Raw genomic sequence first — 55,936 nt, 5'->3', positions numbered from 1 at the left:
GACCATCAACAACATCTCGGTCTCGGTGAGCTCCTGCCGGCGCACCGCCGGGAGCTGCGCGGTCGCGACGATCGCGATGTCGCTGTCCTGCCGCACTGCCGTCTCCCTTGTCTCGCCCGCGTTTCGACGCGCCGTCATCAGAACACCCGGTTCATGTACTGCTCGGCGGGCTCGTCCGGCTCACCGGTGGGCCGCCAGCCCTTGACGAAGCCGGAGACCGTGCCCCAGCCCTTGCTGGTGATCTCCGCCGCGTCCCGCTCGGCCTCGGGCATCCATTCCGCCCGGACCCGCATGCCGACCCTGATCTCGGACACCGGGATGTCCAGGATCTGCTGCTGCGCGATCACCATCTCGTCGCCTTCGAGCACGACGGAGGCCCGCGCGAACGGCTCGGTTTCCTTCTGTCCGGGATAGGGCGTGGGCGTGATGATCGTGTAGTTGGACACCACGCCGCGGTCGGGCAACACCTCGTCCAGCTCGGGTCCGAGCAGGATGGCGTCCACCGAGCAGTAACCCCGGCCCAGGAAGACCCGGTTGCACTTCGGACAACGCTGCCCGGTCAGTCGGCCGGCCCGCAGGTTGCTCGCGTAGCGGACCAGCGTGGGCGAGAGCACGTCGGTGTAGGTGATCTTGGAGAAGTACTCCATCGTCGTCACGTCCTGCGCCTCGCCGGGCTCCCCCTCGGGGCTCTCGGCGTGCTCACCGGGGACGAAGCAGACGATGTCGTCGATCCGGCCGACCGGCTCGTCGCGCCAGCGCGGGGCGACCCGCATGCCGGTGCTCACCGCGTCCTCGCTGCCGGCGTCCAGCACGTGCACCAGGTCGGTGTCCGCACCGTCCAACCGCACCAGCACGAAGGCGAACGGGCGGTCCAGCGGGTGCGATTCGATGGGTTCGGCGACCCAGGTCCAGGACCGGACGGTGCCGGCCGGGCCCACCTCGACGAAGTCGTGCGCGAGCTCGTTCCCGGTCTCCGGGTCGTACTCCATGGGCGGCACGATCACCCGCTCACCGGACCGGATCCCGACGATCCGACGGGCGGTCAGCTCCGAGAAGAAGCGACCCATGACCGGTCCGAGTGTGCGCTTGTAAGGGAACTGGATAGTACTGACGGTCTGTGTCGACACGGTCATCCTCTCGGCCTGGGAACGAGGTCGGCCACCGGCCGAACGATAGGTAAGGTTCCTTGACGAGGTCAATGGATGGCGAAAACATGTTGTCGTTTGGGTCGTATGGCGATGCCTTCGGCATCCGCCGCGGTCCACCACCATCCGCCACCTCCGAGGGGAAGCCGCAGATGTCGTACGACCTGCCCGCCGCGCTGCACCGCCCGGTCTTCGTCCCCGATCTGCTCCTGCACGCCCTGACCAGGCACGCCGACAAACCCGCGATGTACATCGGCGACCGGGTATTGACGGCCGGTCAGGTGCGCGACGAGATCAGCCGATACCAGCAGGCGTACGCGTCGCTGGGTGTGGTCAAGGGCACCATGGTCTCGGTGTTGTCGGCGAACCGACCCGAGGTGTTGTTCGCGACCGGCTGCAACATGTTGACCGGCTGTCGCGCGACACCGCTGCACCCGATGGGCTCGCTGGAGGATCACGCGTACGTACTGGCCGACGCCGGCGTCGAGGCGCTGATCTACGACCCGGGGCCGTACGGCGAGCGGGCGGCGGCGCTCAAGGAGCGGCTGCCGCACCTGAAGTTGTTGGCCTTCGGGCCGGCGTCGGACGACCTGGGCGTGGACCTGCTCGCGCTGGCCGCGAAGTTCGAGCCGGGGGTGCTCACGCCGCCGGAGGTGAACGCCGAGGACGTCTCGGGCTACGCGTACACCGGCGGCACCACCGGGCGACCCAAGGGCGTGATGTCCACCTACCGCTCCGGGGTGACCCTGCCGACCGTGCAACTCGCCGAGTGGGACTGGCCGGACGAGGTGCGCTTCCTGGTCGCGACGCCGCTGTCGCACGCGGGCATGTCGGCGTTCATCCCGACGCTGTTGCGCGGTGGTTCGATCGTGGTGTTGCCGCACTTCGACCCCAAGCAGGTGCTCGCGGCGATCGAGAAGTATCGGATCACCGCGACGATGCTGGTGCCGACGATGTTGTACGTGCTGCTGGATCACCCGGACCTGGACAAGCACGACCTGTCCAGCCTGGAGACCGTGTTCTACGGCGCCTCCGCGATGTCGCCGGCGCGGCTGAAGGAGGGCATCGAGCGGCTGGGGCCGATCTTCTTCCAGTACTACGGTCAGGCCGAATGCCCGATGACGATCACCGTCATGCGCCGGGACGAGCACGACCCGAACGACCCGGCGCGACTCGCCTCGTGCGGTCGGCCGGTGCCGTTCCTGACGGTGAAGCTGCTCGACGAGGAGCTGAACGAGGTGGCCCAGGGCGAGCCGGGCGAGATCTGCGTGCGCGGCCCGTTGGTGATGGCCGGCTACCTGAACAAGCCGGAACAGACCGAAGAGGCGCTGCGTGGCGGGTGGTTGCACACCGGCGACATCGCCCGGGCGGACCCGGACGGGTTCCTGACGATCGTGGACCGCAAGAAGGACATGATCATCACCGGCGGCTTCAACGTCTTCCCGCGCGAGGTGGAGGACGTCATCTCGGCCCACCCGGCGGTGGCCGCGGTCGCGGTGGTCGGGGTGCCGGACGAGAAGTGGGGCGAGGCGGTCAAGGCGGTCGTGGTGCTGCGGCCGGGGCACGAGGTGGATCCGGCCGAGCTGATCGCGCTGGTGAAGGAGCGCAAGGGCGCGGTGCAGGCGCCGAAGTCGGTCGACTTCGCCGACTCGATTCCGCTGTCGCCGCTGGGCAAGCCGGACAAGAAGACGTTGCGGGCGCGGTATTGGGCGGAGGGTGAGCGGCAGGTGCACTGAGGCGGGGCGGGGGGTGGGGCCTTCCGGGCCGGTCGCGTGGGTCGCGTGGGTTTTGTAGGTCGCGCGGGTCGGTGCGGGTCGGTGCGGAAGGCCCCGTTCGGGGGCGGGTTCGGGTGGTGGGCCCGGTCACGGGCTACTTCGCGGTTACGCGCTCGGCGAGGAAGTCCTCCCAGGTCCGGGTGCCGACGGTGGCGCCTTGCAGGGTCAGGTTCTCGCCGGCGCGGTAGGCCCGGCCGGCCTTTCCCGGGAAGCGCACCGGCATCATCGGCCGCCGCCGGCCGCGCGCCTGGAGGTAGGTCCGGCTCAGTTCGCGCATCCCGTACACCTTCGGCCCGGCCAGGTCCGCCACCAGGCCGGCCGGGTCCCCGAGGGTCAACTCCACCATCCGCGCGGCCACTTCGCGCACGTCGACCGGCTGGAGCCGAACCCCGCCCGGTACCGGGACGACCGGCAGCCTGGTCATCTTGTCCACGGCGGTCAGCATCAGGTCGTGGAACTGGGCGGCGCGCAGGGTGGTCCAGGGCAGGCCCGACTCGGCCACGGCCTGCTCGGCGGCGAACTTGGCCTTGAAGTAGCCGAGCGGAACGCGGTCGGCGCCGATCACCGAGATGTAGACGAGGTGTCGTACGTCGGCCGCCCTGGCGGCCCGGACCAGGTTGCGGGCGGCCTCGTCGTCGCCCTTGGGGCCGCCGGCCAGGTGCAGCACGGTGTGGATGCCGGCGACGGCGGCTTCGACGCCCTTGTTCTCGACCAGGTCGGCGGTCACGTACTCGACGCCTTCCTCGGCCGCGCCGCCGCTGCGGCTGAGCACCCGGACGCTGTGACCCGCGTCGCGCAGCAGCGGGACGACCAGGCGGCCGAGGGTGCCGGTACCGCCGGTGACCAGGATCGACTTCGTCATGACTGCTCCCGTTGTTCGGACCGGGGTTTCGGTTTCCGGTCTCGGCCGGGGCCCTCGCCGGGCTCCTGCTTCCCTGACGGACGAGCCGAAAAAAGTGTGACGGGCGGTGGGAGACATGGCCGGGTGTCCACAGGGTGTGCACGACGGCGGGTCCGGCGGCGGTGGGATCCGGAGAGAGGCGTCAACTCCCACGGGAAGTTGTCCACAGGCTGTGCACAACACCTGGGATTCGAGCGTGCCCCGAGCGGGCGGGGGCCGATACGGTCGTGGCCTCCGCCCGCCGGTGGCGGTGAGTGGGTCGGGGGTCAGCCGGCGATGGGTGTGTCGATCAGGCTGATCCACCAGGTGTCGCGGCCCGATGTGTGGCCGATCATCGCGTCCGCGAGGGTGCGGCGGGCGGCTTGTGGGGTGCGGCGCCACTCCGGGAATCGCCACATCCAGCGACGGATCTCGCCGAGGTTGTGGCCTTCGTGGTGGAGGACCGCACCGAGGTGGCCGACCTCCACCCAGCGTGGGCCGAGGGCCACCTGGCCCCAGTCCAGGACGGAGAGTCGGCCGTCGGGTCGGATGATCATGTTGGCCGAGGTCAGGTCGGTGTGCAGGAGGCGATTGCCGCACAGCGGGCCGCTCCGGGCGGGCGGGAGGTGTTCCCGGAGCCGGCCGACGAGGGTGGGCAGGCCGGCGCTGCGGCCGGGTCGGATCCGCCCGATGCGGTCCATGGCCCCGACGACCTGGGCCAGGTCGGGCGAGTCGAGGCACATCCGCACCGGCCGCCCCGCAACGTGCTCGAACACGAGGAAGCGCCACCCGTCGACCGCCCCGTGCTGCAACAGGCGCGGCGACAGGACACCGGTGACGGCGCTCGCGGCGATCTCACTGGTCTGCGCCCGAGCGGACAACGGCGCGGTGGCTTCTTCGGCGGCTTTGACGAACACGAGTCCGGTCGGGGTCGTGACGGTCGCCGCGAAGGAACTGGTGTGCGGCCCGACGACGGGCTCGACCGACTTGACGCCCCCAACTGCCTTGCCGACGAACTCACGTACGCGTACCGGGAGTTCACACCACGCATAACGCCGACTCACGACGCCCTCCGCACGGACTCCGCCGCACCCCGAGCCGGGACACCCGCCATGGGCAACCGAACCGTGCCCACGTCCCGCCCGAGCGCATCGACCCGCATCAACTCCCGGACGCAGCCGCTCAATTCGCTCTCCAGATCAAGCACCTCAAGATGCCCGATCGGACACAGATACGGCGACCGGCCGCCCTCACGCGGCTGCACAACGGCAACCCGCTCGGACGCCGCCGGCAACGCAACCACGGTCCCCTCCGGCAACTCGGCATGCCCGTCCACATGCCGCACCCGAGAACCCACAACCAGCCACGGCCGGCCGTCGGATCGATATTCTTGAATCTCCATCACTGCCTCACGGTGGATCGATGGAGACAGCGGCCGGGCTCACGCCTGGAATCGAGACGCCCGGCTGCTGTCGCTTGAAGAGGGCGGCAAAGTCCCCAGCCGCCCGCGTACTTGCCTCGCCGGCTATGAATCGCGCTCACGAGGCGCAAGGTTTGTAGGTCCCGCCTTGAGCGGCGGCACGTAGACGGACGCTGGAACACCTTCCGAAACCACGGTCTCGACACCGACGAGCCAGGCGCAACACCACCTGCCTGACACGCCCCTCGCAGCCGAAGGGCGCATCGCGCAGGATTCGACACCCACCTGAAGTCCCAAACAGCCTCCGGCTCCTCGCCTTTGGGGAAGTGGGAACGTCTTTCACCGGTCATGTAGTCGACAGAGCTCAGTCACACGGTCGGCCCTCCGTCCGGAGCACGAGCAGATGCGAGGAACAGAGACGAAGTCACCTTCCGTGGCCGTGCGATCACATTGACACGCAACACTTGTTCCGGCAATGTCGCATCAGAAAGTGCGTATTGAGAAGGGCGTCGAAGATGGAGCGCGTCATGGACGCGGCCGCAACGTTGCGAGCACTGCGCCGAGAGCGGGGCATGACTGTGGACGCCGTCGCCGCGCAGGCGGGGTGGGCCAAGTCGTCACAGTCAAGGCTGGAAACCGGTCACATGGCCATCGCGTGGAGCCACGTGGTCGCGCTTACCGGTCCACTCCAGTTGACGCCTGTGATGCTCGCGCGGTTGGCGCGAATGATCGGTGCCGAAGACACAAGCGGGCCACACGCATGGTGGACGCAGTATGAGTCCGTACTGAGCACACAGTACGAAGAGTTGATCCACCTCGAATCGCAAGCCTTGGGCATGGTTGCTGCATCCACCCTCGTGCCCGGCATCATGCAAGCCGAGGAATACGCCCGCGAAACCATCATGAGGTCTGCCTTCGTGCCCGACCCCGACGACGCCGAAGCTCTGTTGGCCGTGCGTTTGCGGCGCCAGGAAACCGTGAGCACCGGGCAAGCCCATCTCGCTGTAACGCTCTCGGAAGCCGCCCTGTGGAACGCCTTCTGCGGTCGGCTAGCCTTGCGCCGACAGTTGCGATATCTGCTCGAACTCGGCCAGTTGACGAACGTGAGCCTACGAATCGTGCCATACGACGCGCGCTCGCTGCCGTTCCTGGGGGCGGTCACGATTCTGGACCTGCCCGCGCCCTCGACCTCCGTCACACATGTGGAGTACGAAGCAGGTGCCCAACTCATAAGAGGTGAACGCGTCGTCAAGCGATACCGGCGTGATCTCGCGCTCTACCGGGACACTGCGGCTTCGGAAGATGTCTCGGAACAGATGATCCTTCAGAGAGTGGAATCACTATGACTTCTATCGACCAACACTCATGGCGCAAGGCCACCGGCTCTCAGGCACAGGAGGCATGTGTCGAGGTGGCGCCTCTGCCTACCACGACCGCTGTGCGCGACACCAAAGAACGAGCCCGCGGCCACCTCGAAATCGGCCCCAACGCGTGGACCGCGCTCGTGCGTGGGCTCAAGAACTGACCGACGGAAGATCGCGAACCTCGGAGCCTCGGCCCGGAAACTCGGGCGGTGCGTCCAGAGCGCCCATGTGGGGCACAACCATGGTGCAACAAGCGGGCATGCTGCGGGCAGGGGGCAACGGCCCGGAGGCGTAAAAGGTATGCGTGGAGCTGGTGGCAGTCCCACAAAGTCGCCTGTGCGCAACATCCCGGGAGGACACGGATATGACCGGCATCGACGCCGCACCGTGGCGAACTGCCAGCTACAGCATCGACAACAACGGGTGCGTCGAAGCGGCCCCCTGGCGACCAAAACCGGAGTCCGCGACACCAAGAACCGAGCGTGCGGCCACCTCGAAATCGGCCCCGCCGCGTGGACCGCGCTCGTGCGTGGGCTCAGGAACTGATCGGCACGAGATCGCGCGGTGCCCGGAGCCTCGGGGACGGGTAACTGCGCGGTATCTGAACGGGCTTGCTCAGGTGTCGAGCATCGTAATGGCGCTGCTCCACGGCTATCTGCTGCAGCGCGTCGCCTTCGGGCCCATCGACGCCGGCCCCTTCGCGCAAGCCGCCCGCACGCTGCTGTCCCTGCCCTGAGCATCCCCGCACCGAGGGGACGAGGATGGCAGCGTGCATCGGTCGCGGTCGGCGAGAGAACACATTTCGCCACGCATTGGCCTCGTCGAGGAATCGGATCGATCGTTCGCGCGGTGACGACCGTCCGAGACGACCGGCACCCGCACGGCCGCTCGGCGCCGACTCCATTCGGCGCGTGGAGCAATCCGCAGCGTCCGCTTCTTCCGGGGTCGGCCCTCGAGACGCAAGCGTCTACGTGGAGGCCGCAACTGCGCTGGTCACATCTCCAGGACCGTCTGGCGATCCAGACGACCCGACGAGTGTGCTCGCACGAGGTCGCCGACACTTGCGTGGCAATCCAGGCCCGCCTGCTCCAAGGGCACGCCCCCCGGGAGGGGCACGGCGCTCAATCCGAGTTCCCACACGTCTCCGTCGTCGCCGACCGACACTGCGACGACTGCCAACTTGCCGCCGAGCGGGAGTTGCGACATCACCCAGGCGAGGGAATCGGAACAGACGGCGCATACGACCAGGACGGGCCCTCCGTCGTAGGTGTCGTCATCGGAGATGCGACCGGCAAGAGCCACGGCCTTGGCCATCAAACGACGAGCGACCTCATGACGCTCACGTTCATGCTCGTCGGCGGCGATGTGGAGTTCCAGCGTCAGGCCGAGGTCCTGCCGTGGGAAGGCGAGAGCATAATCGATGGCGGCCATTTCTTCGCGGCTCGGCAATTCGATCGGATCGCCAAGGTCGATGGTGCGTAGCCATGTGTTGACTTCCGACCACAACCAGACGCGAGAACAGCCGACCACGCCATCGGGCGACGGGAACGGCTGTTTCGAATGGCGGGTGCCGTGCGTCCACTGGGTGACATTCTGGCGCGTTCGCTTGGTGCGTTCGGCGATGTCGGCAATTCCGACCAGATCGCGATCCAGGCGGATCACCCGCATGCCGGGCGCGACGGTAGCCGGCGCTGCGACGGCGGGGCCGCTCTGATCGCACCCGGCCCCTCGGCGCTCAGGGTGACGAAATGCCGGCCTGCGGTTCGAACCAGCATGGCGTCCAGAGAGTCCCCGTGAGGCGTCAGGCGGTGGGCGGTGGGGGTGCGAGGGCGGTGGCGACCTCTGTGGCGATCTCGATGGCTCTGGTCGTGAGTGGGGATTGGGTGCGGCCGGCCTGCCAGTGCAGGTAGATCTCGCGTGGCGGCACGGCGGGTCGTAGTTCGTGAATGCGCAGTCGGTCGTCGGATGCGACGTCGGCACCGCGGATGGCGAGCCACGGGAGTACCGCCGACCCCATGCCGGCGCGCACCATCGACAGCAGGGTGTCGTTGACCGCGCTGCGGAAGACGATCTGCGGACGGGCGCCGCTCCGGGCGATCGCCTGCTCCATTCGGGGCTGATCGCAGGTCAGCGGCCAGGCCACCAGCGGCACACCGTCGAGCCGGGCCGGCGAAACCGGGCCGTCCGGGAAGGTGCCGACGCCTGCCACCAGCAGGTACGGGTCGTCGAGCAGCTTGAGGTGTTCGGCGTCGCCGTCGATGCGGCCGTCGTAGAACAGCAGGTCGAGGTCACCGATCCGCGGCTGGTCCGGCTCGTCTTCGGACAACCGGATGTCGCAGCCGGGGTGCTCGTCGCGCAGTCGGCGGACCAGCGGCGGCAGGATCGCGTTGGACACGCTCTGGAACGTGCCGATCTCGATGCGGCCTTCCCCGGCCTGGAATCGGTCCACGGCGTGGGCCAACGCCTCGGCCCTGGCCAGCAGTTCGCGACCGTGGCCGAGGACCACGGAACCGAGTGGGGTGAGTCGTACCGGCTTGGGACCGCCCGGCCGGTCGAACACCAGGCCGCCGACGGCCCGTTCCAGCGCGGCGATCTGTTGGCTCACCGTCGACTGGGTGTACCCGAGACGGGTGGCGGCCCGGCCGAACGAGCCCTCCTCGGCAACGGCGGCCAACGCCGCCAGGTGGCGCAACTCGACGTCGGTCATGTCCGCCAATCTAGCGAGGAGCATCGCGATTCCCGATCGATCCGATCGAAAATCATCGCTTTTCACGATTGAGCCATCGACCCTAACGTTCCGGACATGACCTCTTCTCAAGCACACGGCGAGCAACTCCTCCACATCAACGGTGTCGAACTGTGCGTCGAGACCTTCGGAGACCGCACGGCCCCCGCGGTCGTACTGGTCGCCGGGTCGTCCGCCTCAATGTTGTGGTGGGACGCCGATCTGTGCGAACGCATCGCCGCCCACGGCCGGTTCGTGGTCCGCTACGACCACCGGGACACCGGCCGGTCGACCACCTACCCGCCGGGCCGACCCGCCTACTCGTTCACCGACTTGACCCTGGACGTGGTCGCGCTCCTGGACACCCTGGGCATCGAACGCGCCCACGTGGTCTGCCAATCGATGTTCGGCGGGGCCGGACTCATCCTCGGCGTGGACCATCCCGATCGGCTCGCGTCGCTGACCTTCCTCTCCTGCTCGACCGGCGCCGACGACCTGCCGCCGCCGTCCGCCGACCTGGCCATGCCGGCCGAGCCGGACACCTCCGACGCCGCCGCGCTCGCCGAATACGTGATCGCCGGCGCGCGGGCGTGCGCCGGCGGCTCGCCGTACTTCGACGAGACCGCGATGCGAGCACTGGCCGAACACGATGTGGCACGCACCAAGAACTACGCGTCGACGCTGGTCAACCACTACGCCATCGACCAGGACGGCCCGACCCGAGGCGGCTTCGGCGACATCGCGGCGCCGACGCTCGTGGTGCACGGCGATCACGACCCGCTGCTGCCGCTGCCGCACGGCGAGGCGCTGTGCGCGGCGATCCCCGGGGCAAAGTTGCTGGTCCTGGCGGGAGCCGGGCACGACCTGCCGAGGCCGGTGTGGGACGAATTCGTCTCGGCCCTGATCCGGCACACGCAAGGCGGCCGATCGTGAGCCGGTTGCGGTCGGCACTGTGGTTGCCGCTGTTCGACGACCTGGCCGACCCGAGGGTGGTGGCGGGGCTCGCCGCCGACGCGGAGGAGGCCGGGTGGGACGGCTGCTTCGTGTGGGACCACCTGTCCTGGCAGGCGCCGGTAAGCCGGGTCGCCGACCCGTGGATCGTGCTGGCGGCGATCGCGACCGCGACCGAGCGGCTGCGGCTCGGCCCGATGGTGTCGCCGCTCTCCCGCCGACGGCCGGCCAAGGTCGCCCGGGAGACGGCGACGCTGGATCGGCTCGGCGACGGCCGCCTCACCCTCGGCGTCGGCCTCGGCGGCGACCGGTTCGGCGGCGAGTTGTCCAAGACCGGCGAGCACCTCGACGACCGGCGGCGCGGGCGCATGCTCGACGAGTCGTTGGCGATCCTGGCCGCCGCCTGGTCCGGCGAGCCGGTGCGCCATCACGGCGAGCACTACACCGTCGACGACCTCACCTTCCTGCCCAGGCCGATCCAGCGGCCCGGCGTGCCGGTATGGGCCGCCGGATTCCCGGGCCGCCCCAGGCCGATCCGTCGGGCCGCCCGGCTCGACGGCTTCTTCCCGATCAACCTGGAACACCCGGACCGGCTCGCCGAGACGGTCGCCACCCTCACCGAACTACGCCGGGGCGAGATGGCCTCGTACGACATCGCCGTCGCGCTGCCGCCCGGTGTCGATCCCGAGCCGTACGCGCAGGCCGGCGCAACATGGTGGCTGCCGGAACTCGACCCGGGCGTACCGCTCGACACCGTGCGCGGTGTGCTCCGCGACGGCCCCGCACGGTAAGGAATCGATCGCCTTGTTCGACTACGACGCGGAACTCGCCCGGTACCACGAACACCTTTGGGAGGCCCTCGACGTCCGCCCCGGCGATCGTGTCCTCGACATCGGCTGCGGCACCGGCCAAATCACCCGCCGCGCCGCCCGAGCCGCTTCCCCGGGTACCGCGCTCGGCATCGACATCTCGGACCCGATGTTGACGCAGGCCCGCCGACAGGCCGAAACGGAAGGACTCGCCAACCTCGACCTCGTCCGGGCCGACGCCCAGACCCACCCCTTCCCGCCGGGGCAATTCACCGTAGCCGTCAGCCGATTCGGCACGATGTTCTTCGCCGACACCACCGCCGCGTTCGCCAACATCGCACGCGCCCTGCGCCCGGGCGCACTCTTCGCACAACTCGTCTGGCAGCCCCGCGACCACCAGCAGTGGGACACCGAGATCCGAGCGGCACTCGCGCCCGGCCGATCGGCGACCACCTCGACCGACAAAACCGAAGCCGCCTTCACCCTGGCCGATCCGGACGTCGCAACCAGCGCCCTGACCACGGCCGGCTTCACCACCGTGCGGGTCACCGACGTACGCGAACCCGTCTACTACGGCCCGGACGCCGACCACGCGCAAGCGGCCGTACTCCACCTGCAACCGGCCCGCGACCTGCTCGGCGGCCTGACCCCCGCCGCCACCGAACACGCACTCGCCCGCCTGCACACGATGCTCGCCACCCACACCACCGCCGCCGGCGTATGGCTCGACTCCCGCGCCTGGCTGATCACCGCCCGCCGACGTTGACGCCGGGGTTCACCCCTGGGCGGTGAGGTGTTCGGCGCGGCGGCGGTGGAAGGTGCGGCGGTAGGCGTCCGGGGGAACGCCCACGGTGCGGTTGAAGTGGCGGCGGAGGGTGGCTCCGGTGCCCATGCCGGTGGCCTCGGCGATGGCGTCGACGCTGTCGTCGGTGGTTTCCAGGAGTTCCTGGGCCCGGTGGATGCGCTGGGTCAGCAACCACTGCAGCGGGGTGGTGCCCGTCATCGATCGGAAGTGCCGGCCGAGGTGGCGTGAGCTCATGTTCGCCCGGCGGGCCAGGTCCTCCACCGTCAGCGGCCGGTCCAGCCGTCCGGTCGCCCACGCGAGCAGTTCGCCGAGTGGATGGTCGGGCTGTTCGGGCATCGGGGTGGCGACGAACTGGGCCTGCCCGCCCGCCCGGTGCGGCGGTACGACCAGCCTGCGGGCAACCGCGTTGGCCACCACCGAGCCGTGGTCGCGGCGGACCAGGTGCAGGCACAGATCCATCGCGGCGGCCTTGCCCGCCGAGGTGAGCACGCTGCCGTTGTCGACGTAGAGCACGTCCGGGTCGACCTCGACCCCGGGATGGCGCGCGGCCAGCACCTCGGTGTGCGCCCAGTGCGTGGTGGCCCGCCGCCCCTCCAACAGACCGGCCGCGGCCAGCACGAACGCGCCCGTGCACAGCGAGGCCACCCGCGCGCCCGCCTCGTGCGCGGCCCGCACGGCGTCGACCAGGTCCGCAGGCGGCTCCCGGTCGACATCGGCCCACCCGGGGACGATCACGGTGTCGGCCACGAGGAGCCGGTCGAGGCCACAATCGGGTTCGAGCAGGAAGCGCCCGTCGGCCCGCACGCTGCCCGCCCCGCAGATCTCGAGCCGGTACCAGTCCTCCACCGGAACCGGCGGCGCGGTGCCGAACAGCTCGCAGGCCAGGGCCAGTTCGAAGTGCAGGATCCCGTCGGCGACGGCTATCGCAACTGTGCTCACGTCCGGAATTGTATACATCATGTCGTTCCGGACGCTCGTCTCGGCGTCGACCCGGCCGCCACGATGTGCGGGTGGATCCTTCGGACCGGGAGAGAAGTCGCATGCGCGCTGTCAGTCAGGACGTTCTGGGCGGTCCCGAGGTGCTGAAGGTGATCGAACCGGAGCGCCCGACGCCCGGCCCGAGCGAGGTGCTGGTCGAGGTGCGCGCGGCAGGCGTCAACCCGACCGACTGGATCCACCGCGCCACGGGTCTGATCCTGGGCAGGCCACCGTTCGTACTCGGCTGGGAGGTGTCCGGTGTCGTGGCGGCGGTCGGCCTGGGAGTGACGATCCACCGGCCGGGCGACGAGGTGTTCGGCATGCTGAAGTACCCGTACGGAAACGGCGCGCACGCCGAGTACGTGGTCTCCGCGGCCCGCCACCTGGTGCGCAAGCCCACGAACATCGACCACGTGCAGGCCGCGGCACTGCCTCTGGCCGCGACCACCGCGTGGCAGGCCCTGGTGGACACGGCGGATCTGCGGGCCGGACAGCGGGTGTTGATCCACGCCGCGGCGGGCGGGGTCGGTCATCTGGCCGTACAGATCGCCAAGGCGCGCGGCGCCTACGTGATCGGCACCGCCCGCGCGGCCAAGCACGACTTCGTCCGCGAGTTGGGCGCCGACGAGATGATCGACTACCCGACGACCGACTTCGCCGCGGTCGTACGGGACGTGGACGTCGTCCTGGACGGCGTCGGCGGCGAATACGGCCCACGCTCGTTGCCGACCCTGCGCCGGGGCGGCATCCTCGTCTCGATCGTGAACCAGGTCGGAGACTTGGAGGTCGGGCGATACGGGGTCCGCGCCGCGGAGATGCTGGTCGAGGCCGACCACGCTGCCATGCGGCAGATCGCGGCCCTGGTCGAGACGGGGCGACTGCGGGCCGCGATCGACTCGGTGTTCCCCTTGGCGGACGCGGCCAAGGCACACGAACGCGGGGAAACCGGCCGGGTCACCGGCAAGATCGTCCTGACGGTCTGAACCGCAAGGGCCGGCCGGTGGCGCACATCACGACACGCACAACCGACCGGCCCCGCGCCCGCAACCGCCCGCTACCCGCGTCGGTACGGCGAACCCCGGTGCGGGCAGGGCCGATGCGGGCGGGCGGCCACGAAGCTCCGGCGGCCCGTACACACCGACGACGTCGACGCCGGCGGCCGATCCGGGGCGGTGAGCATCGGGTCCTGGCGCAGGATGGCCGCCTGGAGGTCACGCAGCCGCGGGCCCGGATCCAGACCCAACTCCTCCGCGCACAACCGCCGACCGGCCTCCAGCGCCGCCAACGCCTCCGCCTGCCGCCCCGATCGGTAGAGCGCCAGGGCGAGTTGCGCCCGGGGCCGCTCCCGCAGCGGATGCTCCCGGACCAGGGTCATCAGCTCCCCGATCACCGACGCGTGCGCACCGAGCGCGAGTCGGCACTCGGCCGCCTCCTCCGACAACGCGGTGTGCTCCTCGGCCAGTCGCGCCCGCTCGGCCTGCGCCACCTCGTGATCGCCCAACTCCGCGAACGCGTCCCCGATCCACAACGCCAATGCCGCACGCAACAATTCGTCCGCCCGGCCGTACGCGCCGGCGGCGCTCGCGGCCCGGCCCGCCTCGGCCAGCGCATGCCACCGCCCGGTGTCCAGCCGGCCGGCCGGCACCTCCAGGGCGTACGAGTCATCGCGCGTAGTCAAGACCCGATAGGGCGCCCGCCGCCCCGGCTCCAACACTCGGCGCAGGCCGGACAGATAGGCATGCAACGTCGATCGTGCGCCGGGCGGCGGGCGGCCGTTCCACAGCTCCTCGGCCAAGCGGTCCACCGGCACCGCGACCCCCGGCCGCAACAACAGCAGGGTCAACAGCTCGCGCTGCCGCCTCGGTCCGATGTTCAGCACACTTCCGTCGGGACCCAAAACCCGGGTCGGTCCCAACACTTGGAAGGACAAGCCCCCCGACTCATCGTTGCGCGGTGGCTCCCCAACCTGCCCGCGCGACGGAATCCCCCTCGTCATATGGAAAGTGACGACACATCACCAGATGGGGTTCCGCTCCGCCGCGCAGTCGAGGGACCCTCAGGCTCTCCCGTCCCGCCGCCCGGCTTCCCGGGAAGGCGCGGGCCCGGCTCCCGGGAAGGCCCGGAGGCGGGCTCCCGTAAGGCCCGGGCCCGGAAAATAATCCCTTGTCCCGCCCGATGGACCGACATACATTGAGCCCCGCGAATCGCGGCGTGTAGCTCAGCAGAAGAGCACCGGGCTTGATACCCGGAGGGCGCGGGGGCAGGACCCGCCATGCCGGCCATGGATCAAACGAACAAGCCCGACGCCGTGCGCGTCGGCGAAGCGTATCCGCAGCTCCGATCCGCCCGTGCACTGCACACGGCCCTGACCCACGAGGATCCCGACACCCGGGCCGGCGCGGCCGAGCGCCTACGGCGTTGGCAGGACGTGGTTCGCGGCATGCGCGACGGCGTGCTGGACATCGGCTCGCGCAGGCCCGTGCGCGAGTTCCCCGAATGGGTCACCCCGGAAGTGGTCCGGGGCGGCTTCGCCACCGGACACCCGGCCGCCGGCGGCGAGTTGCGGCCGCACGAGATCGACCTCGCGGGGCGGATCGGGCTGCCCGCCGAGCGCGGCGCGCTGTTCGCGCACCACCTCTCCGTGGCGGGCCTGGCCGAATTGACCGCGCTGTTGGAAAGCGGCACCTACGACGCGGAGTTGCCGGAGGAGACGGCGCTGCTCGTGGTCGCCTGGCTGCTCCGGACCGGCGACACCGACGGCGCGCTCGAACTGGTCGAGGCCATCGCGCCGTTCGCCGATCGACTGCGGTTCGCGCCCAGGCCCACGGCCGCGCCCGTGCCCGATCCGTCCGACACCTTCCGCACCAGCGTCGGCGAGGCGCACGCGCGGATCGCCGCCCGCCCGCCGAACCCGGCCGTGGCCGCCATGCGCGAGGCCCTGACCGTCTGGAACCCCTACGCCGACGCGCTCCTGGCGCACTGGCTGGAGACCGTCGAGGCCGGTCGCGTCTTGGCTCGCACTCCGGACACCCGCTGGGCCGAGCGCGGCCACGCCCTCCTGGCCCGCCATCGCGTACTGGCCGCCGAGCATCCGCTGTGCACCAAGCACCGCCGGCCCAAGGAGAACGCGGCGATCCTGCGCACCGCACTCGCCGACCACCTCGCCGGCCGCGCACTCGACGCCCGGCGCCTGGGCCTGCTCGCCCGGGCGATCGAGGCGATGGTGACCCGACGTGGCGCTCCCGCCGGCGCCGCCCACGAGGCGCTGCGGGCCCGGCAGACGGCCGAGGCGGCCCTACCCACCCAACACGCCCTGGCGGCGGTGGTGCTGCGCCGGCTGGCCGAGCGTCCCCAGGACATCGGCACCGAGGACGTCGACGCGCTGACCGCCCCGGTGGACCCGATCGAGGCGTCGACCACGGGTCTGCCCGCCGGAACGGCGATTCCGCCGGCGATCCGGCGCATCCTGGAGGGCACGCTGAGCGCCCCGATCGACACGCTGATCGAACGCGGTCTGGTGCCGTCCGCCGAGGTCCTGGCCGAGTTGGTACCGCAGTTGGTCGCCGCGAGCAGCACGCGGGCGTACCCGGACGACGCCCTGCGCACGCTGATGGCGGCGCATCACCGGGCGTTCGGTCGGCGTCGTTCGTTGTTGCTGCTGGACCTGGCCCACCAGGTGCGCGCCGAGGAATTGCCCTGGGTCGCGGCGGTGGCCCGGTACCGGGACGGCGCCGCCGCCGAGGGCCGGGGCGCCGCCCGGCGCACCCTCGTGCACCTGGGGGAGTTGGCCGTGCACGGCTTTCCCGGGACGATCCTGCCCAATCCGCTGGTGGGCGAGCTGTCCACGCTGAGCCGGGCGGCCGAGACCGGGCTGCCGTGGGTCGAGGAACTGGCCGCGGACATCTTCACCGGCCGCTTCGCACCGAAGTTCCTCGCCGCGGCGAAGATCGCCGCGGAGCTCTTGGCGGGGAGCCTGTACGAGGTCTACTACGACATCGACTACGCGGCGATCGCTGAGCTGGGCGACGTGGCCGCGACCCGGATCGCACCCGCGCGGACCGCCGCGGAGCGCTTCGCCCTGCTGTGTCGCGAGCGGGCCGACGTGCCTGCCGGCGGACGACGATCGCCGGCCGCCAACGGCATGGTGATCGAGCAGGCGCAGATCCTGACCACGCACAACCTGGCCACGCTGGCCGGACCCGTCGGGATCACGCCGCGGGCCGGGTGGGCCGAGGCGGCGCACCGCGCGTTCGTCACGGTGTGCCGACTGACCGAGCACGCCGAGTGGCAGATGCGGCCGTTGGCCACCATCAAGGACGCCGCGTACGCGTGGCGCCAGGTGGTGTTCCACCTCTCGATGCTCGACGAGGACGCGGAAATCCGGGCGCTGGCCCGGCTCGACGAGGAGATCGCGCTCTGGGGCGGCCCGGTGGCCGGCCGACTGGCTCCCGTGGTGTTCGGCCTGCGCGCCATCGCCGAGGGCGACCGCTTCGACCGGTACGAGGCGGTCGGCGGCGGGCGAGGCCGCCGCCTCACCGGCTGGACGACCGGCGGGCACTTCCTGCGCGGCTGAGGCGGTCGCGGTGCGGGCCGCACACGTGTCCGCGCCACACAGGTCTGGGGCACACGGGTCCGCCTGCCGGCAACCCCCGTTCGCCGCGCCCGCCGTGTCGGTGCCCACCCGTACGATCTTTGGTCCGGTCGTGTCCGTCCCCGCCCACGCGCGATCGTTCCGGGCCCGTCGAGGCCCGCCGTCGACCAGCTACGGAGCCGCATGATCAACGACATCGTCATCACCGGCGCGCGCGAGAACAACCTCAAGGACGTCTCGCTGCGCATCCCGAAGGACCGGATCGTCGTCTTCACCGGTCCGTCCGGGTCCGGCAAATCGTCGATCGTCTTCGACACCGTCGCGGTCGAATCGAAGCGGCAACTCAACGAGACCTTCTCCGCGTTCGAGCGCAAGTTCCTCCCGCGCCACGAACGCCCGCACGCCGACGCGATCGAGAACGTGTCGCCGGCCATCGTGGTGGACCAGAAGCCGATCGGGTCCAACTCCCGCTCGACGGTCGGCACGATGACCGACATCAATCCGCTCCTGCGGGTGCTGTTCTCCCGCATCGCCCAACCCTCGGCGGGCACCCCCGGGGCGTACTCGTTCAACGACCCGAGCGGCATGTGCACCACCTGTGACGGCATCGGCCGGACCGTCCGGGCCGACCACTCCCGCCTGTTGGACCGCTCCCGATCGCTCAACGACGGCGCGTTCGTGCTCGGTCTGCTCGCGGTCGGGATCTACCAGGCGTCCGGACTCTTCGACAACGACAAGCCGATCGCCGACTACACCGATGCCGAGTTCGCCCTGCTCACCCGAGGCGACCCGGACCGGGTGATCAAGTTCAAGTGGGTCACCCCGGACGGCACGGCCAACGTCACCTTCGAGGGCCTGTACACCCGCTTCGACCGGCTCTACGTCAACCGCGACGTGTCCACGCTCGGCGCCAAGACCCGGGAGGCGGTCGAGGCGTTCCTGACCGAGGGCCCCTGCCCGGACTGCGCCGGCGCCCGGCTCAACCCGGCCGTGCTCGCCGCACGGATCGACGGGCGCAACATCGCGGACCACTGCGCGCTCGAAGTCGGCGATCTGATCGAGGTGTTGGCCGGGATCGACGACCCGATCGGCGGCCCGGTGGCCAAGGCCGCCTCGGCCGCACTGCGGCGGATCGTAGGCATCGGTCTGTCCTACCTCAGCCTGGACCGGGAGACCTCCACGCTCTCCGGCGGCGAGGGACAGCGGCTCAAGATGGTCCGCCACCTCGGCTCCAGCCTCACCGGCATGACCTACATCTTCGACGAGCCCAGCGTCGGCCTGCATCCGCGCGACGTGCACCGACTCAACGAACTCCTGGTCGCGCTTCGGGACAAGGGCAACAGCGTGCTCGTGGTCGAGCACGACCCGGACGTGATCGCGGTCGCCGACCACGTGATCGACATGGGCCCGCAGGCCGGGTCGCACGGCGGCGAACTCGTCTTCGCGGGCACCGTCAAGGAATTGATCGACTCGGACACGCTCACCGGCCGCTTCCTGAATCGGGGCACGGTGGTCAAGACCGACTACCGCACCCCCACCGGGCACATCCCGGTGCGCGGCGCGAGCCTGCACAACCTCAAGCACGTCGACGTGGACATCCCGACCGGGGTGCTGACCGTGTTCACCGGCGTCGCGGGTTCCGGCAAGAGCACCCTGGTGTCCGAGGTGTTCACCGGCGCGCACCCGGACACGATCGTCATCGACCAGGCTGCCATCGTGGCCAACTCCCGTTCCACGCCCGCCAGTCACCTCGGCATCATGGACCCGATCCGGGCCCTGTTCGCCAAGGCGAGCGGCGAGCGGCCGGGCCTGTTCAGCTTCAACTCGGCCGGCGCCTGCCCGGCCTGCCAGGGACGCGGCTCGATCACCGTGGAGATGGCCTTCATGGATCCGGTGACCACGATCTGCGAGCGCTGCGAGGGGCGGCGCTTCGACGACAAGGTGCTGGGACATCCGCTGCGCGGCAAGTCGATCATCGACGTATTGGCCCTCACCGTCGAGGACGCGCACGAGTTCTTCACCGAGAAGCGCATCCGGCCGCACCTGGCCGCGCTCGCCGAGGTCGGTCTGGGCTACGTCACACTGGGCCAGCCGCTCGGCACGCTCTCCGGCGGCGAACGGCAACGGCTGAAGCTGGCGGGCGAGTTGCACAAGACCGGCAGCGTCTACGTGCTCGACGAACCGACCACGGGACTGCACATGTCCGACGTGGACACCGTGATCGCGCTGATGGACCGGCTGGTCGACGGCGGCAACACGCTCCTGGTGATCGAGCACAACCTGGACGTGGTCGGTCGCGCCGACTGGGTGATCGACCTGGGTCCGGACGGCGGCAAGCACGGCGGCACGGTGGTCTTCGAGGGCACGCCCGAGCAACTCCTGGCCGCGGAACACTCGTTGACCGGCGAATACCTGCGTCGCAACCTCGACCGGGACGCGAACCGGCGGTAGAGCCGAGACGGGGTGGGGCGTGCGGCCGACCGCCGCCCCACCCCCCAGGCTCAACGCCGGTCGCTGAAGCGGATGTCCAGGCTGCGCAGATAGGTCTGCAGGCCCGCGTCCTGAATCGGGATCAGGTGCGCGGGACTACCGGACTCGTTGTGGTGGGCATGCCACTTTCCCGGCGGCGTCACGAACGCGCCCCCTGGTTGCCAATCCACTCGCTGCGGATCGACGATCTCGCCGTGCTCGTCGAGCCGATCGCCCAGCAGCGTGAAGCAGCCCGGCTCGCAGTCCAGGATCAGGTCCAGGGCGACCGACTGGTGCCGGTGCGGGCGTTGGATCTGGTCCACCGGAAGCAGGCCGAACATCGCCCACAGGGTGTGCGTGACGGTCAGCGTCTGGTCCTGGTCGACGGTGTTCAGCAACACACTGACCCGGTTCTTGGCGTTGGCACCGGGGGCTTCGGCGATCCGGGTGAGTTCCTCCACCGCCCGATGCCGGGAGAACTTGGTCGGCCGGAATCGGGCCTGATTCGGGGTGACCCCGAGGTAGCGCAGCAACGGCTCGTCGTGCACCCAATAGAAAACCGAATCCTGCGCCGCGTGGTGGGTGATCTCGCCCAGGTCCGGCAGCACCAGGAAGTCGCCCTTCTCCCACTCCACCGCCTGGCCGCCGACCAGCGACATGCCCCGTCCGTACATGACGTAGTAGAGCTGCGAGGTCGCGTTCGGCCGCACCGCGAGCCGGTCGCCCGCGTTGATCCGGACGAAGTTGGCCAGCAGCGCCGGACTGGTCGCCGGGCCGCCCGCGATCCGCATCGGCTCGGCCAGATCGAGCGGGATCACCCGGGTGACTCCGCCGGCGTGCAGTTCGGCCGGGAAACGCTCCACCGGGACGGGCGTCGTGTATCCGGCGCCGATCGGGTTGGCCGCCTTCGTGTACTCCCAGTAGACCGCGTCCGCACTCCATGCGGCGGCGGTCGCCGCAAGCGGCCCCTCGAAGCCGAATCGGGCCACGTCCACCAGCGGCGGCGCCGCGACGGTGGGGTCGAAGAGCGCGGATTCCCGCTCTCCGGACCGGTGCTGATCGGCCGTCACCTCGGGCTGCGCGGTCATCCGAAATCCCTTCACGAGCGACTCCCCCGGTCCTGCCATGGTGCCACCGGACCGGTTGTCGCAGGGAGCGGGAAGTCTCACACCGGCAACGCGATACACCGCACGCCTGCCCCGGACGACCCCGCCGACCCGTCGGCCGACCGCACACACGCCCGCTCCGCGTCGACCACCGTCGACGGATGGGCCCGAGGCCGACCGCGTCCGCCCGGTCCCGCGCCGGCTGTCCACCGATCGACGGACAGCCGGCGTCCGTCGTTCGTACGACCCGCCGCCCGACCCGCACCCGCCATCGTCGAGGCATGACGACACAGCGCCGGCGCCCGACCCGCACCCACCCCGACTCGGTGATCACGGTGCGCGGGTTGCGCCGGAGCCACCGAGGCCGCCCGGCGGTGGACGGCCTCGACCCGGACGTGTACCGAGGCGAGATTTTCGCGCTGCTCGGCCCGAACGGGGCGGGCAAGACCACGACGACCGAGATCCCGAGGGCTACCGCTCCCGGGACGCGGGCGAGGTCGCGCTCCCGGGCCGGCATCCGGCGAGCGCGGGTTCGCGCCGGCGGACCCGGATCGGCATCGTGCTCCGGGAATCGGCGGACGTGGCGGAGCTGACCGTGCGCCCGGGCGGCGAGATACCGGAGCCGACCATCACCCGACCGCCCTGGAAGACGTCGGCCTCGACCTGAACGAACCACCGGCCGGTGTGCGACGGTTCGCGGCCCTGTTCCCGCTCGAACGGCTGATCCAGGGGATGCGTTCGGTCTTCCTGCCGGACACGTTCCAGGCGATCGAGCCGGCCGGAAGCCGGGAACCGGCCGGGTGGCGCTGGTGCTCGCCGGGTGGGGTGTGCTCGGCTTGGTCGTGTGGATCGGGACCTTCGACTGGAGCGGGAACGAGCGTTGAACGCGGCACATGCGGTTGATGCGGTGAATGCGGCGAACCCCACCGGTGCGGTGCCCGGGGCCGGTGCGGTGAGCACCCCGATACCCGCCCCGATCGACGAGGAGGAGATCCTCTTCGGAAACAAGTTGCTCACCGCGTACCGCTACGCCTACTTCATCCTCGCCGCGACCACCGCCGCCGAGTTCGGCGCGGACCAACCGCCGTGGTGCCTGGTGGTGCTCGTACTGCTGCCGGTGTCGTTCCGGCTGCTGCTCCCGCCCGGGGTGGATCCGTACACGTGGGATCGGCGTGGGCAGATCCACCTGGTACTCGCGTATGGCGGAGTGACCGCGCTGAGCACGGTCGATCCCGACCGGATCGCCCTGATGTACGTATTGATGCCGCTGACCTTCACGTTCATCGAGCGCATGCTCCCGGCGATGGCGGCGGGCGTCTACCTCTTCGGCGTGAACGGCGCGTTCCAGGCCCGGGAGGCGCACTGGGCGCACGATCGGGTGATCAGGATCCTGGCCGAGATGGTGGTCGCGCTCGGCTTCAGCTTTCTGATGGCCCGGATCATCAACTGGCTGGCCGCCAAGGTGCAGGAGCGCGGACGGCTGCTGCGCGAGTTGGAGGCGACCCGGGCCGAGCTGGCCGCGACGCACCACGAGGCGGGAGTGCGGGTCGAGCGCGAGCGCATGGCGCGCGAGATCCACGACACGCTCGCACAGGGCTTCACCAGCATCCTGATGCTGCTCCAGGCGGCCGGGATCACTGTGGACTCGGACGCCACCGCCACCCGCAAACGCCTGGAGCTGGCCGAGCGGGTGGCCCGGGACAACCTCGCCGAGGCCCGCGCCCTGGTCGCCGCCCAGGGGCCGGCGGGCGGCGCGGAGCGTGCCGAGCCGATCGGCGAGTTGCTCGGTCGCACGGTCGCCGGACTCGGCGAGGAGTTGGAGGTGTCCGCGACGTTCCAGGTCGCCGGCGTCGAACACGAGCTGTCCTCGACGATCCAGGTGGTGTTGGTACGAGTGCTTCAGGAGTCGCTCGCCAACATCCGCAAACACGCCGACGCCCGTTCGGTGACGGTGGAGTTGGCCTACCGTCCGTTCGCCACCCGGCTGACCGTGGTGGACGACGGACGAGGCTTCGAACCGGGGCGGGGGAAGGGGGGATACGGTCTTCCCGGAATGCGGGCGCGGCTGGCGCAGGTCGGCGGCGAGGTCGAGTTGCTCTCGGCGCCCGGCCGAGGCACGACCGTACGGGTGGAGGTACCGCAGTGATCCGGCTGCTCATCGCCGACGACCATCCCGTGGTGCGCGAGGGCCTGGCGGGCATGCTCGCGGCCGAGGCCGACTTCGAGGTGGTCGCTTCCGTCGAGGACGGGGAACGGGCGGTGGCCGGCGCCGCCGAGTTGCGGCCGGACGTGGTGCTGATGGACCTGCGGATGCCGGGCACCGACGGCGTCGCCGCGACCCGGCGGATCGTGCGCGAACTGCCCGGGGTGCAGGTACTGATCCTGACCACCTACGACACCGACGGCGACATCGTGCGCGCGGTCGAGGCGGGCGCCACCGGCTACCTGCTCAAGGACACCCCTCGGCTGGAACTGGCCGCCGCGATCCGCGCCGCCGCCCGGGGCGAGACCGTGCTCGCCCCGCCGGTGGCCGCGAAGTTGGTCACCCGGTTGCAGGCACCGGTCCGCGACGCGCTGAGCCCGCGCGAGACGCAGGTGCTCGGCCTGGTCGCACGTGGGATGACCAACGCCGAGATCGGCCGCGAGTTGTACATCGGCGAGGCCACCGTCAAGACGCACCTGCTGCGCACCTTCAACAAGCTCGGCGTGGCCGACCGCACCGCCGCCGTCACGGTGGCCATGGCGGACGGGCTGCTGCCCGGCGCCGGCAGATAGGCCGCGCTACCCGGCGATCAGGCGCGCGTACCGGCCCTTGTGGAACATCAGCGGCGCGGTGTCCCGCGGCAGGTCCAGGGCGGTGACCGCGCCGATCACGATCACGTGGTCGCCGCCGGGCAACTCGTGCGCGATGTCGCACTCGATCCAGGCCACCGCGCCGGCCAGGCGCGGAGCACCGTTGTCGGCGGGCGCCCAGTCGACGTCGATGAACTTGTCGCCGCCGCTGCGGCCCATCGCACGACACACGTCCTGCTGGTCCTCGGCGAGGATGTTGACCACGAACCGGCCGGCCGCGCGCACCCTCGGGTAGGTCGTCGAGGTGAGCGCCGGAGCGATCGAGATGTACGCCGGCTCCAGCGACAACGACGTGAACGACTGGCAGGCCATGCCCACGGGCGCGCCGTCGTGGATCGCGGTGACCACCGTGACGCCGGTGGCGAAGTGGCCCATGACCTGACGCATCCGCGCCTGATCGATCCCGGCCGACGGCGTCGTTGCGCTGGACATGGCTGCCCCCAGGGGTCCGAAGCTGGATTTCTTGCATATGACTAATAGTCGTATGCCTTTTTGTCCCAGCCATTGAACGGCGGAACTGACGAACCGTCAATAACCTGGAGCGGGCTTCCGCCCCGTGATCACCGCCACCTTGACGGCCCCTTTCGGCGCGTTCGGGAACTTACGTGTGCCTGCTGCACGTCCGGATCAGTAGCAGTAGCGTCGTCCGCGACGTCATACATCCTCTGGAAGGAACACCCATGGCCGTGAGCCTGAGCAAGGGCGGAAACGTCTCCCTGACCAAGGAGGCCCCTGGCCTGACCGCGGTCGTCGTCGGCCTCGGCTGGGACCTGCGCACGACCACGGGCGAGGACTTCGACCTCGACGCGAGCGCCATCGTGGTCAACGCGACCGGCAAGGTCTACTCGGACCAGCACTTCGTGTTCTTCAACAACATGAAGACCCCGGACGGCACCGTCGAGCACACCGGCGACAACCGCACCGGTGAGGGCGAGGGCGACGACGAGCAGATCAAGGTCAACCTCGCGCAGCTCCCCGCGGACGTCGACAAGGTCGTCTTCCCGGTCTCGGTCTACGACGCGGACAACCGCAAGCAGTCGTTCGGCCAGGTCCGCAACGCGTTCATCCGCGTACTGAACGCGGCCGACAACGTCGAACTCGCCCGCTACGACCTCTCCGAGGACGCGTCCACCGAGACCGCGATGCTCTTCGGCGAGCTCTACCGCGCCGGCACCGACTGGAAGTTCCGCGCCCTCGGCCAGGGCTACGCCTCCGGCCTCGCCGGCATCGCCAAGGACTTCGGCGTCAGCGTCTGACCCCACCCCAAGCAACCCCGAACGCCGGCCGGGCCACACCCCGGCCGGCGTTTCCACACCCCGACCCCGGGACCACCCCACCCACCTTCAAAACCACCCAGCCCCACTCCTCCTTGAGCCAAACCCAGCCCACCCAACGCACAAGCACAACCAGCCCGACCGGCGCTTGAAGCCACTCAGCCCGGCCGGCGTTTGAGGCCACCCAGCCCCGCCGGCGTTTGAGGCGAACCCAGCCCCGCCGGCGCATGAGGCCACCCAGCCCCGCCGGCGCATGAGGCGAACCCAGCCCAACCGGAATCCCCGCCACACGCAAGGAGTTTGGCCCGCCCACTCCCGGCAAGTCATGTGTGCACGAGCAAAAACCGCCAATACACGAAGTGCCTCCAAGGTTCCACCGAAACCGCACGATCCAAGCCCCGACCCACCTGGGAGTCCCCGTGAACCCGACAGCGACCGTGATCCTGGCCGTGGTGATCGTCGTCGCCCTCGCCGCCGCAGCCTTCGCAGGCCGTTCGATATTGCGACGCAGGCATCTCCAAACGCGATTCGGCCCCGAGTACGATCGGGCCGTCGAGCAGTACGGCGACCGACGCGAGGCCGAACGCAATCTGGTCGACCGCGAGCGTCGGCACAACGAACTCAAGCTCGAACCGCTGGACCCGGCCGCCCGAGAGCAGTACGCGACCGAGTGGACCGAGGTCCAGGAACGGTTCGTGGACGCTCCGGACGACGCGGTACAGGCGGCGGACGAGCTGATCAGCCGACTGATGCGCGAGCGCGGCTACCCCACCGGTGCACACGACAAGCGGATGGAACTGCTGTCCGTCGAACACGGCCACACGCTGAACCACTACCGCCAGGCGCACGAGATCGCCCGACGCAGCGAGGCCGGCCAGGCCGAGACCGAGGACCTTCGCCAGGCGATGATCCACCACCGCGCCCTGTTCGACGACCTGCTCGGTCAGCCCTACCGGCCGCGCCGCAGCGAAGGCACGAGGACCGCTCCCCACCCGACCGGCGCGACCGACCCGACCGACACCGCCGGCGCCCCCCGCACCACCGGCTCGACGCGGAACGAACGAACCGACGCGTGGCAGGCCGACCAGGACGCCAAGGGCCCCCGCCTGGACACCACGAAGCCGGAAACCCGCTGACCGAACGCCCGCCCGGGCGCCCCCGGACACCGAGTGGTCACGGACAACGGAAAGAGCGGTCCTGAACGGGGGAACGCTCGGAGGAACGGCGCCACCGCCAGTCGTACCGGACGAGAGGACCCATACCGATGCGCAAGCAGAATTCCCCGAGCGGACCGGGCACCGCCGGTCCCGGCCGGGACGACGCTCCCGTCGTCGAACGCGACGAACGCGACCGCGCCGCCCGCCAGGCCCGCGTCACCGACGGCGCCGGTCCGGGTTCCGGCGGGATCCCGCCGGCGCCCACCGAGCCGCCGTCCGTGGCCGGCCTCCCGCACCGCCGGCACGACGACGTGGAGCCATACGGGACGTCGGTCCTCCCGGTCCGGAACGCGGCCGACAGCGCACCGCCGGCGCCCTCGGCGGGAGCCGGTGCACGGAGTTCGTCGAACCGCACGCCGACCGCGCGCAAGACGTCGCGCCGGACCGGCCCCGCCGCGGAGCCGCTGTTCGACCGGGAGACCGGCGAAGAGTTGCACGCGCGCTTCCGGGACACCCTCGCGGCCTTCGTGGACAGCCCCGCCGACGCGGTCTCCGACGCCGACGAGGTGGCCGCGCGGCTCACCAAGCTGGTGACCGACGCGATCCAGGCCCGACGCGACGAGTTGGAGCAGGTCCGGCGCGCGGCGGGAGACGACACCGAGCAACTGCGGCTGGCGCTGCACAAGTACCGCTCGTTCGTGCAGGCGATGTTGAAACTCTGACCGACGCGCTAGCGGGGACTGTCACCCACGTGGGTGAGAGTCCCCATCCGCGCGCCCACCCGTGCCCCAATCCGCGTCACCGCCGATGTCCGCGCTGCCGCTCCAATGTTGGGCCACGTCCCGCGACAGCGCCCGCGCGGCGGTCGTCACGGTCGGGATCAGCCGCCGCAGGTCGGCCGTACGGCGTCCGGTCACCAGCGACAGCGCGGCGACCACGGTGTCGTGCCGGTCCCGGACGGGCGCCGCCACCGAGTGCGCGCCGACGGTCATCTCGCCCGACGTGGTGGCCACACCCGTGCGACGGACCTCGGTCAGGCACTCGCGCAGCCGGTCCGGATCGGTGATGGTCCGCGACGTGTGCGCGGCAAGCGGCTCGGACAGCGCCCGCTCGCGCAACTGCCCCGGCGCGTACGCGAGCAGCACCTTGCCGACACCGGTGGCGTGCAGCGGCAGTTCGGTACCCACCCGGGTGACGATCGGCATCGAGCGGGTGCCGCGCAGCCGCTCCAGGTAGAGCGCCTTGCCGTCGCGCAGCACCGCGAGCTGGACGTTCTCGTGCGTCGCCTCGTACAGGTCCTCCATATGCGGCAACGCGAGATCGCGCAGGTCGGTCGCGGCGTGCGCCTGGGTACCGATGTGCCACAGCTTGACCCCGACCCGATACGACCCGTCGTCCAGCCGCTCCAGAAACCCGCCGGCGACCAACTCGGCCATGAGCCGATGCCCGGTGGCCGGCGCAAGATCCGCCCGCCGACACACCTCCGTCAGCCGCAACCGCCCATCCCCCGCCGCAAACGCACCCAGGATGGCCATCACCTTCCCGGCAACCGTGCCCGGCGTCATCCCGACCTCCAACCGAACAACCTCCCCCACCCAATCCCCGCCCCCACCCCCACCAACCCCCTCCAGCCCGTCCCCCACCCGAGGAAGACCAAAGCTCCCCACCCGCCGAACGCCTGCCCCCTTCAGCCCGTCCGGCGATTGAGGACGAACAAGGTCCCCACCCACCAACCGCAGCCCCACCCACCGAACCGACCGTCACCCCCAGCCCGTCCGGCGTTCGAGGACAAAATCCGGCCGCAGGCCAGGATTCACCCTCCCGCGCGCCCCGCCGCCACATGCGCGGAGATCGCCGAAGTGACCACCTCGGCCTGCTGGATGTTCACCAAATGCGCCGCATCGCCGACCTCCACCAGCGTGGCCCCCGAAATCCCCGCAGCCAGTTCCCGCGCCTGCTCGATCGGCGTCGACGGATCCCGCTCGGCACCGATCACCAACGTGGGCACGTCGATCCGCCCGAGCTCCGACCGCAGGTCGTACCGCGCCAGCGCCTCGCAGCACCCCGCGTAACCCTCCGGCGGACACCCGTACAGCATGTCCAGGATGCGCCGCACCTCGGCCGGCTCGCGCGTGGCGTACTCGGGCGTGAACCAGCGCCGGATCACCGTGTCGGCCAACTCCCGCATGCCCCGCGAGCGCACCGTCGCGGCCCGCTCCAGCCACGGCTCCGGCTCGCCGAAGCGCGCCGACGAGGAGCACGAGACCAGGGCGGTCAGCCGCTCGGAATGATGCACGCCCATCCACAGACCGACCGCCCCGCCGAGCGAGATGCCCGCGTAGGCGAACCGCTTGATGCCGTACGAATCGGCCAACGTGAGCACGTCGCCGACCAGATCGCCGACCGAGGCCGTACCCGGTACCGGGTGGGATGTGCCGTGTCCGCGCAGGTCGTAGCGCAGCACCCGGTGGTGCCGGGACAGTTCCGGGATCTGTGCGTCCCACATGCCCAGTTCGCTGCCCAGCGAGGGGCCGAGGATCAACACCGGGGCGTCGGCCGGGCCGTCGAAGCGGTGGTTGAGCGTGGCGATCGTCATTGGTCCTTCTCTTGAAACACGGTGCGATGGTGCGCGAGCGCCCGGCCGAGCAGAGCCGGGGCCGAGCCGAAGCAGGCGGCCGGATGGAAAACCGCCTCGTCCAACGACCCCAGCAGATCACGAAGGTGCCGGCCGTTTCGCGCCGAGGTCCGACCTGCCCCGACCGGCCGGCTTCCGCGTCGCGCGCCGCCACCGAGCCGGCTCGTACCCACACGGTCTCCGGTCGCCCGCCACCAACGGGCGCCCGACTTCCGCCCAGCGGAAGCCCAAGGCCCGGGCGCCGGATCGGACCGGGATTCTTTGCCCGACCGCGACCACCGGGCCCGAGCACACCGTTAGCCTCTGATCGCCCTGCCGCAATCGCGGTGGCGGCCTCACGGGGAGGCGACGCACATGGCGGTCCGCAAGGCAACGATGCAACGGCAGGTCGCGGAGGCGGTGGCCGCCGCCAACCCGGGCGATCAGCCGCTCGCCACGATGTTCGTGGTCCGCGGCCCGAACCCGATGTTGTTCGCGTTGTTCGGCGGAATCGGCGCACTGATCGGGGCGTCGATGTCCGACTACTACTTCTTCACGGTCACCCAGCAGGGGGTGATGTTCCATCGGGCGAGCGCGCTCTCCAGCAGGCCCAAGGAGGTCGCCTACGCGCTGACCCACGCCCAGGCCGGCGCACTGCTCTCCGAGCTGAAGATCAACACGACCTGGAGCCGGATGCACTTCTGGTTCCCGGGCCGGGACCGCCCGGCCAAGCTCAACTTCCCCCGCCCGTGGCGCGCCGAGGGCGAATGGATCTTCCGCTTCCTGATCGACGCGTACACCGCCTCCGGCGGCCAACAGCAGCCCTACGCCGCCCAGGCGCCCAACCCGTACGCAGCACAACAGAACTCGTACCCCGGCCAGGCCCCGCCGACCCCGAGTCCGTACCCGGCCCAGGCCCAGGCCCCGCAGCCCACGAACCCGTACCCGGCCCAGCCCCCGCAGCCCCCCGTCGGCTACCCGCCGCAGGCCCCGAACCCGTACGCGCAGTATCCGCAGCAGGGCGGCCCGCACCCCGGCTGACCCGCCCGCGCCCGCTCCTCCCGGAGCCGCCCGGCCCGACGACCGGCTAGCCGCGCGACGGGAGGGGCAGCGGGACGGCGGGGAGGCCGTCGATGCTCGCCACGTTGTAGGGCTTGCTGCCGGTGTACTCGGCGAACTCCGCGTCCGTCTTGCGGGCCAGGAACTCCTCGTGCAGCGTGCGCTCCTCGCGGTAGTCCATGAACGGGACCGCGTAGCCGCACGTGTCGCTGATCAACGTCGCGCGCACCACCACGACCGCGCGCAGCCCGCTCGCGTCCGCGTCGCCGAACCGGGCCACCAGGTCGGCGAAGCGCGGATCGTCGCGGAAGACCGCTTCGCCGATCCCGTGCACCCGGACGATCTTCGGCGGGCCCTCGAACGCGCACCACATCAGCGTGATCCGGCCGTTCTCCCGCAGGTGCGCGATGGTTTCGGCGTGGCTGCCGCCGAAGTCCAGGTAGGCCACCGTCGTTTCGTCCAGCACGACGAGCGTGCCGGAGCGACCCTTGGGCGACACGTTGACATGCCCGTCCTCGGCGAGCGGCGCGCTCGCCACGAAGAAGACCGGCTGATCCTCGATGAACTTTCGCAGGCGGCCGTCCATGCGTTCATACGTCTTTCCCATGTCCGCATTATCCGCGCCGCCCCGTTCGGCCCCCCTTCGGCACCCCCGACGGCGCCGTCAGCATGCCCGCACCGCCGCCCGTACCCGCGACAGCGCGGCCGGCGCCACCGACACCGCGTCGCAACCGAGCCGGACCAGATGCGGCAACACCGCCGGATCCGCCGCCGCGTCCCCGCACAGCGACACCGCGCGCCCCCGGGCGTGCCCGGCCCGGATGGTCTGCGCGATGGCGTCCAACACCCGCGGATGCGCCGCCGACGCGGGGGTCAGCCGCGGGTCGTCCCGGCTCAACCCGAGCAACCGGGAGGTCAGGTCGTTGGTGCCCAGCGACAGGAAGTCGGCGTGCTCGGCGAGGTCGTCCACCTGGGCGAGCACCTGTGGCAGTTCCACCATCGCGCCCAACGGCGGCGGGGCCAGGCCCAGTTCACCGCACGCGGCGGCGAGCAGACCCCGAACATGCTTGATCCGCCGGGGATGGTCGACCATCGGCAACAACAGCGCGACCTCCACCCCCGTCTCCGCCGCCGCGCGCATGATCCCGCGCAACTGCGCGGTCAGCGCCTCCGATCCGGGCAGCGTCATGCGCCGGTCGCGCAGGAACGGCGGTCGTTTGTCACCGGTGAAATCCAGGGTGCGCACCACGACCGGCCCCGGCGGCACCGAGGCCAACACCGGCGCCAGCACGGCCACCTGCCGTTCCTCGTCCGGCCAACCCGACTCCTCGGCCAGGAAAGGAAGTTCGGTACGCAGCAGGCCGACTCCCTCGGAGCCTGCCTCGGCCGCGGCGAGCGCGTCCGAGACGGTCGCCACGTTCGCCCGCACCCGGATCCGCCGCCCGTCCCGGGTCATCGCCTGTCCCGCGCCGCCACCGGGCACCCGTCGAGGCGCCGGAATGGTACGCACCCGCGCACCGGCGTTGGCCTCGACCGTACCCGCCTCGCCGTCCACCAGGATCAGGTCCTCGGCCAGGTCGGCCAGCGCCGCCACCGGGATGCCCAGCACCAGCGGTATCCCCAACGACCGCGCCACGATGGCCAGATGCCCGGTCGGCCCGCCCCGCTCGGAGACCGCCGCCGCCGGCCGGGGGCCGCGCAACAGGTCCATCGCCGCGAGCTCGGCACCGACCAGCACCGCAGGTGCCCCGCCCGGGAGTTGCCCGCCGGTCGGATCCTCGCCGCGCAGCAGCGCCTCGGCCTGTCGGCCCACATCGCGTACGTCCACCGCACGCTCGGCGATCAGTTCGTCGTCGAAGCCGGCCAGCAGGTCGGCGAAATCGTGTACCGCCGCCGCCAGCGCGTCGATCGGCGCCAGACCGCTCGCCAGATGTAGTGCGACGCCGTCCCGCAGTTCGCGGTCCCGCGCGATCAGGGCGGCGAAGTCGACGATGTCCGCCTCCGCCGACCGCCCGCGGGTACGCAGCGCGCCGGCCAGATCGTCCATGTGCCGGGCCACGGTGTCCAGCGCCTCCGGGATGTCGGCCGGTGCCGCCGGAGCCGGTACACCGCCTGCTCCGACCCGGGCCACCACGAGCCGACCGACCGCGGAACCCGGTGCGACCCCCGTGCCGCGCAGTACCGTGCTCATGCGACCCGGGCACGGTCGCGGTCGGCCCAGTGCAGCTCTCCCACGCTGTGTCCCCTTCTTCCCACGTCGTCCAACCGCCGCACGTCGACCCGCGCCGGTGGGCGCGCGGGTGCCGTGAGCGGTAACGGTTGCCGGCACGACACCGGTTCGACCCGGCACAAGACAACCACCCGGTCCCGCGACACAGTCTGGTGGACACACGGACCGTGTCCAGCCGGGTTGTGCGCAAAGGGGGCGGATGGGGACGGTGGGACGCACAAAAGGGGAAGTGGGGGACCCGAACGCGGAGTCGACGTTCGCCGACACCGCAACAGGCATCTCGACAGGCACCCGCCGGCCACCGCAACAGCCACCGCGCCGGCCACGCACCGGCCGCGCATCGAGCACAGCGCAACCCCGCCCGGCGGTCGCACCGGCGCGGACTCAGCCCGTCTCGTCGGCCTCGCGATAGCGAACCGCGGACAGGTCGTCCACGAAGCGCCCCATCAGCGCGCCGAGCGTGGCGAGGTCGTCGTCCGTCCAGCCGGACAGCGCCTCCTCGAAGTGCCGATCGCGCACCCGGCGCAGCCGACGGACCACACCTCGGCCCTTGGGAGTCAGTCCCACCCGGGTGATCCGACCGTCCCGCGCGTCGGTGGTCCGGGTGACCAGTTCGTCGGCCTCCAGCTTGCGCAGCTCCCGGCTGACCAGCGACATGTCCATCCGGGCGAGCTTGGCCAGATCGCCGATGGCCAGCCCGCCGCCGCCCGCCTGCAACCGGGCCAGCAACACCACCGCGGGTTGCGAGACCTGGGCGCGCGAGGCGGAGGTGAGTTCGCCGTGCACGCGACGGCTCTGCTGGAGTCGGATCAGGCGTTCGAGCGCGGTCTGGACGTGCTGCCGCGCCTCGTGTCGATCCGAGGAGGGCGTGGGCGACTCGGCTGACGGGGGCACTGGACGAGTCCTCCGAAGGGGAAGCAGCGCCGTACGGTTTCGTATGGCGGAGGCGGGCGTTCCACAGTCTAGGTGTGCATCCCGACGCACAGAAGGTAATTGATGGAGTCCAGCATTGACACGTGTAGGGGCCGATGGTTGGCTGCGCGCGTCAAGATCGACGCGGTGCGCGAGCGCCGTCGTCGAACCCATCGATCATCCCGGGGGACCCCGTGTTCGCACTCGACGGCAGGTCGGCACTGGTCACCGGCGCGGGGCAGGGCGTCGGCGCGGGCATCGCCCGGCTGCTCGCCGCGCGGGGCGCGATCGTCGCGGTCAACGACCTCGACCCCGAGCGCGCCGAACAGACGTGCGCCGACATCCGCGCCGCCGGCGGTCGTGCGTACACCGCCGCGTTCGACGTGACCGACCCGCAGGCCGCGCTCCTGGCCGTACGCACGTTCGAACGCACGGTCGCCCCGATCGACATCCTGGTCAACAACGCGGGCAACGGCGGCGCCGAGGGATTTCGGCCGACCAAATTCCGCCAAAGTGCCCCCGAGGACTGGCAACGCTTCGCCGACGTCAACCTGTTCGGCGTGATGGCCTGCACCAAGGCGGTGCTGGACGGGATGTGCGCGCGCCGCTTCGGGCGGGTGATCACCATCGCCTCGACCGCGGGCGTCAGCGGCCAGTCGTTCGGGATCTCGCTGTACGGGGCCTCGAAGGGCGGCGCCATCGCGTTCATGCGCCACCTGGCGATGGAGAGCGCGCGCGAGGGCGTCACCGCGAACACCGTCGCGCTGGGCCTGATGGACCCCCGCCCCAGCGGTCGCGAACTCGCGCACACCGCCGACCAGGCCAAGCACATCCCGGTCGGCCGGCTCGGCACCCCCGAGGACGCGGGCGCGGCCTGCGTCTTCCTCGCCTCCGACGAGGCCGGGTGGATCACCGGCCAGACCATTCAGGTCAACGGCGGCGCGATCACCACGTAAGAGCCCTGGATCGGCGCCCGCATGTGTGCTGGACTGATACCGAACCCGCGAGTAACAACGCGCGATCGGAGTGACCGGCATGACGGCCGAGACGGCTGGACCGAGCACCACCGACCCCAATCCCCGGACCTGGCCCGCGCAGGTACCGCTCGCCGATCCGGACTTCTGGTCCGGGCCACTGGCCGCCCGCGACGCGGGCTTCGCACACCTGCGCGAGACCTGGCCGATGCCGTACTACCCGGAGCCGGAGAGCCCGCTGGAGCCCGGCCCCGGTTTCTGGGCGCTGACCCGGCACGCGGACGTCGCGGAGGCCACCCGCCGACCCGAGGACTTCTGCTCGGGCCGAGGCTCCACCCACATCCCCGACTTCCCGCCGGGCTTCGGTGAGTTCTTCGGCTCCATGATCGAAATGGACGACCCTCGGCATCAGCGGCTGCGCCGGATCGTCGCCCGTACCTTCACGCCCAGGATGATCAAGAAGTTCTCGGACGACGTGGACCGCACCGCCAAGACCATCGTCGACGAGGTGGCCGAACGCGGCTCGTGCGACTTCGTCACCGACGTCGCGGCCCGCCTCCCGCTCCGGGTGATCTGCGACATGATGGGCATACCGGAACAGGACCATCGTTTCGTCTTCGATCGCTCGAACGTGATCCTGGGCATCGCGGACCCGGAGTACGTGCCCCAGGAGGGCGGCGGCCACATCGAGGCGCTGCTCACCGCCGGCGCCGAACTCGCCGAACTGATGAAGAATCTGGGCGAGTTCCGGCGCGGGACCCCCACCGAGGACGTCACCTCCGCGCTGGTGAACGCGGAGATCGACGGCGAGAGCCTGACCGCGGACGAACTCGCCTCGTTCTTCATCCTGTTGCTGACCGCAGGGAACGAGACCACCCGCAACGCGATCTCGCACGGACTGTGGCTGCTGACCGAGAATCCGGACCAACACCGGCTCTGGCTATCTGACTTCGAACGCTACGCGCCGACCGCCGTGGAGGAGATCGTCCGGCTCGCGTCCCCCGTGGTGTGGATGCGCCGCACCGCCACCCGGGACACCGAGCTGAACGGCAAGCGGGTGCGCGACGGCGACAAACTGCTGCTGTTCTACTGGTCTGCGAATCGGGACGAATCCGTCTTCACCGACCCTGGGCGGTTCGACCTCACCCGCGATCCGAACCCGCATGTCGGCTTCGGCGCCCGGGGCCCGCACTTCTGCCTGGGCGCACATCTGGCGCGCCGCGAGATCACGCTGCTGTTCCGGGAGTTGCTGGCCCGCCTGCCGGACATCCGGGTGGTCAGCGAACCACGACGACTGCGCTCCAGTTTCATCAACGGCATCAAGCACATGGACTGCGAGTTCACGCCCGTTCCTCAGGCTTGACCTCCGGCTCCGACCCCGACTCCGACTCCGTTTCGGCGTCGGCGTCGGCGTCGGCGTCGGCGTCGGCGTCGGCGTCGGCGTCGGCGTCGGCGTCGGCGTCGGCGTCGGCCACAGCTTCGTCCTCCGGCGCATCCTCGTCCACCGCCTCGGCTTCGCCCGCCTCGGCCTGCTCCGCCTCCCCCGCCGACCCACCCGAAGCACCCGAAGCACCCGAAGCACCCGAAGCACCCGAAGCAGGAGCCGCCTCCGGGTCGATCAGCGCGTCGATCTGCTCGGCGGCCGGCACCTCACCCTCGGGCGTCACCGCGTCCACCACCCCGGGCAACGTCGCCGCGAGCGCCGCGGCGGTCTCCTCCTTCGTCATCCCCGCCTGGCCGGCCAACCGGACCATCTCGTCCTCACCGAGCGCGTCGGTGATCTCCTTGCCGCTCACCGGCTGGTTGCGACCGGTATCCACCCAGGACTTGGTCTGCTCCCCCAGGCCGCCCTCCTGGAGCTTGTTCAACAGCGCACCCAGCCCGCCGGAACCGCCCTGCTTGGTCAGCATGCCCAGCACCACCCGGACCAGCCCCTGATGCCCACTGCCGCCCCGCCCACCGAGAATCCCGCCCAGGAGGCCGCCGAGTCCACCGGGAAGGCCCATTCCGCCGCCGCTCATCCGTCTCTCCCTGCACAGGTCGCCATATCCGGCTCCCATAGTGGGGTAAATAGGACAGCACTTCGCGGTGGGCACGTCGGCAGTACGCCCATCGGGCGACGAAGCGGCCCGCTCGACCCCGCCCGGGCGCGGGGCAACCGGCGCCGTCAGCGCGTCGGATCGAAGAGCACCTTGAGGCAGCCGTCCGTGCGGTCGGCGAAGGTGCGATATCCGCTCGCCGCCTCGGTCAGTGGCAGTCGGTGGGTGAACACATCGACCGGGACGAGCCGCCCGTGCCGGATCAGCGGGATCAGGGTCGGCCAGGTGGACGCCACCGGCGCGGTACTGAAGCGCAGCGTGACGTTGCGGATGATCAGCAACGGCACCGCGAGCGGGAACGCGAAGTTCGCGTCCACGCCGACCACCGAGACGGTGTGCGACGTACGCACCGAGGCGATCGCGGCGGCCAGCGTCGCATCCTGCCCGACCGCCTCGATCACCGCGTCCGCTCCCCGGCCGCCGGTGGCCGCCAACACCTGCTGCACCAGGTCGCCCGCGCTCGCGTCGATCGGCTCGGCACCGAGCCGCTCGGCCATCGCCAGTCGCGCCGGCACCCGGTCCGCGGCCAGGATCCGGCCCGCGCCGAGCACCTGGGCCGCCTGCAGCGCGTACAGCCCGACCGGCCCGAGGCCGATCACCAGCACCGTCGCGCCGGGCGTGATGTCGGCCCGGGTCGCCGCCGTCCAGCCGGTCGGCAGCGCGTCGGTGAGCAGCACCGCGTGGTCCACCGCGACGTCCTCGGGCACCGGCAACAACCACGCGTCGGCGGCCGGGATCGCCACCGCCTCGGCATGCCCGCCGGGCAGCCCGAGGTCGCCGCCGAGCACCCGCATGCCGCCGCCGACACAGTCGATCGGATTGCCCACCCGGCAGCCCGCACACCGCCCACAACCCAGCACGGGCGACACCAGCACCCGGTCGCCCACCGCGATCCGGCCCACCTCGGCGCCGGTCTCGATCACCGTGCCGACCACCTCGTGCCCCGGCCGCAGCCCGGCGGCCGGGAACTCGCCCTCGTAGAAGTGCAGGTCCGAGCCGCACACCGCACTCGCCTCGACCCGCACGATCGCCCCGTCCGGACCGGTGAGCACCGGGTCCGCGACCGTCTCCACACTCACGTCACGGGTTCCATTGATGACGACGGCACGCATGTCCACTCTCCCGGCTGGTTCGCTCACCCGACGCCGGAACACCCCGGCGACACGCAGTAACACTGTTACAGAAGCGTTCGGAAGCCAACCCCGGATGGCCCCGATCGGCCCGGCGTGACCTTCGTCCCACGCGTCGCCGACCCTCGCCCGAGCGTCGGTAACGTGATCCCCATGTCGCTGTCGCAAGCCCTGCGCGGGCACGCCCGGGGTGCCCTCTCGAGCGCCGCGCACCGAGGCTGGCGCGCGCTGCAACGCGCCGCCTCGATCACCGCGGAGCAGCCCGGCCCGTACCGCTTCCGGGAGTTGGGCGCGCGCAGCAAGCTCGCCTTCCCGGTCGGCTCGGTCTTCGGCGAGCAGTGGATCACGGTCGGCGCCGGCTGCATCATCGGCGAGCACGTCACGCTGTCCGCCGGGCTGGCCCCGGGGCACGATCTGGGCACGGCGGCGGTGGTCACCATCGGCGACCGGTGCACGATCGGGCGCGGCAGCCACATCGTCGGTCATCGCTCGATCACCATCGCGGACGACGTGTGGACCGGGCCGTACATCTACATCACCGACCAGAACCACAGCTACGCCGACCCGGATCGGCCGATCGGCACCCAGTGGCCGATCAACGACACCGTGGAGATCGGCCCGGGTAGCTGGATCGGCGCGGGTGCGATCATCCTGCCCGGCGCGAAACTCGGCCGGAACGTGGTGGTCGCCGCCGGTTCGGTGGTGCGCGGCACGATCGCCGACCACAGCGTGGTGGCGGGCGTGCCCGCGAAGGTGGTCCGCCGACGCACCGAGTCCGGCTGGGACCCGCCGCTGCGGCACACCCCCACGCCGCTCCCGGACGGGATCACCCACGACGAACTGGTCGCCCTGCTGAGCGAGTACGACGCCTCCCACGGCCAGTAGCACCCGATCGAGCCCGCCGCCCGGGGGTTCCACGTGAAACGCCCGGCCGCCGCCACACCGGTCCGGTGACCCGGGCGGAACCGACCGAAGCCGGCCCCGACCGGGTCACCGCGAGATCACGCCTTCAGGCCGGACAGCCGCAGTTGCACGCCCACCGCGTCCAACACGCGCGTCTGCTGCCCCCACTGCCAACCCGGCACCGTCCAGTCCGCGTCCAACATCGAGATCGACACCGATCCCCGGGCGAGCGCGGTGGTGTCCGCGTTGCGCACCGGCTCGGTCACCCCCGAGGCCAGACCCAGGTCGAGCTTGTAGCAGGTGTCGCAGGACGGGTCCTTGACGTAGCTCACCTTCAGCGCGTCGGCCTCGCCGACGTTGGTTGTCTCCACCCGGCCGGTCGGCTTGGCCGGGTAGTTCACGTTGAGCGTGGTGTGCAGCGGCAGCACCGGCCCGGTCCGCTTCGCGGTGGCCGCGAGCCGGTCCACCAACCGGGTCGCGAACGCCGTCGCCTGTGCCATCTGCGGGAACGGGTTGCGCGGGTCGGCGGTGCTGTACTCGGCGCTGAACGCGACCGCCGGGACCCCCTTCTCCGCGGCCGTGATCGAGGCGCCGACCGTGCCGGAGTGGTTCGTGGTCGCGCCGATGTTCTGGCCCGGGTTGATCCCGGTGACCACCAGGTCGGGCTTCTTGTCCCGGTACACGTTCGCCAGGGCGAAGGAGACCGAGTCGGCGGGCGTGCCCTCGACCGACCAGATGCCCGGCTCGACCTCGGCGGCCTTGACGATCGCGCCGGGGGTCGCGTTGATCCCGGTGCCCTTGCCGGACTGGTCGGTGGCGGGCGCGACGATCACCGCGTCGTGGCCGGCCGCCTTGAGCGCCCGTTGCAGCGCGCGGATGAACGGCGCCTGCTGCCCGTCGTCGTTGCTCATCAAAATGCTGAGCTTGCGCGGCGCCTGGGTGCCGCGCGCGTCGTCGCTCGCCATCGCGACGGGTGCGCTCGCCGCGAGCAGCGCGACGGCGGTGGCGCCCGCCGCGACGGTGAACACGTGTTTCGTACCGAAGATGGCCATCTCGTCCTCCGTAGGCAAGAAGGTCCGCACGCCCGGGGGACATCGCACCCTGTGGCTCGACGACTCGGGTCTTGTGCGTGGAACGGGACCGGCCGTACGAAACCCGTCACCGACCCGACCGGGCGGTCGAGTGAAATTCGGGTCGCACAACGTGTACGGAGGGGTGAATCGGACGGAATGCACCCTGCGATTCGACACGTGTCAGCCGGCGGATAGCGAAAATAAGGTCAACGGTCGGACATTGCAATGGGCGGAGCCGGGTGGTTCGTCCGGATGCGCACGCCGCGGCCGCGCCGACACCCCCCTCGCCCGGGTCTGGCCAAAGCCCTTTCCCCGAACGTAATCTGACGGATCATCAGCCAAGCCGACCGGCTCGGCCGGGTCGAGTGGGCGGAGCTGTGATGATCCTGGACGGCAAAACCGTGATCGTCTCCGGCGTGGGCCCGGGCCTCGGCCGCCGGGTGGCCCTGGCCGCCGCGCGCGACGGCGCCAACGTGGTGCTCGGTTCGCGGACCGAGGCCAACCTGGTCAAGGTCGCCGAGGAGATCGATCCCACCGGCAAGCGGGTCGCCTGGGCGGTGACCGACATCACCGAGCACGAGACCTGCCGGGCCCTGGTCGACCTCGCGGTGGAACGCTTCGGCACGGTGGACGGTCTGGTCAACTGTGCGGCGCTGGACACCGTGTTCGGCGGGCTGGAGGCGACCGACTTCGCCGACCTGCGCCGGGTGGTCGAGGTCAACCTGGTCGGCAGCCTGGCGATGACCAAGGCCGCGCTGCCCGCGCTCAAGGCCGGCGGCGGCGCGGTGGTCTTCATCGCCACCCAGTCCCAGTTGGTCCCGCCGCCACAGGCGCCGCAGATGGCCTACGCCGCGTCCAAGGGTGGTCTCACCTCCGCCACCTACGCCCTGGCCCACGAGTTGGGTCCGCACCGGATCCGGGTCAATTCGGTGGCCCCGGGCTGGATGTGGGGCCCGCCGGTGGAGGGCTTCGTGAACTACCAGGCGCAGGCCGCCGGAGTGCCGGCCGCGGAGGTGCTCGCCGACCTCGTGGCGCCGATGGCCCTGCCCGAAATGGCCACCGACGCCGACGTGGCCGAGGCCGTCGTCTTCTTCCTCTCGGACCGCGCCAAGGCCATCACCGGCCAGATGCTTCTGGTCAATGCGGGCCATGTGGTCCGGTAGCCGCCCCACGCGCGCCACCTCTGGAATTCAACATCATTTCGGTCAAAACATGCTCAAGCACCACACGTGACACGCCATCTCTTCCCGGGTGTCATCCGAAAAGATCACCGCACGGATAACCAGCCCGCATCGGGGGCAGTAAACCCGCCATGTTGGGCCTGCCGAACACCATCCAAGCGCTTCTTTTCGACCTCGACGGGGTCTTGACCCAGACCGCCAAGGTGCACGGCGTCGCCTGGAAGGAGATGTTCGACCGATACCTGCGCGAACGCGACGGCGCCGACTTCACCCCGTTCGACCCCAGACGCGACTACGACACCTACGTGGACGGCAAGCCCCGCCTGGACGGCACCCGCTCCTTCCTGGAGTCGCGCGGCATCGAACTGCCGACGGGCGACGAGGGCGACCCGCCCGGGTCGTTCACCCTGCACGGGTTGAGCAACGCCAAGAACGACCTGGTGTTGCGGCTGATCCACGACCGGGGCGTGGAGGTCTACCCCGGTTCGGTGCGCTACGTGCACGCCGCACGCGCCGCGAAGCTGCCCAGCGCCGTGGTGTCCTCCAGCGCGAACTGCGAGGACGTGTTGCGCGCGGCGGGCATCCACGACCTGTTCGACGCGATCGTGGACGGCGTGGTGGCCAAACGCGACGGCCTCGCGGGCAAGCCCGCGCCGGACACCTTCCTGGCCGGCGCGAAGGCCCTGGGCGTGGCCCCCGCGCACGCGGCCGTGTTCGAGGACGCGTTGGCCGGCGTCGCGGCCGGCCGGGCCGGCGACTTCGGGCAGGTGATCGGCGTGGACCGGGTCGGTCAGGCCGAAGAGTTGCGCCGACACGGCGCGGACGTGGTCGTCGCGGATCTCGACGAACTCCTCGACCCCGCGCCCGGCGACCGGGCGGGCGGACGGACCTCGGCGGAAGGCACGGCATGAGCACCGGAAACCCCTACACGATCGAGCCGTGGGGGATCACCGAGCAGACCCTGGACCTGGACCACCTGCCCCAGTCCGAGTCGGTGTTCGCGCTCTCCAACGGCCACATCGGCCTGCGGGCCAACCTCGACGAGGGCGAACCGCACGGCCTGCCCGGCACCTACCTCAACGGCGTCTTCGAACTGCGCCCGCTGCCCTACGCCGAGGCCGGATACGGCTATCCCGAGTCGGGCCAGAGCGTCATCAACATCACCAACGGCAAGATCATCCGGCTCCTGGTCGACGACGAGCCGTTCGATCTGCGCTACGGCCAGACCCAGGACCACGAACGCTCGATCGACTTCCGCGAGGGGGTCCTGCACCGCCGCGCGTTGTGGACCTCACCGGCCGGCCGGACCGTCCGGGTCACCTCCAAGCGGCTGGTCTCGCTCACCCAACGCTCGATCGCCGCGATCGAGTACGTGATCGAACCGATAGACGGCCCGGCCCGGATCGTGCTCCAGTCGGAGCTGGTCACCAACGAGGAACTGCCGCTGCCGAACGCCGACCCGCGCGCCGCCGCCGTCCTGGAGGCGCCGCTGCGCGCCGAGGAGCACACGCACAACGGCACCAAGGCGATCCTGGTGCACCGCACCGAGCACAGCGGACTGCGCGTCGCGGTCGGCATGGACCACGAGGTCGACGGCCCCGAGGGCATGTACGTGGAGCCCGAGAGCGCCGCCGACCTGGCCCGCTTCAGCGTGACCACGCTGCTCGACCGCGGGCAGAAGTTGCGAATCGTGAAGTACATCGCCTACGGCTGGTCCTCCACCCGCTCGCTGCCCGCGCTGCGCGACCAGGTCGCCGCCGCGCTGACCGCCGCGCGGTACACCGGCTGGCACGGGCTGGTCGACGAGCAGCGCGGCTACCTCAAGCAGTTCTGGGACAACTCCGACATCGAGGTCGAGGGCGACGTCGAGCTGCAACAGGCCGTGCGGTTCGCGATGTTCCACGTGCTCCAGGCGGGTGCCCGGGCCGAGGAGCGGGCCATCCCGGCGAAGGGGCTGACCGGACCCGGATACGACGGGCACTGCTTCTGGGACACCGAGGTGTTCGTGCTGCCGGTGCTCACGTACGGGCTGCCGCACGCGGTCGCGCAGGCGCTGCGCTGGCGGCATTCGACGCTGCCGCTGGCCCGCGAGCGCGCCGCCCAACTGGGCCTGGCCGGCGCCCTGTTCCCATGGCGGACGATTCGCGGCGAGGAGTGCTCCGGCTACTGGCCGGCCGGCACCGCGGCGTTCCACATCGGCGCGGACATCGCGGTCGCCGTCGCGCGTTACGTGCGGGCCACCGGTGACCGGGACTTCGAGCGCGACTTCGGCCTGGAGATCCTGATCGAGACGGCCCGGATGTGGCGCTCGCTCGGCCACCACGACGCGGCCGGCCGGTTCCGGATCAACGGCGTGACCGGCCCGGACGAATACAGCGCGCTCGCCGACAACAACGTGTTCACCAACCTGATGGCACAGTCCAACCTGTTGGCCGCCGCCGACTCGGTGGCACGCCACCCGCACGAGGCCCGCGCGCTGGAGGTGAACAGCGAGGAGACCGCGAGCTGGCGCGACGCGGCGCACGCGATGTACGTCCCCTACGACGAGGACCTGGGGGTGCATCCGCAGGCCGACGGCTTCACCAAGCACCGGATGTGGGACTTCGAGAACACCCCGCCGGACCACTATCCGCTGATGCTGCACTACCCGTACTTCGACATCTACCGCAAGCAGGTGGTCAAGCAGGCCGACCTGGTACTGGCCATGCAGGTGCGCGGCGACGCGTTCACCGACGAGCAGAAGCGCCGCAACTTCGACTACTACGAGGCGTTGACCGTGCGCGACTCGTCCCTGTCGGCCTGCACCCAGGCGGTCCTGGCGGCCGAGGTCGGCCACCTCGAACTGGCCCTGGACTACACCGCCGAAGCCGCCCTGATGGACCTGCACGACCTGGCCAAGAACACCAAGGACGGCCTGCACATGGCCTCCCTCGCAGGCACCTGCATGGCGCTGGTCGCGGGCTTCGGCGGGCTGCGCGACCACGGCGAGTGCATGTCGTTCAAGCCGCGCCTGCCGATCGGCCTGACCGGGCTGGCCTTCTCGCTGTCGGTGCGCGGCGCCCGGCTGCGGGTGCAGACCACCCACGAGCAGACCACGTACACGCTGCGCGAGGGCGACGAGCTGCCGTTCCTGCACCACGGCGAGAAGCACGTGCTGATCCCGGGCAAGTCGATAACGCTGAACATCCCCCCGCTCACCCGGGACACCCCTCCCCGCCAGCCCGCGGGCCGCGCCCCGGTGCATCGCCAGGGCGCCCCCGACACCCACGCCACGGGCCCGAGCCCGAGCTGACCGACCCGCCGGCCGAGCCCGCGGACTCGGCCGGCGATCATCCCGGCCGCACCGATGCCGCCCCCGAACCCCTGGCCTTCACGTCAACGTCAAGGTCTACCGTTTCGGACATGCGCATCGGAGAACTGGCGGAGCGCGCGGGGACCAGCACCCGAACCCTGCGCTACTACGAGGAACGCGGTCTGCTGTCCGCTCGGCGCAACAGCAGCGGGTACCGCGACTACGACGAGGACGACGCCCGACTGGTCCGCGAGATCCGCGCGCTGCTGGGCATCGGCTTCGATCTGGAGGAGACCCGCCCGTTCGTGGAGTGCCTGCGCGCCGGGCACGACGCGGGCGACGAGTGCCCCGCGTCGGTCGCGGTCTACCGACGCAAGCTCGCCGAGCTCGACGCCTGCATCGACCGCATGCAGGGCATCCGGGCCCATCTGGTCGCCCAGCTCGACCAGACCGAAAGCGCGCACGCCGCCGGCGAGCGCGCCGACCGGCCCACCACCCCGGCCGCCTTCGCCGCCGCCACCCTGCCCGACCCGCCGGAGCCCCGCTGCGCGCTGACCACCGGCCCGCTCACCAAGGAGTCCCGATGACCACGAACGTCCACGACGCCACCGATGCCGACTTCGACACCGCGGTGCTGCGCGCCGACCGGCCGACCCTGGTCGAGTTCACCGCCGAATGGTGCGGGCCGTGCCGTCAGATGGCACCGGTGCTGGAGCAGATCGCGATCGAGGAGCCGGGCCTGGCGGTGGCCAAGCTCGACGTCGACCGCAACCCGGCCGTCGCCGCCCGCTACGGCGTGTTGTCCATGCCGACCTTCATGGTCTTTCAGGGCGGCGAGCCGGTACGACAGTTCGTCGGGGCGCGGCCCAAGCGCCGGATCCTGGCCGAACTCGCGGGCGTGCTCGGGGAGAACCCGGCCGTCGCGGGGTAACTTGCCGAAATGACCAGCGCCCACCGGATCACCATCACCACCGACTACGGACTCGCCGACGGCTTCGTGGCCGCGTGCCACGGCGTGATCGCCGGCCTGGCACCCGCCGTACCGGTCGTGGACGTGACCCACCTGGTGCCACCCGGGGACGTGCGCCGCGGCGCGTTGGTGCTGGCCCAGACCGTGCCGTGGTTCCCGCCGGGCAGCGTGCACATCGCGGTGGTCGATCCCGGCGTGGGCACCGCGCGGCGGGCGCTGGTGCTGCGCGCGGGCGGCCATCTCCTGGTCGGGCCGGACAACGGCCTGCTCCCGTGGGCCGCGCAGGCGCTGGGCGGCATCGAGGAGATCCGCGAGATCACCAACCCGGCGCTCACCCTGGCGAAGGTCTCCCGGACCTTCCACGGCCGGGACGTGTTCGCGCCGGTCGCCGCCCACCTCGCGCTCGGCACGCCGCTCGCCGAGGTCGGCCCGCCGGTGGGCGACCCGGTCGAGCAGACCGCCCCGGCGCCCGGCGAGGTGCTCACGGTCGACCACTTCGGCAACGTGCAACTCGCTTACACGCCGGCCGAGTTCGCCGGCGTCGACGTGTTGCGGGTCGAGGTGGGCGAGCGCACCTACCCGGTTCCCCTGCGCGGCACCTTCGGCGAGGCGCCCGCCGGGGAACTGGTCGGCTATCAGGACTCGGCGGGGCTGCTGGCCATCTCGGTCAACGGCGGCGACGCGGCCCGGCTGCTGGGCGTGCGGGCCGGGGACCGGGTCGGCGTCTCGGCCGCCACGTGAATTCGGCCGCTACTTGAGGTTCGGCTGCTGGTTCTCGAACCACACCTGGTCCAGGGCCGCCTTGCAGCTGTCCCCGGTTCCACAGGTCAGCGCGACGTCGTTCGAACCCTCGTTGAGCTGCACCATGTTCCAGGTGCCGGTGACGCTGGTCGCCGTGCCGTAGTTCTTGAGCCGCACCTTGTTCGAGGTGTCCTTGCCGTTCACCCGGATCGACAGGTTCTGCTGCTCGGTGCCCGCGTTGAGGAACTTCACGGCCAGGTAGTAGGTGCCCTTCTTGGGTACCTCCACCTTCCACGTGATGGTCGACCCCGGCGCCGACATGTCCAACATGCCCTTGCCCGAGGAGTTGGGGACACCGGGCACCGCGACCGCGCCCCCGCTCGGCGAGGCGTCCTCCGCCTCCAGCACGGCGAACTTGCCGCCCGGTGCCGTGGACGGCGCGCTGGAGGGCGGCGCGCTCTGCGACTGGGGCGGGGAGCTGGGACCGCCGCTCGCGGTGGTCGGCGACGCCTTCTCCTTCTTGTCGCCGTCGCCGCGCGTCAACAACACACCGGCGACCACCGCGATCACGAGCACGATCGCCACCGCCGCACCGATCACCGCGCCGCGACCGCCGCCGGCGCCGCCGCCCGTGCTCGGCGGCGGGGAGTGCGGCGGGGACTGCGCGCCACCGTGTTCGTGCTGGGCCGGGATCGCCGCCTGGGGCTGGGTGTGCGCGGGGGGCTGCGCGTAATTCATCTGCCCGACCTGCACGTATTGCGGCATCATGCGATTGGCGGAAGAACCGTACGCACCGGTTGTCCCTGTCCCCTCGGCCGCTTCCTCACCCGGCGCCGGCCGATAGAGGTACCCGTACGGGTCTTCAGGTTCACCGTTGGTACCCGCCGTCATCGGGTAGTCCTCCCTACGTGCGCCAGGCCAGGCTTTGCCAATATCAGGCATCACACTAACGGGCGACGGGTAGGGCAAGTGGCGTTGTCCGCGTGACGGGACTGTCACGAAAAGGCCCTACTGATGCGTATGGCGACCGCTCGTACACCCACTCACAGCCCGTTCGCGCCCCCGGCGCACGGCCCCGACCGGCCGGCCATGCGGTGACCGAATTCACCCGAGACGCCCAATAGATCCACCATCGTGGAGTGGCCCGCACAGGCGTCGGGTCCGACCGGCCGTCCGGCCCCGCTCAGCCCGCCCGACGCTGGGCCCGGTCGCGACGCCGCTTGTTCGCGTACATGTGTTCGTCCGCGATCCGCAGCAGGTCCTCGGGTTCGGCGGCCTCCTCCGCCCAGCCGATCCCGAAGCTCGCGCCCTCCAGCGGCACCGCCAAGCCCTCGGCCGGGATCGGCACGGACAACGCGCGGCGCAGCCGCACCGCCATCTCCTCCGCCTCCTCGCGCCCGATCCCGTCGGCGAGCACGACGAACTCGTCGCCGCCGAGCCGGGCCACCGTGTCGCCCTCGCGCACTGCGGCGGTGAGCCGCTCGGCGACCGCCTTGAGCACCACGTCGCCGATGTGGTGGCCGAAGTTGTCGTTGATGTGCTTGAACCCGTCCAGGTCGCAGAACAACAGCGCGACGCCGCGACGCTCGGCGGCGGGCGGCTCGTCCACGACCACGACCGCGCCCTCGGGGATGCTCAGGATCGCGCCGGCGGGCACCGCCCACTCGTCCGCGTACGGCTCGCGCACCTCGCCGACCGCCCCGACCGCCGCAGTCGCAGCGGCCGGGACCGGGACCGGCGCCGCGTCGGGCAGCGCGGCGCCCGGGCCGAACCGCGCGGCCAGCCTGGCCCGCAGCTCGCGCCCGTTCGGCAGGCCGGTGAGCGGATCGTGGCTGGCCTCGTGCACGAGCGCCTGTTCGCGCTGCTTGCGATCCTCGATGTCCTCCACGTGGGTCAACCCGAACCGCAGGTCGCCGAGCCCGTCCGCGACCTGCGAGGTGCGCAGCGAGACCCACCGATACGTACCGTCGCTGCGTGCCAGACGCAGCTCGGTACAGCCCGCCACCGGCACCGTCCCGCCCAGGTGCCCGGCGAGCAGCGGCCGATCCTCCGGGTGCGCCAACGCGCCCAGCCCGAGCCGCTTGAGCACCGGCGCCGGGTAGCCCAGCATCCGACACAACGCGTCGTTGGCCCGCAGCAGTTGGCCCTGTTCGTGCCCGCGCACACCGGTCATCACCATGCCGCTGGGCGCGTACTCGAAGGCCTGCCGGAAGCTCTCCTCGCTGGCCCGCAACGCCAACTGCTCGCGCTCCAGGCGGGCCACCGCGCGCTGCATGTCGCTGCGCAGCCGCGCGTTGTCCACCGCGATCGCCGCCTGCGCGGCGAACATGCCCAGCACCTCGCGTCGCCAGGGGGCGGGCCGCAGCCCGTCCACCGGCAGGTCCACCGACAACACGCCGACCAGATCGCCCTCGGGCGTGTGCAGCGGCGCGAGCAGCGCGTCGCGTGGATGCCACGCCTCGGGGTGGTCCCCGATCGGCAGGTCCGGTATCCAACTCGGGACGTCCCCCACGTCGGCCAGCCCCGAGCGGTGCCCGAGAAAGCGCAGCGGTCCCCACGGCTCGGCGGCGGCCAGGATGCGATCCCAGCCCTCGCGCGAACCGATCTGGCCGGCCATCGCCTTGCGCAGCTCGTCGTTGCCGGCCACCGCCGCGACCTCGAGGTCGCCGTCGGCGCGGACGAGATTGACCGCAGCGACCCCGAACCCCAGGCCCGAAACCACGCCGTCGACGACGGCTTGCAGGGTGTCCTTGAGATCGCGCGTGGCGTTCAGGTCGGCGACGACGCGGTTCAAAAGGCGCAAAGTCGCCAACCGGACGTGGGTCTCCGTCTCGGCTGTCATGGGTCTCCCCCAGGGGTCGACGCCGGTGTCTTCTGAACAGATATCGTCCGTTTACCAGAGAAACTGAATCACAGCGGGCTTCGAATTGGCGACGTTCCGTCATCGATCAGACTGTCACTGTGAGCCACCTCACGCTTCATACCGTATCGAGTCGGACCGCCGAGCCGCCCCGGAATCGCCCCCTCCGCCGGCATCCACCGCGCATCGTACGAGGCGGGAGCCCATTTTCGGGAACTAACCCCAGGGTTCGCCGAGTCGACCTGACGACCAATCAGATTCCCCGCAGGCCGTTCGCTATGCGTCAGCGAGCTGAGGCACAGTCGATCCGGAGCAAGATCACCGGCCGCTCTTCCCAGCGGGCATGCGAAGTCCCTACGGTACGTCCGTCAGGTTTCCGTACGATCTTGCGCGCGCGTCGCACGGGCCGATACGGCGAACACAACGGCGCGTCGAACGACGGGGGTGGGGCGATGACCGGTCTGGTCGTCGGGGAGGTCTTCGCGAACGCGGCCCGCGCCGTCCCGGACCGAACCGCGGTCGTGCTCGGCGAGCGCTCGCTGACGTTCGCCGAACTGGACGCGGCGGCGGAACTCGGCCTGCGCCGGCTGCTCGCCCTGGGTCTGGCGGCGGGCGACCGGGTCGGCTGCGGCCCGATCTCGGCCGGCGCGGGCATCGCGGCGGTGCCGCTGTTCGCCGCCCTCGCCCGGCTGGGGGCGGTGCTGGTGCCCGCCGACCCGGAAGATCCCGACGGGTACGCACCCGCCCTGGTCCTGGACTCGGCCGAACAGGCCGACGCGCTGATCGCCGACCTGGACGACGAGGACCCCGAGGACCTGCCGGAGCCGGCCGACGTCGAGCCGACCGAGACCGACCCGTGCCTGATCGCCCCGGCCGGCACCCGCGGCGCGTCGTTGTCGCACCGCGTGCTGGTGCTGCGCTCGCACCCGGGCGCGCTCGCCGAGTCGCGCGGGACGCACGTGCTCGCGGCCGACCTGGCCGACGGCCGGACCTGGACGCTCGCACTCGCCCAGTGGCACGCCCGGGACACCCTGGTCCTGGTGCCCGGCGGCGATCCGACCGCCGTGCGCGCGGCGGTGCGCGAACACGCCGCCACCCGGCTCACCGCCGCACCCGCGGTGTGGCGGGCGCTGGCCGAGACCGAGGCCGAGCAGCCCGCCGACGACGAGACGCTGGACACCCTGCGGTTCGCCGACACCGAGCCGACCGAGGCCGCGGTGCTCGCGGACATCGCCCGGATCGCGCCGAACGCATGTGTGCGGGTCGTGCACGACACGCCCGAGACCGGCCCGCTCACCGCGCTGTCCGGCCCCGAGGTGTTCGCCCACCCGGGCGCCTGCGGGATCCCCGGCCCGCTGCACTATGTCGCGCTGGACCCGGACGGCGAGATGTGCGTGCGCGGTCCGCTGTTGTTCGACGGCTACGCCGACGACCCGAAGGCCACGGCCGAGGTGCTCGCCGACGGCTGGTACCGCACCGGCGACCTGGCCGTGCTCGACGAGGCCGGCGGCGTGCTGACGGTGACCGGCCGGGCGGCCGAGCTGATCCGGGTCGGCGCCCACACGGTGGGTCCGGGCGAGGTGGAACGGGTCCTCAAGGCCCACCCGGACGTCCGGGACGTCGCGGTCATCGGCCTGCCGCACCCCACCGACGGCCGGCTGCTCGGCGCCGTGGTGGTCGCCGAGGACCCCGCCCGGGTCCCGGGCCCGGGAGCGCTGCGCACCGCGTGTGCGGAGGCCGGCCTGGCCGAGTACAAGCACCCGGTGCGCGTCTTCTACGCCGACGAACTGCCCTCCGGCGCCGGCCGCCGCGAGGACCTGGCCCGGGAGATCACGGCGGGCCGCTGACGGGTCGGGGGCGCCGCGCGGGAAGGGCGGATCCCGGCCCCGGCGTCCGGGCCGCATACCCTGGATCCGTGTCCCGGACCCCGCCGCCGCCCGTCGACGAAGCCGCCTTCAAGGCCGCGATGTCCCGATTCGCCGCCGGCGTGGTGCTGCTCACCGCCGTCGAGGGCGACCCCGAGGACGGCGGCCCCGTGGACGACGTGGGGATGACCGCGACCGCGTTCATGTCGGTGTCGCTGGACCCGCCGCTGGTGCTGATCAGCCTGCGTCGCGAGGCCCGGATGCGCGACGTACTGGACGAACAACCGCTGTGGGCGGTGTCGCTGCTCGCGCAGAGCCAACGACACGTCGCCGGCCGCTTCGCCATCCCGGGCCGGATCAGCGACCGGCTGATGTTCGCCGACATCCCGCACCGCCGCGGCCCGATCACCGGCGCCGCGCTGGTCGGCGGCGCCCTGGCCACCCTGGAGTGCCGCACCCACCGGGTGGTCGAGGCCGGCGACCACGTCCTGTTCGTCGGCGAGGTGCTCGCCGTGGAAATGCCCAGCCCGGAAGGCCCGCCCCTGCTGCACTTCCGGGGCCGCTACCAGGGTCTGGGCTGAGGCCGCAGCACGCTCACGGCCGCGGCCCCGGGCGCATCAGGCCGTCCGCGGTCACCGAGGCCACCAGGCGACCGTCCCGGGTGAACACCCGGATCCGCCCGTGCATGCGACCGTCGCCCGCGTACTCGCTCGCGCAGCGCAGCAGCAGCCACTCGTGCGCGGAGAAGTCCTCGTGGAAGGTGATGTTCTGGGCCAGCGCCACCGACATCGAGCGCCCGCCGCGCCGCTCGATCTCGGCGCGCGGATACGGCCGCAGCGCCACCGGGCCCAGGAAACCCTCGGTCGTCCAGGCCAGGACCGCCCGGGCCATGGTCGCGGTGTCCTCGACCCCCACGCACCGCGTCCACAGGTCCAGGCGCGGCGGCCCGGCCAGTTCCGGAGCCAACGCGTCCGCCCCGCCCACCGTGCGCACCTCCCACGGCAACATCGGCACCGACAACTCGGCGCAGTCCTCGGGCCCCGGCACCCGCGCCGGCAACGGGTCGGCGTGCCGCACCAATTCGGGTCCGCGCACGCCGAGCGTCACGAACGCCCGGTAGTGCTCGTGCGCGCCCTGCCGAAAGCCCACCTGGAGCATCGCCGCGGACCGGCCCTGGTGCAGCCGCTCGACCCGCACCCGCACCGGCTCGGCCGGATCGCCGGCCCGGGGAAACACGCCCTGGAGCGTCTGCACCGCCATGTGCGGGACCACCCGTTCGGCCGCCACCACGGTCTGCGCCAGCACTTGCGCGCCGAGCGTGCGCGGGATCGGGGTCACGATGTTGCGCGCCCCGAAGGTGACCACCGCGCCGGGCCCACCCGGGTCCGCGGGCCCCACCGGCGCCAACTCCAGCGCGTCCACCAGGTCTTCCGTCGCGATGCTCGGCCACATCGACACTCCACCAGCCATGCGCGCATGATCGCAGCCCGCCGAACCGCCGCCCGCACCGCCCCTGACGGCCCGTCAGTTCTGCGGTGGGTCAGCGCCGCGCACCCTTTCCGGTGAACTTCACGACCAGCGACACCAGGAACGCGGCGACCGCGATGCTGATGATCCACCGGAGCCAGTCGACCCCCCTGGTCTCCTCGACCCCCAGCCCGGCGGCGATGCCGTAGCCGATCAGCGTGCCCACGATGCCCACCGCCATCGTGGCCAGGAAGCCGATCTTCTGCCTGCCGGGAAGAAAGAGCCGGCCCAGCGCGCCGATGATGACCCCGGCGATGATCAAACCAACGAATGTCACGGGTTCCTCCACGGACGGCGGCACGCGTACGGACCACATCAGTCCGGACTTTTCCGGACAGGTGTCTCCTGTTCCCCACGATCACCACGCGTTAACGCGAACACACCCGAGCCCCAAAGCCCTAAGGTGGTTGCGCCTGCCGGGTGGCCACGGTGCAAAATGGTCCGGTACACGCCCCGATAGCTCAGTTGGCCAGAGCACGCGCCTTGTAAGCGCGGGGTCGTCGGTTCGAACCCGACTCGGGGCTCACCAGGGGCCGCCATCCGCGAGACGCGGACGGCGGCCCGTTCGTCTCCCCGGACGCGTACCCGCCGTCGATCAGCGGCGCAGGTCCGGCGCCGGGCCGGTGGAGGCACGAACGACCAGCTCGGGGCGGTAGATCAGTTCGGTACGCGGCGCCCGGCCGCCACCGATCTCGTCGAGCAGCGCGCGCACCGCCGCCGCGCCCATCGCCTGCACCGCCTGGCGCACCGTGGTCAGCGGCGGATCGGTGAACGCCACCAGCGGCGAGTCGTCGTAGCCCACCACCGAGACGTCCTGCGGCACCCGCAATCCGCGCTCGCGCGCCGCCCGCACCGCGCCGAGCGCCATCAGGTCGCTGCCGCACACGATCGCCGTCGCACCCCGCGCCAGCAGCGCGCCCGCCGCGGCCTGCCCGCCCTCGACCGAGAACAGCGAACGCTCGATCCAGCCGTCCGCGTCCAGGACCCCGAACCGCTCGGCGAGCCCGTGCCGGAAACCGGCGATCTTGCGCGCGGTGGGCACATACCGCTCCGGTCCGACCGCGAGCCCGATCGCGGTGTGCCGCAGCGAGGCCAGGTGCCCTATCGCCAACTCCACCGCGACCGCCTCGTCGCTGGAGATGAACGGCGCGTCCACCCCGGGCGCGAAGCCGTTGACGAACACCATCGGCAGGCCGCGCTCGACCAGGCGCAGGTAGCGGGACAGGTCCGCGCCCGAGTCCGAGTGCAGGCCGGAGACGTAGACGATCCCGGACACCCCGCGTTCCAGGAGCAGTTCGGTGTAGTCGTCCTCGGTGACCCCGCCCGGGGTCTGCGTGCACAGCACCGGCGTGTACCCGTGGTGCGCCAACGCCCGCTCGATGACCTGCGCGAACGCCGGGAAGATCGGGTTGTCCAACTCCGGGAGCATCAGCCCCACCAGGCCCGCGCTGCGCCGCCGCAGACGGGCCGGTCGTTCGTAGCCGAGCACGTCGAGGGCGGTCAGGACGGCCCGCCGAGTGTCGTCCGCGACTCCGGGTTTGCTGTTGAGCACCCGACTCACGGTCGCCTCGCTGACCCCTGCCTGCGTTGCGATGTCCGCCAACCGAGCCTTCATGCCCCGCAGCCTAGTGAGACTTTCAGCAGGATTTCGCAGGGCTTTGCGGGTCACGCAAAACATTTCGGACGATCCCGACCGCTCCGGACTGCTGACAGATCCCGTGCGCCCGGGTACGGTGATCGCAGTCCGTCAAGAATGGACTAGACCACTCGCCCAGCGCGACGCGGTCGTTCGGCACCGGGTACTTCACCCTCCACTCGGATCGTCCGGCACGTTCCTGCCGGTGGAAGGACACATCACCATGGCCACGGTCAGCTACAAGCAGGCGACCTGTACCTACAAGGGCGCCGAGCGCCCGTCCGTCAACGCGCTGGACCTGGAGATCGCCGACGGCGAGTTCCTGGTTCTCGTCGGCCCCTCCGGCTGCGGAAAGTCCACCTCCCTGCGCATGCTCGCGGGTCTCGAGGAGGTCACCGGCGGCTCGATCCACATCGGCGACCGCGAGGTCACCAACCTGGAGCCCAAGGACCGCGACATCGCGATGGTGTTCCAGAACTACGCGCTGTACCCGCACATGACGGTCGCCGAGAACATGGGCTTCGCGCTCAAGATCGCCGGCGTCGACAAGAAGCAGATCCGCGCGAAGGTCGAAGAGGCCGCGAAGATCCTCGACCTCACCGAATACCTCGACCGCAAGCCGAAGGCGCTCTCCGGCGGTCAGCGCCAGCGCGTCGCGATGGGCCGCGCGATCGTCCGTGAGCCGCAGGTCTTCCTGATGGACGAGCCGCTGTCCAACCTGGACGCCAAGCTCCGCGTGCAGACCCGTACCCAGATCGCCGGCCTCCAGCGCCGCCTGGGCATCACCACCGTCTACGTCACGCACGACCAGGTCGAGGCGATGACCATGGGCGACCGCGTCGCGGTGCTCAAGGACGGTCTGCTCCAGCAGGTCGACACCCCGCGCAACATGTACGACCGCCCGGCCAACGTGTTCGTGGCCGGCTTCATCGGCTCGCCCGCGATGAACCTGATCGAGGTCGACCTCGCCGAGGACGGCATCCGCTTCGGCGACGCGGTCGTCCCGGTCTCCCGCGAGGCCCGCGAGGCGGCGGTGGCCGAGGGCGCCAAGAAGGTGACCCTGGGCGTGCGCCCCGAGCACCTGAAGATCAACTCGGCCGAGGGCCTGAACAAGGACGCCAAGGGCCTCGCGGTCTCCGTGGACGTCGTCGAGGAGCTCGGCTCGGACGCCTTCGTCTACGGCTCGGTCACCATCGACGGCGAAACCAAGCCCCTGGTCGTCCGCGTCCCCGGCCGCGACGTCCCGGAAAAGGGCGGCGTCCTCCACGTGGTCCCGACCGTCGGCGAAACCCACCTCTTCTCCACCAAGTCCGGCGAACGCCTGCACGACTGATCCACCACCCCCTCGCCCCCGACCCGCCACCCACCCCCACCGGGGTAGGTGGGGGGTCGGGGGCGAGGCGCGTTCGGACTACATGCCGGAGGGCCGGGCCGGCGGGTGAGGTCGGGTCGCGGGTGCGGCGGACCGGTCGGTCGGGGGCGAGTGGTGGTCTGGGTCGCGGGCGCGGGTCGGGGCGGGTCGTGAGTCGGGGCCGATGTCCGGTCGGGGTCGTGAAGCGGGCGAGCGGTGGTCCGGGTTGCGGACGCGGCGACCAGGCAGACCGGGGCCGCAGGCGCGGCGGGCGGGCAAGCCCGAGTCGTGAGCCGGGCCGACACCTGCCCCGAGTCGTGAGCGGGGCGAGTGGGCGGCACGGGTCGCGGGTGCGGCGGGCAGGCGCCGGGTCGTGAGTCGGGCTGATGTCTGGTCCGGGTCGCGAGCGGGGCAAGCCGGTGGGGGGTGTTTGTGGGCCGAGCCCGACACCCCAGGCGAGGTCGTGACCTTGCTCCACTTTGACGGACACCGTCGTTGTGGTGGTCAGGCCGAAAGGGCGGCTTCGTATTCGACGGGGCTGAGGTAGCCGAGGCTGCTGTGCAGTCTGCGCAGGTTGTACCAGGATTCGCTGTACTCGAAGACCTCGTGGTGGGCGGCGGCCCGGCTGCGCCGGCGCCGGTCGACCCCGAGTTCGCTTTCGAGGGTGACGAAGAAGGACTCGGCGAGTGCGTTGTCCCGGCACCGGCCGGTCTGTCCGACGGACGATCGGCTGCCGAACTCGGCAGTGAGCGCGGCGAATTCACTACCGGTGTTTCCAGGTGTCCGCCAAAGTGGATCAAGCCCGGTCGCGAACGCGGCGGGCAGGTGGGCGGCGGTCACGGGCCGAGTCGAACACCTGACCCGAACTCGCGAGCACAGCAAGCTGGTGGGCAGCAGTCGCAAGCCGGGCCCGACACCTGGGGCGAGGTCGCGAGCGGAGCGGGCAGGCGGTCGCGGGCCGGGCCGGACGCCCGAGCCGGAGTCGTGAGCGAGGCGAGCGTGCCGGCGCGAAACGTAAGTCGGGCCCGACACCTGGGGCGAGGTCGCGAGCGCAGCGAGCGGGTGGGCGATGGTCGTGGGCCGGGCCCGAGACCCGGGCCGAAGTCGCGAGCGCAGCAAGCCGGTGGGCAGCAGTCGCAAGCCGGGCCCGACACCTGGGGCGAGGTCGCGAGCGGAGCGGGCAGGCGGTCGCGGGCCGGGCCGGACGCCCGAGCCGG

At 71.1% G+C, this 55,936-nt stretch carries 52 protein-coding genes and 2 tRNA genes (1 of these 54 cut by a window edge); 30 read left to right on the top strand and 24 right to left on the bottom strand.

Annotated elements, in window-relative coordinates:
- On the bottom strand, positions 1-96 hold the 5' end (the start) of the coding sequence (locus ACFXMF_RS16555; RefSeq protein ID WP_360318205.1) for a lipid-transfer protein. The gene continues 990 nt to the left of window position 1, outside the view; 96 of the gene's 1,086 nt are visible here — the first part of the coding sequence; the start codon lies at positions 94-96; its stop codon lies beyond the left edge, outside the window.
- Positions 97-137: 41 nt separating this feature from the next.
- Positions 138-1,133 (bottom strand): Zn-ribbon domain-containing OB-fold protein, encoded by a 996-nt coding sequence (locus ACFXMF_RS16550; protein ID WP_379988473.1) that lies wholly within the window; start codon positions 1,131-1,133, stop codon positions 138-140.
- A 164-nt stretch (positions 1,134-1,297) separates the two neighbouring features.
- On the opposite strand from ACFXMF_RS16550, the gene ACFXMF_RS16545 reads away from it, so the two are divergent.
- Positions 1,298-2,881, top strand: coding sequence for an AMP-binding protein (locus ACFXMF_RS16545; RefSeq protein ID WP_379988472.1), 1,584 nt, complete (start codon positions 1,298-1,300; stop codon positions 2,879-2,881).
- A 133-nt stretch (positions 2,882-3,014) separates the two neighbouring features.
- Here the strand turns inward: ACFXMF_RS16545 and ACFXMF_RS16540 are convergent, their stop codons facing one another.
- Together ACFXMF_RS16540 and ACFXMF_RS16535 are read right to left on the bottom strand one after the other, a co-directional pair.
- Complete coding sequence (locus ACFXMF_RS16540) at positions 3,015-3,782, bottom strand: NAD(P)H-binding protein (protein WP_360318213.1); 768 nt, start codon at positions 3,780-3,782, stop codon at positions 3,015-3,017.
- A 305-nt stretch (positions 3,783-4,087) separates the two neighbouring features.
- Positions 4,088-4,864, bottom strand: a complete 777-nt coding sequence (locus tag ACFXMF_RS16535) for a phosphotransferase (RefSeq protein ID WP_379988471.1) — start codon at positions 4,862-4,864, stop codon at positions 4,088-4,090.
- Positions 4,865-5,747: 883 nt separating this feature from the next.
- Between ACFXMF_RS16535 and ACFXMF_RS16530 the strand changes: the two genes are divergently transcribed.
- From ACFXMF_RS16530 to ACFXMF_RS16520, 3 genes are all read left to right on the top strand, one after another.
- Positions 5,748-6,566, top strand: a complete 819-nt coding sequence (locus ACFXMF_RS16530) for a helix-turn-helix transcriptional regulator (protein WP_360318219.1) — start codon at positions 5,748-5,750, stop codon at positions 6,564-6,566.
- A complete protein-coding gene (locus ACFXMF_RS16525; RefSeq protein ID WP_360318222.1) occupies positions 6,563-6,745 on the top strand; it encodes a DUF397 domain-containing protein in 183 nt (60 codons plus the stop codon). The genes ACFXMF_RS16530 and ACFXMF_RS16525 overlap by 4 nt, the downstream gene beginning before the upstream one ends.
- Positions 6,746-6,884: 139 nt before the next feature.
- Positions 6,885-7,130 carry a DUF397 domain-containing protein gene (locus ACFXMF_RS16520; RefSeq protein ID WP_379988470.1) on the top strand — a complete coding sequence of 82 codons (246 nt, stop codon included), beginning with the start codon at positions 6,885-6,887 and terminating at the stop codon, positions 7,128-7,130.
- Between the two features lie 447 nt (positions 7,131-7,577).
- Here the strand turns inward: ACFXMF_RS16520 and ACFXMF_RS16515 are convergent, their stop codons facing one another.
- Together ACFXMF_RS16515 and ACFXMF_RS16510 are read right to left on the bottom strand one after the other, a co-directional pair.
- Positions 7,578-8,252 (bottom strand): hypothetical protein, encoded by a 675-nt coding sequence (locus ACFXMF_RS16515; RefSeq protein ID WP_379988469.1) that lies wholly within the window; start codon positions 8,250-8,252, stop codon positions 7,578-7,580.
- Between the two features lie 133 nt (positions 8,253-8,385).
- Positions 8,386-9,291, bottom strand: a complete 906-nt coding sequence (locus ACFXMF_RS16510; protein WP_379988467.1) for a LysR family transcriptional regulator — start codon at positions 9,289-9,291, stop codon at positions 8,386-8,388.
- A 96-nt stretch (positions 9,292-9,387) separates the two neighbouring features.
- Here ACFXMF_RS16510 and ACFXMF_RS16505 point away from each other — a divergent pair, with 96 nt between their 5' ends.
- From ACFXMF_RS16505 to ACFXMF_RS16495, 3 genes are read left to right on the top strand one after another with little or no spacing between them, the layout of a single operon-like run.
- Positions 9,388-10,242 carry an alpha/beta fold hydrolase gene (locus tag ACFXMF_RS16505; protein ID WP_360318234.1) on the top strand — a complete coding sequence of 285 codons (855 nt, stop codon included), beginning with the start codon at positions 9,388-9,390 and terminating at the stop codon, positions 10,240-10,242.
- A complete protein-coding gene (locus ACFXMF_RS16500) occupies positions 10,239-11,051 on the top strand; it encodes an LLM class flavin-dependent oxidoreductase (protein WP_379988466.1) in 813 nt (270 codons plus the stop codon). Before ACFXMF_RS16505 ends, ACFXMF_RS16500 begins: the two co-directional genes overlap by 4 nt.
- A 13-nt stretch (positions 11,052-11,064) precedes the next feature.
- Positions 11,065-11,835, top strand: a complete 771-nt coding sequence (locus ACFXMF_RS16495) for a class I SAM-dependent methyltransferase (protein ID WP_379988465.1) — start codon at positions 11,065-11,067, stop codon at positions 11,833-11,835.
- A gap of 9 nt (positions 11,836-11,844) precedes the next feature.
- Here ACFXMF_RS16495 and ACFXMF_RS16490 read toward each other — a convergent pair whose 3' ends face one another.
- A complete protein-coding gene (locus tag ACFXMF_RS16490) occupies positions 11,845-12,813 on the bottom strand; it encodes a helix-turn-helix domain-containing protein (RefSeq protein ID WP_379988464.1) in 969 nt (322 codons plus the stop codon).
- 101 nt (positions 12,814-12,914) lie between these two features.
- On the opposite strand from ACFXMF_RS16490, the gene ACFXMF_RS16485 reads away from it, so the two are divergent.
- A complete protein-coding gene (locus ACFXMF_RS16485; RefSeq protein WP_360318246.1) occupies positions 12,915-13,835 on the top strand; it encodes an NADP-dependent oxidoreductase in 921 nt (306 codons plus the stop codon).
- 71 nt (positions 13,836-13,906) lie between these two features.
- On the opposite strand, the gene ACFXMF_RS16480 is transcribed toward ACFXMF_RS16485, so the two are convergent.
- The gene (locus ACFXMF_RS16480) at positions 13,907-14,731 is read right to left on the bottom strand and encodes an AfsR/SARP family transcriptional regulator (RefSeq protein WP_360318248.1); all 825 of its coding nucleotides are present in this window, start codon (positions 14,729-14,731) and stop codon (positions 13,907-13,909) included.
- Positions 14,732-15,059: 328 nt separating this feature from the next.
- Between ACFXMF_RS16480 and ACFXMF_RS16475 the strand changes: the two genes are divergently transcribed.
- From ACFXMF_RS16475 to ACFXMF_RS16465, 3 genes are all read left to right on the top strand, one after another.
- A tRNA-Ser gene (locus ACFXMF_RS16475) sits at positions 15,060-15,134 on the top strand.
- A complete protein-coding gene (locus tag ACFXMF_RS16470; RefSeq protein WP_379988462.1) occupies positions 15,134-17,425 on the top strand; it encodes a hypothetical protein in 2,292 nt (763 codons plus the stop codon). The genes ACFXMF_RS16475 and ACFXMF_RS16470 overlap by 1 nt, the downstream gene beginning before the upstream one ends.
- Positions 17,426-17,626: 201 nt before the next feature.
- The gene (locus tag ACFXMF_RS16465) at positions 17,627-19,894 is read left to right on the top strand and encodes an ATP-binding cassette domain-containing protein (protein WP_379988461.1); all 2,268 of its coding nucleotides are present in this window, start codon (positions 17,627-17,629) and stop codon (positions 19,892-19,894) included.
- Between the two features lie 50 nt (positions 19,895-19,944).
- Here the strand turns inward: ACFXMF_RS16465 and ACFXMF_RS16460 are convergent, their stop codons facing one another.
- Positions 19,945-21,000, bottom strand: coding sequence for a cupin (locus ACFXMF_RS16460; RefSeq protein ID WP_360318256.1), 1,056 nt, complete (start codon positions 20,998-21,000; stop codon positions 19,945-19,947).
- A 925-nt stretch (positions 21,001-21,925) separates the two neighbouring features.
- On the opposite strand from ACFXMF_RS16460, the gene ACFXMF_RS16455 reads away from it, so the two are divergent.
- Both ACFXMF_RS16455 and ACFXMF_RS16450 read left to right on the top strand, forming a co-directional pair.
- Positions 21,926-23,164 (top strand): sensor histidine kinase, encoded by a 1,239-nt coding sequence (locus ACFXMF_RS16455; RefSeq protein ID WP_379988460.1) that lies wholly within the window; start codon positions 21,926-21,928, stop codon positions 23,162-23,164.
- Positions 23,161-23,793: a response regulator transcription factor gene (locus ACFXMF_RS16450; RefSeq protein ID WP_360318262.1), complete on the top strand. Its 633-nt coding sequence runs from the start codon at positions 23,161-23,163 to the stop codon at positions 23,791-23,793. The genes ACFXMF_RS16455 and ACFXMF_RS16450 overlap by 4 nt, the downstream gene beginning before the upstream one ends.
- A gap of 6 nt (positions 23,794-23,799) precedes the next feature.
- Here ACFXMF_RS16450 and ACFXMF_RS16445 read toward each other — a convergent pair whose 3' ends face one another.
- Positions 23,800-24,303: a flavin reductase family protein gene (locus ACFXMF_RS16445; protein ID WP_379988459.1), complete on the bottom strand. Its 504-nt coding sequence runs from the start codon at positions 24,301-24,303 to the stop codon at positions 23,800-23,802.
- A 248-nt stretch (positions 24,304-24,551) separates the two neighbouring features.
- Here ACFXMF_RS16445 and ACFXMF_RS16440 point away from each other — a divergent pair, with 248 nt between their 5' ends.
- The 3 genes from ACFXMF_RS16440 (at position 24,552) to ACFXMF_RS16430 (ending at position 27,024) form a co-directional block, all read left to right on the top strand.
- On the top strand, positions 24,552-25,127 hold the full coding sequence (locus ACFXMF_RS16440) for a TerD family protein (RefSeq protein WP_020555158.1): 576 nt from the start codon (positions 24,552-24,554) through the stop codon (positions 25,125-25,127).
- A 437-nt stretch (positions 25,128-25,564) separates the two neighbouring features.
- Positions 25,565-26,281 carry a hypothetical protein gene (locus ACFXMF_RS16435; protein WP_360318268.1) on the top strand — a complete coding sequence of 239 codons (717 nt, stop codon included), beginning with the start codon at positions 25,565-25,567 and terminating at the stop codon, positions 26,279-26,281.
- A 128-nt stretch (positions 26,282-26,409) separates the two neighbouring features.
- Entirely contained in the window at positions 26,410-27,024 is a 615-nt protein-coding gene (locus ACFXMF_RS16430; protein WP_379989256.1) for a hypothetical protein, read from the top strand.
- Positions 27,025-27,045: 21 nt separating this feature from the next.
- Here ACFXMF_RS16430 and ACFXMF_RS16425 read toward each other — a convergent pair whose 3' ends face one another.
- Together ACFXMF_RS16425 and pcaD are read right to left on the bottom strand one after the other, a co-directional pair.
- Positions 27,046-27,867: an IclR family transcriptional regulator gene (locus tag ACFXMF_RS16425; RefSeq protein ID WP_360318274.1), complete on the bottom strand. Its 822-nt coding sequence runs from the start codon at positions 27,865-27,867 to the stop codon at positions 27,046-27,048.
- 248 nt (positions 27,868-28,115) lie between these two features.
- Entirely contained in the window at positions 28,116-28,898 is a 783-nt protein-coding gene (gene pcaD / locus ACFXMF_RS16420) for a 3-oxoadipate enol-lactonase (protein ID WP_360318277.1), read from the bottom strand.
- 393 nt (positions 28,899-29,291) lie between these two features.
- On the opposite strand from pcaD, the gene ACFXMF_RS16415 reads away from it, so the two are divergent.
- Complete coding sequence (locus ACFXMF_RS16415; RefSeq protein ID WP_360318280.1) at positions 29,292-29,957, top strand: hypothetical protein; 666 nt, start codon at positions 29,292-29,294, stop codon at positions 29,955-29,957.
- A 46-nt stretch (positions 29,958-30,003) separates the two neighbouring features.
- Here the strand turns inward: ACFXMF_RS16415 and ACFXMF_RS16410 are convergent, their stop codons facing one another.
- The 3 genes from ACFXMF_RS16410 to ACFXMF_RS16400 form a co-directional block, all read right to left on the bottom strand.
- A complete protein-coding gene (locus ACFXMF_RS16410) occupies positions 30,004-30,582 on the bottom strand; it encodes a pyridoxamine 5'-phosphate oxidase family protein (RefSeq protein WP_360318282.1) in 579 nt (192 codons plus the stop codon).
- Between the two features lie 57 nt (positions 30,583-30,639).
- Entirely contained in the window at positions 30,640-32,166 is a 1,527-nt protein-coding gene (locus ACFXMF_RS16405) for a putative PEP-binding protein (RefSeq protein ID WP_360318285.1), read from the bottom strand.
- Positions 32,167-32,589: 423 nt separating this feature from the next.
- On the bottom strand, positions 32,590-33,099 hold the full coding sequence (locus tag ACFXMF_RS16400; protein WP_360318288.1) for a MarR family transcriptional regulator: 510 nt from the start codon (positions 33,097-33,099) through the stop codon (positions 32,590-32,592).
- 212 nt (positions 33,100-33,311) lie between these two features.
- Between ACFXMF_RS16400 and ACFXMF_RS16395 the strand changes: the two genes are divergently transcribed.
- On the top strand, positions 33,312-34,073 hold the full coding sequence (locus ACFXMF_RS16395; RefSeq protein WP_379989258.1) for an SDR family NAD(P)-dependent oxidoreductase: 762 nt from the start codon (positions 33,312-33,314) through the stop codon (positions 34,071-34,073).
- Positions 34,074-34,152: 79 nt separating this feature from the next.
- Positions 34,153-35,454 carry a cytochrome P450 gene (locus ACFXMF_RS16390; protein ID WP_379989259.1) on the top strand — a complete coding sequence of 434 codons (1,302 nt, stop codon included), beginning with the start codon at positions 34,153-34,155 and terminating at the stop codon, positions 35,452-35,454.
- Here the strand turns inward: ACFXMF_RS16390 and ACFXMF_RS16385 are convergent.
- Together ACFXMF_RS16385 and ACFXMF_RS16380 are read right to left on the bottom strand one after the other, a co-directional pair.
- Entirely contained in the window at positions 35,432-36,112 is a 681-nt protein-coding gene (locus ACFXMF_RS16385) for a YidB family protein (protein ID WP_379989261.1), read from the bottom strand. The genes ACFXMF_RS16390 and ACFXMF_RS16385 overlap by 23 nt on opposite strands.
- Before the next feature lie 146 nt (positions 36,113-36,258).
- Positions 36,259-37,269 (bottom strand): alcohol dehydrogenase catalytic domain-containing protein, encoded by a 1,011-nt coding sequence (locus ACFXMF_RS16380; protein WP_360318298.1) that lies wholly within the window; start codon positions 37,267-37,269, stop codon positions 36,259-36,261.
- Between the two features lie 204 nt (positions 37,270-37,473).
- On the opposite strand from ACFXMF_RS16380, the gene ACFXMF_RS16375 reads away from it, so the two are divergent.
- Positions 37,474-38,205 (top strand): acyltransferase, encoded by a 732-nt coding sequence (locus tag ACFXMF_RS16375; RefSeq protein WP_360318301.1) that lies wholly within the window; start codon positions 37,474-37,476, stop codon positions 38,203-38,205.
- Positions 38,206-38,321: 116 nt separating this feature from the next.
- On the opposite strand, the gene surE is transcribed toward ACFXMF_RS16375, so the two are convergent.
- On the bottom strand, positions 38,322-39,275 hold the full coding sequence (gene surE / locus ACFXMF_RS16370) for a 5'/3'-nucleotidase SurE (RefSeq protein ID WP_379989263.1): 954 nt from the start codon (positions 39,273-39,275) through the stop codon (positions 38,322-38,324).
- A gap of 401 nt (positions 39,276-39,676) precedes the next feature.
- On the opposite strand from surE, the gene ACFXMF_RS16365 reads away from it, so the two are divergent.
- The 6 genes from ACFXMF_RS16365 (at position 39,677) to ACFXMF_RS16340 (ending at position 45,480) form a co-directional block, all read left to right on the top strand.
- A complete protein-coding gene (locus ACFXMF_RS16365) occupies positions 39,677-40,459 on the top strand; it encodes an SDR family oxidoreductase (RefSeq protein ID WP_360318306.1) in 783 nt (260 codons plus the stop codon).
- A 149-nt stretch (positions 40,460-40,608) separates the two neighbouring features.
- On the top strand, positions 40,609-41,388 hold the full coding sequence (locus ACFXMF_RS16360; protein WP_360318309.1) for a beta-phosphoglucomutase family hydrolase: 780 nt from the start codon (positions 40,609-40,611) through the stop codon (positions 41,386-41,388).
- Positions 41,385-43,769 carry a glycoside hydrolase family 65 protein gene (locus ACFXMF_RS16355; RefSeq protein ID WP_379989264.1) on the top strand — a complete coding sequence of 795 codons (2,385 nt, stop codon included), beginning with the start codon at positions 41,385-41,387 and terminating at the stop codon, positions 43,767-43,769. Before ACFXMF_RS16360 ends, ACFXMF_RS16355 begins: the two co-directional genes overlap by 4 nt.
- A 110-nt stretch (positions 43,770-43,879) precedes the next feature.
- Positions 43,880-44,356, top strand: a complete 477-nt coding sequence (locus tag ACFXMF_RS16350; RefSeq protein ID WP_379989265.1) for a MerR family transcriptional regulator — start codon at positions 43,880-43,882, stop codon at positions 44,354-44,356.
- The gene (trxA, locus tag ACFXMF_RS16345) at positions 44,353-44,700 is read left to right on the top strand and encodes a thioredoxin (RefSeq protein ID WP_360318315.1); all 348 of its coding nucleotides are present in this window, start codon (positions 44,353-44,355) and stop codon (positions 44,698-44,700) included. Before ACFXMF_RS16350 ends, trxA begins: the two co-directional genes overlap by 4 nt.
- 9 nt (positions 44,701-44,709) lie before the next feature.
- Positions 44,710-45,480 carry an SAM-dependent chlorinase/fluorinase gene (locus tag ACFXMF_RS16340; protein ID WP_360318317.1) on the top strand — a complete coding sequence of 257 codons (771 nt, stop codon included), beginning with the start codon at positions 44,710-44,712 and terminating at the stop codon, positions 45,478-45,480.
- Positions 45,481-45,489: 9 nt separating this feature from the next.
- Here ACFXMF_RS16340 and ACFXMF_RS16335 read toward each other — a convergent pair whose 3' ends face one another.
- Together ACFXMF_RS16335 and ACFXMF_RS16330 are read right to left on the bottom strand one after the other, a co-directional pair.
- A complete protein-coding gene (locus ACFXMF_RS16335; protein WP_360318319.1) occupies positions 45,490-46,248 on the bottom strand; it encodes a hypothetical protein in 759 nt (252 codons plus the stop codon).
- A 415-nt stretch (positions 46,249-46,663) separates the two neighbouring features.
- On the bottom strand, positions 46,664-48,322 hold the full coding sequence (locus ACFXMF_RS16330) for a diguanylate cyclase domain-containing protein (protein ID WP_360318321.1): 1,659 nt from the start codon (positions 48,320-48,322) through the stop codon (positions 46,664-46,666).
- Between the two features lie 470 nt (positions 48,323-48,792).
- Here ACFXMF_RS16330 and ACFXMF_RS16325 point away from each other — a divergent pair, with 470 nt between their 5' ends.
- Positions 48,793-50,187: a class I adenylate-forming enzyme family protein gene (locus ACFXMF_RS16325; RefSeq protein WP_379989267.1), complete on the top strand. Its 1,395-nt coding sequence runs from the start codon at positions 48,793-48,795 to the stop codon at positions 50,185-50,187.
- 119 nt (positions 50,188-50,306) lie between these two features.
- Positions 50,307-50,786 carry a flavin reductase family protein gene (locus tag ACFXMF_RS16320; protein WP_360318336.1) on the top strand — a complete coding sequence of 160 codons (480 nt, stop codon included), beginning with the start codon at positions 50,307-50,309 and terminating at the stop codon, positions 50,784-50,786.
- 13 nt (positions 50,787-50,799) lie between these two features.
- Here ACFXMF_RS16320 and ACFXMF_RS16315 read toward each other — a convergent pair whose 3' ends face one another.
- Together ACFXMF_RS16315 and ACFXMF_RS16310 are read right to left on the bottom strand one after the other, a co-directional pair.
- The gene (locus tag ACFXMF_RS16315; RefSeq protein WP_360318326.1) at positions 50,800-51,675 is read right to left on the bottom strand and encodes an acyl-CoA thioesterase domain-containing protein; all 876 of its coding nucleotides are present in this window, start codon (positions 51,673-51,675) and stop codon (positions 50,800-50,802) included.
- 70 nt (positions 51,676-51,745) lie between these two features.
- Positions 51,746-52,009 (bottom strand): GlsB/YeaQ/YmgE family stress response membrane protein, encoded by a 264-nt coding sequence (locus ACFXMF_RS16310; RefSeq protein WP_360318328.1) that lies wholly within the window; start codon positions 52,007-52,009, stop codon positions 51,746-51,748.
- Positions 52,010-52,182: 173 nt separating this feature from the next.
- Here ACFXMF_RS16310 and ACFXMF_RS16305 point away from each other — a divergent pair.
- Positions 52,183-52,256: transfer RNA gene (locus ACFXMF_RS16305), tRNA-Thr, on the top strand.
- Positions 52,257-52,327: 71 nt separating this feature from the next.
- On the opposite strand, the gene ACFXMF_RS16300 is transcribed toward ACFXMF_RS16305, so the two are convergent.
- Positions 52,328-53,347, bottom strand: coding sequence for a LacI family DNA-binding transcriptional regulator (locus tag ACFXMF_RS16300; protein ID WP_360318330.1), 1,020 nt, complete (start codon positions 53,345-53,347; stop codon positions 52,328-52,330).
- Between the two features lie 244 nt (positions 53,348-53,591).
- On the opposite strand from ACFXMF_RS16300, the gene ACFXMF_RS16295 reads away from it, so the two are divergent.
- Positions 53,592-54,701, top strand: coding sequence for a sn-glycerol-3-phosphate ABC transporter ATP-binding protein UgpC (locus ACFXMF_RS16295; RefSeq protein ID WP_360318332.1), 1,110 nt, complete (start codon positions 53,592-53,594; stop codon positions 54,699-54,701).
- A gap of 522 nt (positions 54,702-55,223) precedes the next feature.
- Here ACFXMF_RS16295 and ACFXMF_RS16290 read toward each other — a convergent pair.
- Positions 55,224-55,559 (bottom strand): integrase core domain-containing protein, encoded by a 336-nt coding sequence (locus tag ACFXMF_RS16290; protein WP_379989270.1) that lies wholly within the window; start codon positions 55,557-55,559, stop codon positions 55,224-55,226.
- Positions 55,560-55,936: the final 377 nt, after the last annotated feature.

Origin of the sequence: Embleya sp. NPDC059213 (genome assembly GCF_042754445.1) — a bacterium.
Lineage (GTDB): Bacteria > Actinomycetota > Actinomycetes > Streptomycetales > Streptomycetaceae > Embleya.
Note: the sequence above shows the minus strand (reverse complement) of the source record. Positions and strands in the feature narration are given on the sequence as shown.

Excerpts from the sequence above, each read along its gene's own strand:
- ACFXMF_RS16550 (WP_379988473.1), bottom strand. The coding sequence starts at position 1,133 with ATGACCGTGTCGACACAGACCGTCAGTACTATCCAGTTCCCTTACAAG.
- ACFXMF_RS16545 (WP_379988472.1), top strand. The coding sequence starts at position 1,298 with ATGTCGTACGACCTGCCCGCCGCGCTGCACCGCCCGGTCTTCGTCCCC.
- ACFXMF_RS16540 (WP_360318213.1), bottom strand. The coding sequence starts at position 3,782 with ATGACGAAGTCGATCCTGGTCACCGGCGGTACCGGCACCCTCGGCCGC.
- ACFXMF_RS16530 (WP_360318219.1), top strand. The coding sequence starts at position 5,748 with ATGGACGCGGCCGCAACGTTGCGAGCACTGCGCCGAGAGCGGGGCATG.
- ACFXMF_RS16525 (WP_360318222.1), top strand. The coding sequence starts at position 6,563 with ATGACTTCTATCGACCAACACTCATGGCGCAAGGCCACCGGCTCTCAG.
- ACFXMF_RS16520 (WP_379988470.1), top strand. The coding sequence starts at position 6,885 with ATGCGTGGAGCTGGTGGCAGTCCCACAAAGTCGCCTGTGCGCAACATC.
- ACFXMF_RS16515 (WP_379988469.1), bottom strand. The coding sequence starts at position 8,252 with ATGCGGGTGATCCGCCTGGATCGCGATCTGGTCGGAATTGCCGACATC.
- ACFXMF_RS16510 (WP_379988467.1), bottom strand. The coding sequence starts at position 9,291 with ATGACCGACGTCGAGTTGCGCCACCTGGCGGCGTTGGCCGCCGTTGCC.
- ACFXMF_RS16505 (WP_360318234.1), top strand. The coding sequence starts at position 9,388 with ATGACCTCTTCTCAAGCACACGGCGAGCAACTCCTCCACATCAACGGT.
- ACFXMF_RS16485 (WP_360318246.1), top strand. The coding sequence starts at position 12,915 with ATGCGCGCTGTCAGTCAGGACGTTCTGGGCGGTCCCGAGGTGCTGAAG.
- ACFXMF_RS16470 (WP_379988462.1), top strand. The coding sequence starts at position 15,134 with ATGGATCAAACGAACAAGCCCGACGCCGTGCGCGTCGGCGAAGCGTAT.
- ACFXMF_RS16465 (WP_379988461.1), top strand. The coding sequence starts at position 17,627 with ATGATCAACGACATCGTCATCACCGGCGCGCGCGAGAACAACCTCAAG.
- ACFXMF_RS16460 (WP_360318256.1), bottom strand. The coding sequence starts at position 21,000 with ATGACCGCGCAGCCCGAGGTGACGGCCGATCAGCACCGGTCCGGAGAG.
- ACFXMF_RS16445 (WP_379988459.1), bottom strand. The coding sequence starts at position 24,303 with ATGTCCAGCGCAACGACGCCGTCGGCCGGGATCGATCAGGCGCGGATG.
- ACFXMF_RS16440 (WP_020555158.1), top strand. The coding sequence starts at position 24,552 with ATGGCCGTGAGCCTGAGCAAGGGCGGAAACGTCTCCCTGACCAAGGAG.
- ACFXMF_RS16430 (WP_379989256.1), top strand. The coding sequence starts at position 26,410 with ATGCGCAAGCAGAATTCCCCGAGCGGACCGGGCACCGCCGGTCCCGGC.
- ACFXMF_RS16425 (WP_360318274.1), bottom strand. The coding sequence starts at position 27,867 with ATGACGCCGGGCACGGTTGCCGGGAAGGTGATGGCCATCCTGGGTGCG.
- pcaD (WP_360318277.1), bottom strand. The coding sequence starts at position 28,898 with ATGACGATCGCCACGCTCAACCACCGCTTCGACGGCCCGGCCGACGCC.
- ACFXMF_RS16415 (WP_360318280.1), top strand. The coding sequence starts at position 29,292 with ATGGCGGTCCGCAAGGCAACGATGCAACGGCAGGTCGCGGAGGCGGTG.
- ACFXMF_RS16410 (WP_360318282.1), bottom strand. The coding sequence starts at position 30,582 with ATGGGAAAGACGTATGAACGCATGGACGGCCGCCTGCGAAAGTTCATC.
- ACFXMF_RS16405 (WP_360318285.1), bottom strand. The coding sequence starts at position 32,166 with ATGAGCACGGTACTGCGCGGCACGGGGGTCGCACCGGGTTCCGCGGTC.
- ACFXMF_RS16390 (WP_379989259.1), top strand. The coding sequence starts at position 34,153 with ATGACGGCCGAGACGGCTGGACCGAGCACCACCGACCCCAATCCCCGG.
- ACFXMF_RS16385 (WP_379989261.1), bottom strand. The coding sequence starts at position 36,112 with ATGAGCGGCGGCGGAATGGGCCTTCCCGGTGGACTCGGCGGCCTCCTG.
- ACFXMF_RS16375 (WP_360318301.1), top strand. The coding sequence starts at position 37,474 with ATGTCGCTGTCGCAAGCCCTGCGCGGGCACGCCCGGGGTGCCCTCTCG.
- surE (WP_379989263.1), bottom strand. The coding sequence starts at position 39,275 with ATGGCCATCTTCGGTACGAAACACGTGTTCACCGTCGCGGCGGGCGCC.
- ACFXMF_RS16365 (WP_360318306.1), top strand. The coding sequence starts at position 39,677 with ATGATCCTGGACGGCAAAACCGTGATCGTCTCCGGCGTGGGCCCGGGC.
- ACFXMF_RS16360 (WP_360318309.1), top strand. The coding sequence starts at position 40,609 with ATGTTGGGCCTGCCGAACACCATCCAAGCGCTTCTTTTCGACCTCGAC.
- ACFXMF_RS16355 (WP_379989264.1), top strand. The coding sequence starts at position 41,385 with ATGAGCACCGGAAACCCCTACACGATCGAGCCGTGGGGGATCACCGAG.
- ACFXMF_RS16350 (WP_379989265.1), top strand. The coding sequence starts at position 43,880 with ATGCGCATCGGAGAACTGGCGGAGCGCGCGGGGACCAGCACCCGAACC.
- trxA (WP_360318315.1), top strand. The coding sequence starts at position 44,353 with ATGACCACGAACGTCCACGACGCCACCGATGCCGACTTCGACACCGCG.
- ACFXMF_RS16340 (WP_360318317.1), top strand. The coding sequence starts at position 44,710 with ATGACCAGCGCCCACCGGATCACCATCACCACCGACTACGGACTCGCC.
- ACFXMF_RS16335 (WP_360318319.1), bottom strand. The coding sequence starts at position 46,248 with ATGATGCCGCAATACGTGCAGGTCGGGCAGATGAATTACGCGCAGCCC.
- ACFXMF_RS16330 (WP_360318321.1), bottom strand. The coding sequence starts at position 48,322 with ATGACAGCCGAGACGGAGACCCACGTCCGGTTGGCGACTTTGCGCCTT.
- ACFXMF_RS16325 (WP_379989267.1), top strand. The coding sequence starts at position 48,793 with ATGACCGGTCTGGTCGTCGGGGAGGTCTTCGCGAACGCGGCCCGCGCC.
- ACFXMF_RS16320 (WP_360318336.1), top strand. The coding sequence starts at position 50,307 with ATGTCCCGATTCGCCGCCGGCGTGGTGCTGCTCACCGCCGTCGAGGGC.
- ACFXMF_RS16315 (WP_360318326.1), bottom strand. The coding sequence starts at position 51,675 with ATGGCTGGTGGAGTGTCGATGTGGCCGAGCATCGCGACGGAAGACCTG.
- ACFXMF_RS16300 (WP_360318330.1), bottom strand. The coding sequence starts at position 53,347 with ATGAAGGCTCGGTTGGCGGACATCGCAACGCAGGCAGGGGTCAGCGAG.
- ACFXMF_RS16295 (WP_360318332.1), top strand. The coding sequence starts at position 53,592 with ATGGCCACGGTCAGCTACAAGCAGGCGACCTGTACCTACAAGGGCGCC.